Origin of the sequence: Streptomyces sp. NPDC056373, from assembly GCF_042262425.1 — a bacterium.
In the GTDB taxonomy this organism is placed as follows: domain Bacteria; phylum Actinomycetota; class Actinomycetes; order Streptomycetales; family Streptomycetaceae; genus Streptomyces.
In genome coordinates this window covers 123,105-180,070 of sequence record NZ_JBHJPX010000018.1, presented here as the reverse complement: position 1 = coordinate 180,070, position 56,966 = coordinate 123,105, and the positions used below count along the sequence as shown (strand labels likewise).

Sequence of the window (56,966 nt, the reverse complement as noted above, 5' to 3'; positions counted from 1 at the left end):
CAGCCGGAAGACCACCTCCCGGCTCGCCCCGGGTTCGAGCCGTACCTTGCGGAAGTCGGCGAGCCTCAGCCTCGGCGCCTCGTAACGGGCGTTCAGCGCCCGGACGTAGAGCTGGACCACCTCGCTTCCGGTGCGGCCGCCGGTGTTCGTCAGGGTCAGCGAGACGTCGAGCGCGCCGTCCCCCGCCACCTCCGTCGTGGACAGTCGCAGGTCGCTGTGGGTGAACTCCGTGTAGGACAGGCCGTGCCCGAAGGGGTAGGTGGGTGCGGCACGGTGGTACTGGTACGTCCAGCCCGCCTTGATGACGTCGTAGTCCAGGGGGTGCGGGAGCTCGTCGTCGCCCCGGTACCAGGTCTGCGGCAGGCGCCCGGCGGGGTCGGCCTCACCCAGCAGGACGGCGGCCAGTGCCGTGCCTGTTTCCTGCCCGCCGTGAGACGTCCACATCACGGCGGGCAGGTGTTCGTCGGCCCAGTCGAGGGCGTAGGGGTAGCTGCTCATGACGACCAGCGCGGTGTCCGGGCGGACCGCGGCGACCGCGCGCAGCAGGGCCTCTTGGCCCGCAGGCAGTGCGATGCCCGAGCGGTCCTCGGTCTCGCGGCCGTCGATGAGCGGATGGTTGCCGAGGACGACGATCGCGACGTCGGCCGCCTCGGCGGCGGCGCGGGCCTCGGCCGTGCCGTCCCGGAGCAACTCGCGCTGCCAGCGCTCGGCCTCCTGCGGAGTCGCGGCGGTGGTGGCGACCCGGCCGTCCGCGGAGTCGACCGCGGCGTAGCGGCCGGTGTGGATGTTGCGCAGGAGCACGGTGTCGGCGTCACCGAGCGGATCGGGCTCCAGTCGGAAAGTTTCGTTGACGAACCAGCTCTTGATGACCGTGGGTTCCGCGAGGAGCGAGTCGTCGTCCTTGCGGGTGAGGTAGCGGCCGGTGAGGGTGTCGCGCAGCGTCAGCGCGCCGCCGCCCCAGTCCTGGACGTCGAACGTGGTGCCGCCGAGCGGTGCGCCCGTGGTGCGTGAGCGCAGGACGATCCGGTCGGAGCCCTCGGCGGTGACGACCTCCGCCGAGGCGGCACGCAGCCCGGACGCGATGCCGACCCGGTAGGGCAGGGTGCCGCTGTACCAGTCCTCGTACACGCTGTCGGCGTGCGGACCGATGACGGCGATGCGTGGGGAGCGCTCCGCCCGGAGGGGCAGCAGACCGTCGTTCTTGAGCAGCACCACCGACTCGGTGGCGGCGCGCCGGGCGAGGGCGCGGTGGCCTGGGCAGGCGATCACTTCCGGGCCGATTCCGGCGTACGGGTCCAGATCGGGGTCGAACTCGCCGAGTCGGAAGCGGAGTTGCAGGTGGCGGCGGGCGGCGCGGTCGATGTCTGCCTCGTCGATCAGGCCGCGTTCCAGGGCTTCCCGCAAGCGGCCGGTCACGGTGGAACTGTCCTCGTTCTGGTCGGTGAAGCTGTCGATGCCGGCCTTCAGTGCCGCAGCGTGCCCCTCGGGGTGGTCGGCGAAGTAGTGCTCCGGGTCGACGAGGTTGGACGGCGCCTCGGCGTCGCTGACCACGAAGAGCTCGTGTCCGGTCGGCACGGCCCACTCGCGCAGCTGCGTCCGGATGAGCGGACTGACGTGACAGGGGCGGCCGTTGACGAGGTTGTAGGCGGCCATCGCGCCGGTGGCCGCGCCCGAGGCGACAGCGGGCCGGAAGGCTGCCAGGTCGTACTCCTGGAGCACGCGGGGGCGCAGGCCGGAGGAGGTGACGCAGCGGTCGTCCTCGTTGTTGTAGGCGAGGAAGTGCTTGAGCACCGGAGCGGCCCGCAGGTACGTGGGGTGGTCGCCGGCCAGGCCCCGGCAGTAGGCCGTGCCGAGCCGGGCGGTGTGCTCCGGGTCCTCGGAGTAGCCCTCCTCGTTGCGGCCCCAGCGCGGGTCGCGCAGCAGGTTCAGCACGGGCGCCCAGGCCTGGAGGCTGTTGGTGCCGACGCCGTTCGCTGTCGGGCGATGGTAGTGAAAGGCGCGCAGTTCGACGGAGACGGCCTGGGCGACCTCCCGCACCAGTTCCTCGTCCCAGGTGGCGCCGAGCCCCACCGCCTGCGGAAAGACGGTCGCTTCGCCGAGCCAGGACACCCCGTGCAACGCCTCCGTGCCGGTGCGGAACGCGGCGACGCCGAGCCGCTCGACGGCCGGGGCGTACTGGTGCAGAAGGGCGATCCGCTCGTCGAGTGTGAGCCGCTCCAGCAGGTCGTCGACGCGTTTCGCAACGGGCAGCGCGGGGTCACGGAACGGGAGCCGGGCGGCGGCGGTCAGGGACGGAGAACCCATGAGGCAAACCCCTAGAAGCAGGCCGTTTCGGATTGTTGAAGCGCTTCGACGCTGCCACCGGCCTCGCAGGCTGTCAATGCACGGGAGGAAAGAAAGTTTCTCAGGTATCGCCCTCTTGTTTCGCGAGAAACATGTCATTAACGTTCGCCGCCAAGTGAAGCGCTTCGACGCTCCGAGGAGAGGGTCGCTCATGAGCAACGAGTTGAACCGCAGAAGCTTCGTCGGCAGGGCCACCGCGGTGGCGGGGGCCGCGGCGATGGCTCCCCTGCTCTCCGCCTGCGGCAACGGCGGCGGAGAACAGACCGGTTCGAACACCGCGTCAGGACTGAAGAAGGCACTGCCCGCCTACGTGCCCAACAAGTCCCTGACACCCGACATCCCTTCGGTGTCGAACGGCGCCGACCGGGCCACGGACCCCGCCTTCCTGCACTACCCGACCGAGCACCCCGTCACCGTGTCCGGCGTACCGGGCAAGGGCGGCAGGTACACCGCGGTCACCCCGCTCTGGGGCACCGTCCCGTCGCCCGGCAACTCCTTCTTCGAGGCCATGAACAAGGCTCTGGGCCTCGACCTCACCGTCAAGCCCGCGGACGGCACCAACTACGCCACCATCATCCCGACCATGACAGCCGCCAAGCGGCTGCCCGACTGGATCCAGGTGCCGAGCTGGCTGAACAACAACCTGAACGTCGGTCGGCTGGCAGGCACCCAGCTCGCGGACCTGACTCCCTACCTGTCCGGCGACAAGGTCAAGCAGTATCCCAACCTCGCCGCCCTCCCCACCGGCGGCTGGCAAGGTGGCGCCTGGGGCAACAAGCTGTACGGCATACCGTGCTTCGCCAGCAAGTTCGTCATGTCCGGCACCACCTTCTACCGGCGCGACATCCTGGAGTCGAAGGGCATCACCGGGGACGACGTGAAGTCCGCCGCCGACCTGATGAGCCTCGGCAAGGAACTGACCGACGCCAAGCGAGGCGTGTGGGCCTTCGGCGACGTGTGGATGTACCTCTGCCCGTTCTGGGGCGTGCCCTCCGGCTGGAAGATCGAGGACGGCAAGCTGGTCAACGCGTACGAGACGCCCCAGTTCCTGGAGGCACTCGACTGGCACTACCGCCTGGCCAAGTCCGGGTACATGCATCCCGACGCCCTCGCCGGCAACACCTCGACCGCTTCCACCCTCTTCTACTCGGGGAAGATGCTGATCCAGGGCGGCGGCACCGGCGCCTGGAACCTCAGCGACTACCAGTCGGGCACCGCCGCGAACAAGGACTACCGGCGGGGATCGTTCAACATCTTCGCCGCCGACGGCAAGAGCAAGCCCGGCACCTACATGGGTCCCAGCACCAGCATGTTCAGCTACCTCAACGCCCGCCTGAAGCCCAGCCAGATCGAGGAGCTGCTGGCGGTTGCCGACTACCTGGCCGCACCGTACGGCTCACGCGAGTACACCATGGTCAACTTCGGCGTCGAAGGCGTCCACTACACGATGAAGAAGGGGGTGCCCACAGCCACGGAAGCAGGCAAGAAGTACGTCCAGCCGCAAATCTACCCGTTCCTGGCCGCACCGCAGGCCGTGATCAGCAACCAGGGCGCCGACGTCGTCACCAAGGACTACGCGGCCTGGCAGGCCGCCAACGTGAAGTACCTGTACAAGCCGGTCTTCTGGAACATGAACATCAGCATGCCGCAGAGCATCGCCACGGCCGCCGCGGGGCAGGCCGTCTTCGACACCATCACGGACTGCACGCACGGCAAGAAGAAGGTCTCGGACGTACAGGCCGCCATCGCCAGCTGGAAGTCGAACAGCGGAGACCGGCTCAAGCGCTGGATGACAGAGAACGTGCTCGACAAGTACGGGACCGGTCAGTGAGCACGGCGGAGGCTCGGCAGGCTCACCGGCCCGAGCGGCTGAGCTGGCGCATCCGACTGCGCCGCGACCGGACGCTGCTCATCATGACGGTGCCCACGGTCGTCCTGCTGCTGGTCTTCAACTACGTACCGCTCTTCGGGATCGTCACCGCCTTCCAGTACTACGACCCCCTGGTCGGGGTCTGGCACAGCGACTGGGCCGGTCTCGACCAGTTCAAGCGTCTCTTCGACGACCCGATGTTCTGGGAGACGCTGAAGAACACGGTCTACCTGAGCTTCGTCCAACTGATCCTGTTCTTCCCGATACCGATCGCGTTGGCTCTGCTGCTGAACACCGTCATCAGCGAACGGATCCGCAACCTCTTCCAGTCGATCGTCTACCTGCCGCACTTCTTCTCGTGGGTGCTCACCATCACGATCTTCCAGCAGATGCTGGGCGGCGCGGGCGTCCTCAACCAGTTCCTGCGCAACCACGACATCGGTACCTGGGACATCATGACCAACCCGCACACCTTCGCGCTGCTGGTCACCTCCCAGGCGGTGTGGAAGGAGGCGGGCTGGGGCATCATCGTCTTCCTCGCCGCGCTGGCCGCGATCAACAACGAGATGTACGAGGCGGCGGCGATCGACGGCGCGGGGCGCTGGCGGCGTATGTGGCACATCACGCTGCCCGGCCTGCGCGGGGTCATCGTCCTGATGCTGGTGCTCCGGCTCGGCAACGCCCTGTCCGTAGGCTTCGAACAGTTCCTGATCCAGCGCCCCGCGGTCGGTCACGACGCCGCCGACGTCCTGGACACCTTCTCCTTCTACTACGGCATCGCCACCAACGACTACAGCTACGGCGCGGCGGCCGGCCTCTTCAAGAGCGCCATCTCGCTCTTGCTGATCTGGGGTGCCAACAAGCTGGCGCACGCCTTCGGGGAGGACGGGTTGTACCGGAAATGACCAACACATCCACGATCGAACGCGTACCGGTCACGAGCACCCCCGCGGCACCGGTCACCAGGCGCGGATCGCGCGCCGGGCGCCCCGTCTGGGAGGAACCGCCGACCGCCGTCGGCCAGGCTGCGAAGGGGCTGACCCTGGGCGGAGTGCTGGCGGTCGTCCTGGTCCCGCTGTGGATCATCGTCCTCACCAGCGTCTCCTCCCCAGGCGCCATCAACCGCGCCGGCGGCCTGGTCATCTGGCCGGACGGCCTGAGTTTCCAGGCCTACCGGGAGATGCTGGGCGACTCGACGGTCCGCACCGCGCTGCTGGTGAGCCTCGGCATCACCGTGGTCGGCACAGCGCTGTCGATGGTCGTCTCGGTGCTGTGCGCCTACGGCCTGTCCCGGTCACGCTCGCTCGGACACCGCTTCATCCTGCTCCTGCTGATCATCACGATGTTCGTCGGCGGCGGCATGATCCCCACCTTCCTGGTGGTCACCGGACTCGGCGGCTACAACCAGTACTGGGCGCTGATCCTGCCGAGCGCCGTCTCCGTCTTCAACATCCTGGTCCTGCGCTCCTTCTACTCCTCGACCTCCGGCGAGCTGATCGACGCGGCCCGCGCGGACGGCGCCGGCGACTGGCGGATCCTGTGGTCGGTCGTCCTGCCCACCTCACGGGCGGTGACCGCGGTGATCGCCCTGTTCTACGGGGTCGGCTACTGGAACTCCTTCTTCAACGTCATGCTGTACATGCCGACGGAGAGCGAGAAGTGGCCGCTGCAGTACGTGCTGCTCACCTACGTCAGCCGGGGCGTCGGCCTGCCGGGCTCCCTCAACGGCGGGTTCGGCACCGTGCAGCAGCAGACGGCTCCGCTGTCGCTGCAAATGGCCGTGGTGGTCCTGACACTCGTGCCTCTGCTGATCGTCTACCCGTTCGTGCAGAAGCACTTCCGGACGGGCGTGCTCACGGGCGCCATCAAAGGGTGAACCGGCCCGACCGCCGGCACCCCTGTCTCCTCGAACCGGGAGCGGCTCCCCCTGCCCATCCCCGCTGCCGGAGCGGAGCCGCTCCCCACCACCGCCAGGAAGGACACGCGGACAGCATGGTGACCATCGCCGACGTGGCCAGACACGCGGGCGTCTCGTCCAGCACGGTCAGTTACGCGCTCAACGGCAACCGCCCCATTTCCCACGAGACCCGCCTGCGCGTCGAACGCTCCGTGGCCGCGCTCGGCTACCACCCGCACGCCGGTGCCCGCGCCCTGGCGGGCCGCCGCTCGCATGTCATCGCCCTGGTGGTGCCGCTGCGCACCGACGTGTACGTCCCGATCATGATGGAGATCGCCGTGTCGGTCACCACGGCGGCCCGCCTGCACGGCTACGACGTCCTGCTGATCACCAGCGACGGCGGTCCCGGGGGAGTGCGCCGGGTCGCGGCGAGCGGCCTCGCGGACGGTGTGATCCTCATGGACGTCGTACTGGACGACAAGCGCCTGCCCGCGCTGCGGGCCGAGGGCACGCAGACCGTACTCATCGGCCTGCCCGACGACCCGCGCGGACTGTCCTGCGTCGACCACGACTTCGCCTCCGCCGGGGCACTGTGCGCGGACCACCTCGCGGACCTCGGTCACCGGCACGTCGCCTTCATCGGCTACGCGTCCGGTGTCTACGAGCGCCACGCCGGATACGCGGAACGCACCCTGGCGGGCTTCCGCGAGCGCGCGGAGAGCCGCGGCCTGCGGTTTCTGCACCGCCCGTGCGACGGCACCTACGAAGGCACCGCCGGAACCCTCGCCCGCGTCCTGGCCGACCGGCCCGACACCACGGGCTTCGTGGTGCAGAACGAGGGGGCGATCGGCCCGCTCCTCAGCCTGTTGCGCGTCAGCGGGCGTGCGGTCCCCGAGGACGCCTCGGTGGTCGCGCTGTGTCCGGAGCAGCTGGCCGAGCAGCACGCCCCCCTGCTCACCGCTGTCTCCGGACCGGCGCAGGAACTCGGCCGGGTGGCGGTCGAACAGTTGATGTGCCGACTCGACGCCGCGACACGCGGAGAGCCGCCGCAGGACGAACGGGTGCTGCTGGAACCAGTTCTGACGGTGCGCCAGAGCAGCGCCCTCAACACGTCGATTCACCGGGAGGGCCCGTCATGACCCCGCTCAGCCTCACCGACCGTCTGGGCGGACTCGCCTTCGGCGGCGACTACAACCCCGAACAGTGGGACGAACCGGTCTGGAAGGAGGACGACGAGCTGATGCGCCGGGCCAGGGTCAACCTGGCCACCGTCGGTGTCTTCGCCTGGGCACTGCTGGAACCGGAGGAGGGCCGCTACGACTTCGCCTGGCTCGACACCCACCTCGACCGGCTGCACCGGAACGGCGTGGCCGTCGACCTGGCCACCCCCACCGCCTCCCCGCCGCCCTGGTTCACCCTGGCCCACCCGGACGCGCTGACGGTCCGGCCCGACGGCACCCGCCTCACCCACGGCAGCCGGGACACCTACTGCCTCACCGCGCCCGCGTACCGGGACGCGGCCCGACGGATCGCCGGGGCCCTCGCGGAACGCTACGGGGACCATCCCGCCCTCGCGCTGTGGCACGTGCACAACGAGTACGCCACGCTGTGCTACTGCGACCACACCGCCGCCGCCTTCCGTGGGTGGCTGCGCGAGCGGCACGGATCGCTCGACGCCCTCAACGAGGCCTGGGGGACGGCGTTCTGGAGCCAGCGGTACGGCTCCTGGGAGCAGGTGCTGCCGCCGCGCGCCACCAACTGGCACAAGAACCCCGGTCAGCAGCTGGACTTCCACCGCTTCTGGTCCGACGAGGTGATCGCCGCCTACCGTGAGCAGCGCGAGGCGATCCGCGCACACAGCGACCGGCCGGTGACGACCAACCTGATGCTGCCGGCGTACCAGAACATGGATCTGTGGGCGCTCGCCCGCGAGCTGGACGTGGTCAGCTCCGACCAGTACCCGGGCGCACCGGGCCTGGACGCCGCCGCCGACGTCGCTTTCCACGCCGACCGCGCCCGCTCCTTCGGCGGCGGACGGCCGTGGTTGCTGATGGAGCAGGGCACCAGCACGGTGTACGACCAGGACCGGATTCTCGCCAAGGACCCCGGGGAGGTGCTGCGCCACACCCTCGGCCACATCGCGCGCGGTTCGGAGGGCACCCTCTTCTTCCAGTGGCGGCAGTCCCGGGCCGGCGCCGAGACGTGGCACTCGGCGATGGTGCCGCACGCGGGGCCCGACAGCCGGATCTTCCGCGAGGTCACCCAGACCGGCGAGACGGTCGCCCGGCTCGGCGAGCTGGCGGGGTCGACGGTCACCGGGTCGGTGGCCGTCCTGCACGACGCGGACGCATGGTGGGCACTCGGCGTGGACGGCCTGCCCTCCGCGGGTCTCGACGACTACCACGCCGCCCTCGGCCGGGCACACCGTGCACTGTGGGACGCCGGCGTCACGGTCGACTTCGCCCACCCCGAACACGACGTGGGCCGCTACCCGCTCGTCATCGCACCGGCCCTGTTCCTCCTCTCCGACGAGGCCGCCGAGAACCTGCGCCGGTACGTCGCCGGCGGTGGCACGCTCCTGGTCCAGCACGCGAGCGGCTACGTCGACGACCGCCTGCACGCCCGTCTCGGCGGCTACCCGGCCTCTCCGCTGCGCGAGGCCCTGGGCATCCGCGTCGAGGAGTACCGGCCGTTGCGGCGGGACGAGCGGATCACCCTGTCGGACGGGTCACACGGCACCGTATGGAGCGAGTCCGTGCGCGCCCATGGTGCGCAAACGCTCGCCTCCTACACCCACGGCATGCTCACAGGCAGCCCGGCGCTCACCCGTCACCGCCACGGCACCGGCCGGGGCTGGTACCTCTCCACCCGCCTCGACGACGCCGACTACACGGCCCTGGTCGCCCGGCTCCTCGACGAGGCGGGCGTGGGACCGGAGGTGCCGGGCCTGCCTCCCCGGGTCGAGGCCGTCACCCGGCACGCCGCGGACGGCCGCAGCTGGCGCTTCCTGATCAACCACCGCGCCGAACCCGTGCCTCTGCCCGAGGCCACCCACGACCTCCTCACGGACGGCCCGGTGTCCGAACTGCCGCCCGGCGGTTGCGTCGTACTCCGTATCGCCTGAATCCAGCCGCCCTACCGGAAAGGCAACCATGACCAGCGCACCGCAGACTCTCCGATGGGGCCACCGGGCCCTGGAGGTCGAGATCGGCGTCGCCGAGGACGGCGTCGCCCGCCTCACGCGGATCGGCCGCCCCGGCGGCACGCCTCCGGAGCGGCGCAACCGGCCTCCGCTGCCCCTGGTGGAGGTGACGGCCGCGGGCCACGGCGGCAACTGGTCGGGCGGGCGTCTGATCGACACGTCCCTCGGCGGCCGTCTGCGGTACCGCACCCACCGCGTGACGCACGACGGCGAGTGGCGCGTGCTCACGGTCGAACTCCATGACCCCGAGACCGGTCTCGTGTCGGAGGTCACCTACCGCTCGCCGGACGGCGTGCCCGTGCTGCGCGCCGCAGTGGTCCTGCGCAACAACGGGGAGGCCACCCTCCACCTGGAGTCGGTCACCTCTCTCGTCATGGGCGCTCTCGCCGACGGGCGGGATGCCATCGAGGCGACGGACGTGCTGTGGGCCGAGAACGACTGGGTCGCCGAATGCCGGTGGCAGCGACAGCCGATGCGGGTGACCTCGCCCTTCCTCGGCGACCGCGTGGTCTACGACAACGGCAAGGGCGAGTTCACGCGCACCGGGCGGGGTGTGTGGTCCAGCTGTGGCCGGCTGCCCATGGGCGGTCTGACCGACCGTGGCACGGGCCGCACCTGGCTGTGGCAGATCGAGCACAACGGCGGCGGCTGGCACTGGGAGTGCGGCGAACGCGACACGCTGGCCTACCTGGCCCTGTCGGGCCCGAACGACACCCACCACGGCTGGCGTCATCCGCTCGAGCCGGGTGCCGAGTTCACCACCGTGCCGGTGGCCCTCGCCTTCCATGAGGACGGCGGCCCGGACGAGGCCTTCGCCGCGCTCACCCGCTACCGCCGCGCCATCCGCCGCCCGCACCCGGACCACGAGCGACTCCCCGTCATCTTCAACGATTACATGAACTGCCTGATGGGCGACCCCACCACGGAGAAGCTGCTGCCGCTGATCGACGCGGCGGCCGAGGCGGGCGCGGAGTACTTCGTCATCGACGCCGGCTGGTACGACGGCGAGAACGGCGGCTGGTGGGACAGCGTGGGCGCCTGGGAGCCCGCCGCCTCGCGTTTCCCCGGCGAGCGCGGGATCCACGAGGTGCTGGACCGGATCCGGGAGCGCGGCATGGTGCCCGGTCTGTGGCTGGAGCCGGAGGTGATCGGTGTACGCAGTCCCCTGGCCGAGTCCCTCCCGGACGAGGCGTTCTTCCGCCGCGACGGTGTCCGCGTCACGGAGGCCGGCCGCCACCACCTCGACCTGCGCCACCCCGCCGCCCGCGCCCACCTGGACCGGGTCGTGGACCGCCTGGCAGGCGAGTGGGGCGTCGGCTACCTCAAGCTCGACCACAACATCGACCCGGGCTCCGGCACCAGTGCCCACCCCGGGGAGACCCCGGGCGCCGGTCTGCTCGGCCACAACCGGGCGCACCTCGACTGGCTCGACGGCATCCTGGACCGCCATCCGCACCTGGTGGTGGAGAACTGCTCGTCCGGCGGTATGCGCTGGGACTACGCGCTGCTGTCCCGGCTGCAGCTGCAATCCACCAGTGACCAGCAGAATCTCCAGCTGTACGCGCCCATCGCCGCCTCCGCCCCCACTGCGGTCACCCCCGAGCAGGGCGCCGTCTGGGCCTACCCGCTGCCGCAGGACTCCCTGGACGAGGTGGCCTTCACCATGGCCAACGCCCTCCTCGGCCGCATCCATCTGTCGGGCCTGCTGCCGGACCTGCGGCCCGAGGCGCTGGCCCTGGTGCACGAGGCCGTCGCCGTGTACAAGGCCGTCCGCAACGACCTGGCCCGGGCCGTCCCCACCTGGCCGCTCGGGCTGCCGGCCTGGGAGGACCCGTGGCTCGCCCTGGCCCTGCGCACCCCCGGCACCACGTACCTGACGGTGTGGCGCCGTCCCGGTGCAGAGGCCACGACGCGTCTCGCCCTGCCGCACCTCCAAGGCTGCGCGGCTCGCCTCGACATGCTCTACCCCACCGCGAGCCGGGCCGACGCCACCTGGAACCCCGACACCGCCGACCTCACGGTGGCGCTGCCCACGGCTCCGTCCGCGGTGCTGCTCCGTCTCGCCCACAGCGACGACCCGATGAAGAACAGGACTTGAACACGTGTCAGAGAATCAGGGAGCTGCCGTGCGCAACCCCGTCATCCCCGGTCTCCACCCCGACCCCAGCGTCTGCCGTGTGGGCAATGACTACTACCTGGTCTGCTCCAGTTTCGAGTACTTCCCCGGCATCCCCGTCTTCCACAGTCGCGACCTGGTGCACTGGACACAGATCGGCAACGTCCTGGACCGGCCCAGCCAGCTGCGGCTGCCGCCGGAACTGCCCTCCTCGGCGGGCATCTACGCGCCCACTCTGCGCCATCACGACGGCCGCTTCTGGCTGATCGTCACCAACGTCGCCGGCGGCGGCAACATTCTCGTCACGGCCACCGACGCGGCGGGCCCCTGGTCGGATCCGGTACCGGTGCCGGGCCTCCCCAGCATCGACCCGGACATCGCCTGGGACGACGAGGGCACCTGCTGGTGCACGGTCGCCGGGGTCGGTCAGGTCCGTCTGGACCCGTCCACGGGGGAGACGCTCGGGGAGCTGCAGAAGATCTGGTCCGGCTCCCCCGGCGCGCAGGCCCCCGAGGCACCGCACCTGTACCGCATCGGCGCGTACTGGTACCTGCTCATCGCCGAGGGCGGCACCGAGCGAGGCCACAGCGTCTCGATCGCCCGCGCGACCTCTCCCTCCGGGCCGTTCGAGCCGTGCCCGCACAACCCGGTGCTGACCCACCGCGGTACCAACCGCCCGATCCAGAACACCGGTCACGCGGACCTCGTCGAGGCGCCCGACGGCTCGTGGTGCATGGTGCTCCTGGGGGTCCGGCCGCGCGGCGGTACACCGGGCTGGCACGTGCTGGGCCGGGAGACCTTCCTGGTGCCGGTGGAGTGGGTGGACGGCTGGCCCGTGGTCGGCGAGGTCCCGTCCGAACTACCGACTCCTGTCTGGCCGTTGGTACCCGGCCCGGCCGAGCCGGTGCGGGACGACTTCGACCTCAGCGAACTCCGGCCGCAGTGGATCTCCCCGCGGGGCCGCTCCCCGGAGCACTGCACCACCAAGGAACGTTCCGGCTGGCTGACCCTGCGTGCGCGCGGCGACTCCCTGGACGAGCCGGACGCCGTGTTCGTCGGCCGCCGCCAGCAGCACCTGGCGTGCGAGGCGCGCACCCGCATCGACACCGAACAGGGTCGCGGCGGTCTCGCCGTCCGCTACGACGAGGAGCACCACTACGAGATCGAGGCGTCCGAGGGCGAGGTCCGGGTGCTCGCCCGCGCCGGGACCCTGCGCACGGTCCTGGCCTCCCGGCCGGCGCCCGCCGGTCCCGTGGTGCTGGGCGTCCGCTTCTCCCCCGCTCCGGACCTGGGCCCCCGCACCGGGCCCGACATCCTCGCCTTCGGTGTCGAGGAACCGGACGGCACCTTCACCGAACTCGGCTCCCTGGACGGCCGTTACCTGTCGACCGAGGTGGCCGGCGGCTTCACCGGACGGGTCATCGGCATGTACGCCGCCGCCGGCACGGTCCACTTCGACTGGTTCGACTACACCCCACAGGACTCCTGACCAGGCAACGCCGTCCGCCAGGCGTCCTCCCCGACCATCTGAACGCATTTCCCCCCACGGGCGGACCCCCCGCCCGGCCGACAGAAAAGGGTCAAAGATGCAGAGAACGCAGCACCTGACCGGTCGCCGAAGCCGCGGCCCCGGTCGCCTGCTCGGCCTGCTGCTGGCGTTGGTCACCATGATCGGGGTGACCAGCACCGCGGCCCTCGCCGCCCCCGCCCACAAGGGCTCGCTCCCGACCCGGATCACGCCGCTCGCGGCGAGCCCGGCGGACACGGTGGCGGCGATGCAGCCCAGTTGGAACCTGGGCAACACGTTCGACGCCTTTCCGGACGTGACGTCCTGGGGCAATTCGGTACCCACCAAGGCCCTGTTCGACGCCATCAGGGCACAGGGATACCGCAGCGTCCGGATCCCCGTCACCTGGACCGACCACCAGTCCACGACGGCCCCCTACACGATCGACGCGGAGTGGATGGCCTCCGTCAAGAACGCCGTCAACCTGGCCCTGGCCGACGGCCTCTACGTCGTGATCAACGTCCACCACGACTCGTGGCAGTGGATCGCCGACATGCCCACCAACCATGACGGCGTCCTGACCCGCTTCAAGGCCACCTGGACCCAGATCGCCGCCACCTTCCGCAACTCCCCGCAGACCCTGCTCTTCGAGGGCAACAACGAGCCGCAGTTCAACAACACCACCGAGGCCCAGGGCATCCAGTACAACGCCGAACTGAACAGCGCATTCCGCACCGTGGTGCGCCAGTCCGGCGGCAACAACGCGACACGCCTGCTGTTCCTGCCCACTCTCGGTTGCACGCCCTCCCAGGCACGCATGGATCCCCTGGCCGGCCAGATCAAGTCGATGAACGACCCCAACCTGGCGGCCACCGTGCACTACTACGGCTACTTCCCGTTCAGCGTGAACGTCGCCGGCGGCACCCGGTACGACGCCACCTCCCAGCAGGACATGACCGACACGTTCACCCGGATACGCACCATCTTCGTCTCCCAGGGAATCCCCACCTACCTGGGCGAGTACGGCCTGCTGGGCTACCCGGACAACAACCATCCCTCCCGCATCGAGCGGGGCGAGGTGCTGAAGTACTACGAGGAGCTCGGCTACTACGCCCGTACCGCCGGTGCGACCACGGCCCTGTGGGACGGCGGAAGCTGGAACTACTTCAACCGCACGACGCTGAAGTGGAGCGACCCGGCGCTGTTCGCCGCGATCAAGTCCAGCTGGACCACCCGCTCGGGAACCGCGTCCTCGGACCAGATCTTCCTGGCGAAGTCGAGCGCCATCACTGCCAAGACACTCACACTGAACCCGAACGGAACAACGTTCCGGGGCCTCTGGCAAGGCAACACACGACTCGTCCAAGGCCGGGACTACACCGTCTCCGGCAACCAGCTGACCCTCACGGCCTCCGCTCTCACCAGACTGGCCGGCAACCGCGCCTACGGGACCAACGCGACGATCCAGGCCCGTTTCTCCGCGGGCGTCCCCTGGAACCTCTACGTGATCACGTATGACAGGCCGGTGCTCTCGGGCGCGAGCGGCGACACCTCCGGAGGGCTCAGCATCCCCACCCAGTTCCGCGGGGACCAGCTGGCGACCATGGAGTCCAAGTACGCCGACGGCAGCGTCGCCGGCAACACCGCCTGGACGCCCTACCAGGCGTTCAACGACGCCTTCTCCCCCGACTACTCGGGCAACGCCCTGACCCTGACCCCCACCTACCTCAACGCCCTGAAGGACGGTGCGCAGGCCACGCTCACCTTCCACTTCTGGAGCGGAGCCACCGTGACGTACCGCGTCACCAAGAACGGGGACTCTGTGACGGGAACCGTCGCCTGACCGTGCCTCGCCCCGGGTGCCTTCCTGGCACCCGGGGTTCTCCCCCTCCTCCCTCAGCTCTTGGGCGGGGCCGTGCTCTCCCGGATCGTGAGCGTGGTCGCGATCTCCAGTCCGACCTGGGGAACGTCCTCGCCACGGCCCAATGCCAGCGCCAGTTCGGTGGCGGCCACGGCCATGTCGGCGAGGGGCTGGTGGACCGTGGTCAGCGGCGGGTCGACCCAGGCCACGGCCGGTACGTCGTCGAAGCCCACCACGCTCAGGTCCTCCGGGATGCCCAGTCCCAGCTCGCGCGCCGCCTGGTAGACGCCGAGGGCCTGCATGTCGTTGGCGGTGAAGACGGCGGTGGGGCGATCGTCCCGGGAGAGCAGTTCGCGAGCCGCGGCGTAGCCGTCCTCGCGGGTGAGCAGGGTCTTGACCATCAGCTCCGGGTCCACCGGCAGACCGGCCTCGGCGAGTGCCGAGACGTAGCCGGAGGTCCGCGCGAGACAGAAAGGATGATCAGGTCCGGTGATCATGGCGATGCGCAGGTGCCCCAGTTCGATGAGGTGCCGGGTCGCGGCCTGGCCGCCCCTCCAGTTGGTGGCACCGACGAACGGTACGTCGTCGGGGAGTTCGCCGTTCGGGTCGAACACCACGAACGGGATGCCTTTCGCCTTCAGCTGGTCCCGCTCGTCCTCGGACAGCCACGCCACGGACAGGACGCATTGCGGGCGCCGGCCCACGGTCTCGTCGATGGTCCTGGCCGGTGTGTCGTGAAGACCGAACTCCGAGACCAGGACACCGACCTTGTTCCTGCGGGCCGCCCGTTCCACCCCCCGGATGATCTCCACGGCCCACATGCTCTCCAGCTCGCGGAACACGAGCTCCACGAGGTTGCTGCGGTTCTTCGGCGGCTTGCGGTAGCCGTACCGCTGGATCAGTTCCTCGATGCGGGCCCGGGTCTCGTCGGACACGCCGGACCGCCCGTTGAGTACCTTCGACACGGTGGGGACGGAGACGCCGGCGGACTCGGCGATGTACGCGATGGTGACGGCCGCCGGCCCTCCACCGCCCGTGCTCTGTTCTTCCGACTCTTCCGTCTCTTCCGTGGAAGGCGCTTCTGATCGGTTGTCCGGCACGTTGCCTTTCCCATCCCTCGCCCAGTGAGGCCGTCATTCCGGCACCCCCTTCGCGACCCCGGGGGATCACGAAAGCATACCTGGACTTTCGCAATCGGCAGGGGCCGCCGGAGTACTCCGTAAAGCTCTTCTGACCAGGCACAAAGCCGATCACGACACCACACGTGGGACACCTTTCACACCCAGACCGCTCGCGATACTTTCGCAACGCGTAAAAAGGAGCGTTATGCCCCCGCGTTACTTCGAGGCGCTCTCCCCCGGCTACGGCAGGACGAGCCCCCGATCCGCCCTTTCCTCGAGCGCCCCGAGGATCGACCTGAACGGTCCTTGGGCTTTCCGTCTCTCGCCCACCGGACTCGTCGAGACGGACGGCTTCGAGCTCCCCGATTTCCACGACGGGGAGTGGGACCGGCTGCCCGTCCCCTCCCACTGGCAGCTGCACGGCTACGGCAAGCCCGTGTACCTGAACATCCCCCACCCCATCCCCCTGGATCCCCCGTACGTCCCCGACGAGAACCCGACCGGTGACTACCGCCGCGTCTTCGAGCTGCCCGAGTCATGGGCGGACACGCCCGCCGTGGTGCGTTTCGAGGGCGTGGAGTCGTGCGCGCAGGTCTGGCTCAACGGCGTGGAGCTCGGCGTGACCCTGGGAAGCCGCCTGGCCGCGGAGTTCGACGTGACCGACGCGCTGCGGCCGGGACGCAACGTGCTGGCGGTGCGGGTCCACCAGTACTCGTCGGGAACGTATCTGGAGGACCAGGACACCTGGCGGCTGGCCGGGATCATCCGCGACGTGTCCCTGCTGGCCCGCCCGGCCGACGGCATCCGGGACGTCTTCGTGCACGCCGGCTACGACACGGTGACCGGCGCGGGCCGGCTGCGGATCGACGTGGACACGGACGCTGAGGCCACGGTCAGCATCCCCGCGCTCAGGGTCACGGGCGCCTCCGTCACCGAGACGTTCACCTTCGAGGGGGTACGGCCGTGGAGCGCGGAGGACCCCCACCTCTACGACGCCGTGATCGCCACGCACGGGGAGGAGGTCCGGACCCGGATCGGTTTCCGCACGGTCGCCGTCACCGACTCCGGCGTCCTGACCGTCAACGGCCGTCGGGTGGTCCTGCGCGGTGTCAACCGGCACGAGTTCCATCCCGACCGCGGCCGCTGCGTCACCGTCGACGACATGCGCGACGACGTGCTGTCGATGAAGCGGCACAACATCAACGCCGTACGCACCTCGCACTATCCGCCCCACCCGGCGTTCCTCGATCTGTGTGACGAGTACGGCCTGTGGGTCATGCTCGAATGCGACCTGGAGACACACGGCTTCGAGATGACGAAGCCGGAGCCCTGGTCGGGCAACCCGTCCGGCGACCCCCGGTGGCGTGAGGCGTATCTGGACCGTGCCGAGCGGACCGTGGAACGCGACAAGAACCACGCGAGCGTCATCTCCTGGTCGCTGGGCAACGAAGCCGGCGACGGCCGCAACCTCGAAGCGATGGCCGCCTGGATCCGCGACCGGGACCCCTCCCGGCCCATCCACTACGAAGGCGACCGCCTGGCCCGCTACGTCGACCTCTACGGCGAGATGTACCGCACGCCGGCCAACGTCGCCCGCATCGGCCGGGGTCTGCTGCGGCCGGGCGAGAAGTTCTACCCGGCCGCCGACGGCGAGGGCGATCCGGCGGACGAGCCACGCAACCGCATGCCCTACATCTACACCGAGTTCGCCCACGCGATGGGCAACGGTCCCGGTGGACTGGCCGAGTACATGCAGCTGTGCGACCGGTACCCGCGGGTGCAGGGCGGGTTCGTGTGGGAGTGGAAGGACCAGGGCCTGCGCACCACCGACGACCAGGGCCATGCGTTCTTCGCCTACGGGGGCGACTTCGGGGAGGAGGTGCACGACGGCAACTTCATCTGCGACGGACTCGCCTTCCCCGACGGCACGCCGTCACCGGGTCTGCTGGAGTACCAGAAGGTCATCGAGCCCGTCGTCATGGGCCCCGGCAGCGTGCCCGGCCGGCTCCGCGTGCACAACCGCTACGACGTCGTCGACCTGTCACATCTGCGGTTCACCTGGTCTCTCACCCGGGACGGCGTCCTGGTCGACGCGGGCACGATCGCGACGCCGGACCTCGACGCCGGAGAGGAGACCGAGATCCCACTGCCGTCCGCGGCTGCGAACGGCCACGACGAGGGCGAGTGCTGGCTGACCGTGCAGGCAGAGCTGGCGAAGCCCGCCGCATGGGCCGCCGAGGGTCATGTGGTCGCCTGGGGCCAGGTCGCGTTGCCGCCCTCCGGCGGAGAGGCCGTCCGCGCTGTACTGGGCTCGGAACTCGAGGCCGCCGAGACGACGGGCCCGCAGATCCTGCTCGGCCCGGCCCGTTTCGACCGCGGCACCGGGCGCCTGCTCGGCCTCGGCGACCACGAGTTCGACGGGCCGCGGCTGTCCCTGTGGCGGGCGCCGACCGACAACGACCGCGCCTGGGCCCAGCGCGACGCCATGTACTGGGAGGCACGCGGCCTTCAGCGGCTGCGTCATCGGACGGTGTCCGTCGATCCGGACGCGGCAGGGCTGACCGTCGTGGTGCGCAGTGCCGCCTCCGCTTCGGACTGCGGTTACCTCACCACGTACCGCTGGGAGACGGACGGGCAGCGCCTGCGGGTGCGCGTCCACACCGAGCCGGTCGGCCACTGGCCCGAGCGGGACGACCGCTTCCAGGAGGCGATGGTGGAAGCGGACCTGGCGCCGGAGGAGTACGCGGAGCGCCAGCGCCGGAACAAGGCGCCTTCCCTCGCCCGCATCGGCCTGCACTGGGAGCTGCCCGGGGAGTGGTCGCGGGTCACCTGGTTCGGTGCGGGACCGGGTGAGTCCTACCCCGACTCCCGGCAGGCGGCCCGGGTCGGCCGGTTCCGGGCGAGTGTCGACGAGCTGCAGACGCCGTACGTGCGACCGCAGGACAACGGCAACCGGGCCGATGTGCGCTGGGCCGAGATCGTCGACGAGAAGGGCGCGGGGCTGCGCGTCGAAGGGGCTGAGCTGTTCAACCTGGCGGCCCGCAGGTGGAGCGACCGGCACCTGGCCGAAGCCCGGCATCAGACCGACCTGACCGCCGGACCGACGGTGCACCTGCACACCGACCACGTGGTGCAGGGGCTGGGTTCCGGTGCCGTCGGACCGGGGGTCCTGCCCGGGTACCGGCTCGAAGTCGGGCCCGCCGACTTCACGTTCGTGCTCACGGCGCTTCAGGCCGGGTGAGAAAGGGCCGGCTCCCGGCACCGGTGAACGCCGGGGGCCGGCCGATCAACTCCTGCTCCGGCGCGATGACAGACACGCTCGGGAGCTAACAGCCAGAAGTGGACTGCCCTGTGATGCCGTAGGAGCGGCATGACACACCGCCGTGCGGCGACCCCAGGAGTGGGGTTGCCGCACGGCGGTGTGTCACGGGCGGCCTGCTCTCGTTCGGAACCCTTCAGCCGACCACCTCTGCCGACGCCCGGCGCGGAGCCCCGCTCATGGCTGCTTTTCCGACGGCGTACCGGCGGGCGTCGGCGTGTCCGGGGCCAGCAGTCCCTCGGCGCGCAACTCGTCCCAGAGGGCGGGCGGGACCGGGTGCCGCAGCTGGGCCACGGTGTCGCGCACCTCCTCGGCGGAGCGGGCCCCGGTCAGGACGCTCGCGACCGCGGGGTGGCCGTGGGGGAAGTGAAGGGCGGCGCTGCGCAGTGGCACGCCGTGGTGTTCGGCGACGGCCTTCAGCCGCAGCGCGCGGTCCAGCACCGGTTGCGGGGCGGGCGCGTAGTCGTACATCGCGCCGGGCTCCGGAGCGATCAGCAACCCCGAGTTGAACACCCCGCCGATGATGACGCTCCTGCCGCGAGCGGCGGCCTCCGGCAGCGTCTCGGCGAGGCCCTCCTGTTCGAGCAGCGTGTAGCGGCCGGCGAGCAGGACGACGTCGATGTCGGTCTCCCGCAGGAAACGGGCGGGCAGCGCGCACTGGTTCATGCCGACGCCGATCGCCCCGATCACACCTTCGGCGCGGAGCCGCTCCAGCGCCGGATACGCCTCGCGCAACGCCTGGTCGGCGTGGTCGTCCGGGTCGTGCAGCAGGGCCACGTCGACGCGGTCGAGGCCGAGGCGTTGCAGGCTCGCTTCCAGGGAGCGCAGCACCCCGTCGGCGCTGAAGTCCCAGACGCGCCGGTGCGTGTCGGACACGGCGAAGCCGTGTGCCAGGTCGTCGCCCTTGCCGCCCTGCGGGTCCGGCTCCAGCAGCCGCCCGACTTTGGTGGACACGGTGTACGTGTTCCGGGGGCGCTCACGCAGTGCCGCGCCCAGGCGGCGCTCGGACAGGCCCAGCCCGTAGTGGGGTGCGGTGTCGAAGGTGCGGATGCCCGCGTCCCATGCTGCGTCGACCGTGGCGAGGGCCGCCTCGTCGGTGATCGGGCGGTAGAGGTTGCCGATCCCCGCGGCCCCGAACGACAGCTCGGTGACCCGGACACCGGTGCTGCCCAGTGTCGCCGTCTTCATGAGCCGGCCGCCGGGCGCAGCCTGAGCCCCTGCATGCCGCCGTCGACGGCGAGGGCCGTACCGGTCACGGAAGCGGCGGCCGGAGACGCCAGATAGACGATGGCGGCGGCGACCTCGTCCGCGGTGACCAGGCGCCCCATGGGCTGACGGGCGTTCAGGGCGGCCCGTTCCGCCTGGGGGTCGTCGGCGGCGTCCAGGAGCCGCGCCACCCAGGGCGTGTCGGCGGTGCCGGGATTGACGCAGTTGACGCGGATGCCTTCGCGGACGTGGTCGGCGGCCATGGCGAGGGTCAGCGACAGGACTGCGCCCTTGCTCGCGCAGTAGAGGGCGCGCTGCGGCAGGCCGGCGGTGGCGCCGATCGAGCAGGTGTTGACGATCGCCGCGTGCGCCGAGCGCCGCAGATGCGGCAGGGCAGCGCGGGTGGTGCGCACGACGCCGAGGACGTTGACGTCCATGACCCGGTGCCACTCTTCGTCGGGGTTGTCCTCGACCGTGCCGATCGCTCCGGTGCCGGCGTTGTTGACGACGATGTCGAGACCGCCGAGGCGCGTGGCCGCTTCCTCCACGGCGAGGCGTACCGACGTGTCGTCCCGGACGTCCGCCTTGAGGGGGTACAGCGGCTCGGGCACCCCGGACGGATCGAGGTCGAGCACGGCCACCGCCCCGCCCCGACCGGCGAGCGCGCGTGCGGTGGCGAGCCCGATTCCGGACGCGCCGCCGGTGACGAGGGCCCTGAGTCCTGACAGTTCACTCATGTGTCACTCTCCTGCCGGGCGCGGTCGGCGACCCAGAAAGTTCCGTCCGGGAAGTGGTAGGCGGCGATGGACTCCTCGCGCATCGTGGCGGAGAAGCCCGGGTCGACGGGGGCGGTGTAGTGCCCGTCCCGAATGATCACAGGCACGTCGAAGTGCTGGTGGAGGTGGTCGACGTACTCGATGGACCGGTCCTCGGTCGTCCCGGACAGGGCGAGGTAGTCGAACATGGACAGGTGCTGCACCAGCTCGCACAGTCCCACGCCCCCGGCGTGCGGACACACCGGCACCCCGAACTTCGCGGCGAGCAGCAGGATCGCCAGGTTCTCGTTCACTCCCCCGACCCGTGCCGCGTCGATCTGCAGCACGTCGATCGCACCGGCCTGGAGGAGTTGCTTGAAGACGACACGGTTCTGCACGTGTTCGCCGGTGGCGACCTTGACGGGGCCGACGGCCCGGCGCACGGCGGCGTGCCCGAGGATGTCGTCGGGGCTGGTGGGTTCCTCGATCCAGTACGGCTTGAACTCGGCGAGCGCGCTGGTCCACTCGATCGCCTCGGCCACTCCCCACCGCTGGTTTGCGTCGATGGCGATGCGGATGCCGTCGCCGACGGCCGCGCGGGCGGTGCGCAGGCGCCGGATGTCGTCGCCGAGGTCGGCGCCGACCTTGAGCTTGATCTGGGTGAACCCGTCGTCGACCGCCTGCTCGGCCAGCCGGGTGAGCTTGTCGTCCGGGTATCCGAGCCAGCCCGGGGACGTGGTGTAGCCCGGGTAGCCGCGCTCCAGCAGCGTCACCTCGCGGTCGGCGAGCCCCGCTCGGCCCTTGTGCAGGAGGGCGAGGGCCTCCTCGGGGGTGAGGGCGTCGGTGAGGTACCGGAAGTCGACCTGGGAGACGAGCCACTCGGGTTCCGCGTGGGCGAGCAGGCGCCACAGCGGCTGCCCGGCGCACTTGGCGGCCAGGTCCCACACGGCGTTGACCACGGCGCCGATGGCCATGTGCATCACGCCCTTCTCGGGGCCGAGCCAGCGGAGCTGGCTGTCGCCGATCAGGTCGCGGCTGAGCGAGCCCGGGTCGTCGCAGAGTTCCGCGACGGAACGTCCCACGACATGGTGGCGCAGGGCGTCGACAGCGGCGACCTGCACGTCGTTGCCGCGCCCGATGGTGAAGGTGAAACCATGGCCTTCCGGACCGTCGGCGGCGTCGGTGCGCAGCACCACGTAGGCGGCGGAGTAGTCGGGATCCGGGTTCATCGCGTCGGAGCCGTCCAGTTCCCGCGAGGTGGGGAAGCGGACGTCGTACGTGTCGAGCGCGGTGATCCTGGCTGCGGTGACGGTCACGGGCGGCCCTTTCACGCTTGGCCGAAGGTCTGGCCCTGGCTGCCGAGGCCGTCGACGGAGAGTTCGACGGTGTCGCCCGGGCGGAGGTAGGGAGTGCCGGGCAGACCGAGGGCCACACCCGCCGGCGTACCCGTGTTGATCACGTCGCCCGGTTCCAGGACCATGTACTGGCTCAGATAGGCCACGATGTGGTCCACCGGGAAGATCATGTCCCGGGTGTGTCCGTTCTGCCGCTTCACGCCGTTGACGCTGAGGTGCAGCCCGAGGTTCTGCGGGTCGCCGACCTCGTCCGCCGTGACCAGCCACGGGCCGAGCGGGTTGAAGGTCTCGCAGGACTTGCCGAGGTCCCACTGCGAGGAGTACTCCAGCTGGAACTCCCGCTCCGAGACGTCATGGCTGATCGTGTACCCGGCGATGACGGCCCGGGCGGCTTCCGGGCCGTCCAGGTAACGGGCCCGGCGGCCGATGACGACCGCGAGTTCGACCTCCCAGTCGGTCTTCACCGAGCCACGCGGGACGAGCACCCGGTCGTAGGGTCCGACGACGGTCGCCGGGTCCTTCATGAACACCACCGGCCGTTCGGGGATCGCGGCACCGGTCTCGGCGGCGTGGTCCCGGTAGTTGAGGCCTACGCAGACGATCTTGCCGGGGCGTGCAATGGGCGGGCCGGTCCTCAGCCCGTCGGCGCCCAGTGCGGGGAGGCTTCCCGCCGCGATCGCGGCGCGGGCACGGTCGATGCCGTCCGAGGCGAGGAACGCGCCGTCGATGTCGGAGGTCACGGAGGACAGGTCCAGCAGCCGGCCGTCGCCGGTACGGACAGCTGGGCGCTCTTCGCCGGTTGCGCCGACTCTCAGCAATTTCACTGCGGTTTTCCCTTGCCTTGGACGGTTCCCGGAGGGGAGGCGACGGCCTGTCCCGCGCCTCCCCAGTCATCGGATGTATGACGTCAGCGCGACTGTAAACGCAAGAGAAACCAGCTGGCAACGGATACCTCGGACGTATTTCCCCAACTCGCAGGCGATCCCTCCGACCGAAGCAGGCCAACGACGCCGGAGAGGCGTTCAGGGTGCGGCAGGCACGGCCGGGACTGTGGGGCAGTGCGCCACCCGCGGCGCGCACATCGGCGGCGGCGGGGCCCTGCCACCGCGGCATCGCCGCAGAGGCGTCCGCAGCCTCGAGATACATCGGAGCAATGACCCACGGCTTTGCAGTGTCAGGCCCGCCGCGCGGTGGCTCACACGCCTCGCGGCCACCAGCAGGTCCTCGGTGCACTCCGGTGCGCCGGCTGACCGCGCCCGGTCGACGGCAGCAGTGACGGCAGGCTCCCGGCGTCCGTGAATGCCGGGAGCCTGCCGTCAGGAGTCCGGTCGACGTCAGTCGGCCGCGGGCACGTCCGGCCGCTGCACAGCCTCAACAGCGGCGGCCGGATGCACCAGGAGGGCCTCAGGAAGGCCTCACGAGGTCATGGCATCGCGGACGAGCGCGGTGTCGGTGAACTGTTCGAAGCGGACGATCAGGCCGCCGCGCACCACGAAGTGATGAGCCACCCGGACGTCGACCGGCTTGCCGGTGCCCTTGTGGGTCGCGGTGTAGCGGGCGAGGACCACGACGTTCTCGCCGTCGACGACGTAGGTGTCGTCGTGGGCCGCCCAGCCGTCCCAGTCCTGGCCGAGCTTCTCCATCACGTTGGCGGTGACGCCCTCGGGGGTGCGGTAGGTGCCGGCGAGGGGGAAGCCGGCCATCTCCGTCCACTCCACGTCGGGGGCGAGCGTGGCGCGCAGGGCGGCCAGGTCACCGGCCGCGGAGGCCAGGTACTGGCGGCGTACGACGTCCGCGGGGGCGGTGGAGGTGGTGAACTCGCTCATGGTCAGCCCCACTGCATTTCGCCCTTGGCGTCCTTCGCGCCGATCTGGGCGGCGATCAGCATGCCGTTGTCGGGGTAGCGCTTGACGAGGGCGTCGGTCAGCGCGGCGCCGTCGGCGGCCTTGCCGAGCTCCTCCTCGAAGGCGACGAGGTACTCGCGGGTGGCGGTGATGGCGGAGGTGTCGGCGGGAGCTCCGGGCAGTCGGTGTCCGGGGACCACGAGCTCCGGCTGCAGGGCGGCCATCTCGTCGAGGAGGACGATCCACGCGGAGCGGTCACCGGGGGTCGGTGTGTCGGCGACCCAGACGTGCTCCTGCTGGAAGAGCAGCACACCGCCCAGGATCGCGCGGTGCTCCGCCTGCCACAGGTAGTGCCGGTCGGGGAGATCGGCCGGGCCGCCCTTGAGCTCGAAACGGTTTCCTTCGAGGGTGAGGCCGCCGGTCAGGGGCTCCAGGTCGACGAGGCGGGTCGGCAGGTTCTCGCCCACGGCCGCCCATGCCTTGAGCTTGCCCTCGTAGGAGTGCCGGATGTGCTCGATGACGATCGGGGTGGCGACGAACCTCGCCTCCGGGAAGGCGTCGGCGAGCACCTCGGCGCCGAAGTAGAAGTCGGGGTCGCCGTGGCTGACGAAGACGGTGGTCAGCTTCTTGCCGGAGTCGAGGATCTCGGCGGCCAGGCGGTGACCGTCGGCGCGGGTGAAGGCGGCGTCCACGAGGAGTGCCTCGTTCTCGCCGGTGACGAGGGTGGCGGTCTTGTTCTTGCTGCCCGCGGGAAAGTCGAGGTCGAGGACCTTGAAGGAGAGAGTGCTCATCGCTGGTTCCTTGCGGTGTGGGGTGGCTGGGGACGGGGGGAGGCTCAGTGGGCGGTGAGGGACGAGAGCCGCTGTTCGACCTCGGTGGCGGTGGCGTTTCCGTAGGCCAGCAGGGTGACCCGGTCACCGTCGACGGCGAGGAGCGTGGGGAATCCGGTGACGCCCAGGGCCGCGGCCCGGCGGAAGTCGGCCTCGGCCGCCTCCTGAGCCCTGGGTGCCTCGAAGGCGGCGATCACGGCATCGGCGTCCAGTCCGGCCTCCTCGGCGACCTTCCGGTACGTCGCCGGGTCGGAGAGGCTGAGGCCGTCGACGTAGAAGGCCCGCTGGAGTGCGCCGGCAAGCTCGACGTCCCGCGTGGGCGCGCCCTGGCGCAGGGCGGTGACGCCCCGTGCGGCGGCCTCGGAGTCCATCACGAACGAACCGTCGGCGATCAGCCGGTCGTACGCCTCGCCGAACTCGGCCCCCGTCAGCTCGGCGATCTTGGCGTTCGCGCCCTGGACGTATCCGAACTCGCGGATCGGCACTCGGCGGTGCCCGGTGAAGAGGCCTCCGGAGACGACGTCCACATCGAGCTCCGGATGCCGCGAGACCACCTCATGGAGGGTCCTGGAGAACCCGTGGGACCAGCCGCAGTAGGCGTCGAAAACGTAGATGAGCTTCATCGAGGACCTCAGCGCAACGGTGGGGCACCCGCCCGGTGCGGGCGATTTCACCTGACCCAACAGTCCCTGACGTGTCAGATATTTCCATGGCGACGTGTCGCTCGCCACACGAGCTGGTGCCCCGGGCCGAGCGGCGGTCATCGCCGGTCCTTGCCCCGACCGGTGAACACAGGCCTGTGCCGCAGTTCAAAAGGTCGCCGAGAAAGCGACCGCCCGCACGCTTCAGTCACGAGAGAGGGCCCGCTGACGCAGCGGGCCCCTCCTCCCGGTTCGTCTCAGTGGATGTGGGACCCGCCGTTGACGTCGTACGTGGCGCCGGTGACATATCCGGAGCCGGGCCGCGCCAGAAAGGCGATGACCTCGGCGACGTCGTCGACGCCCCCGATCCGGCGCACGGGGATGTCCGCCACCATGGCAGCCTTGCGGGCGTCGTCCAGCTTGCCCTGCGTGATGTCGGTGTCGATGAGCCCGGGTGCCACGCAGTTGACCGTCACGCCCGACGGGCCCAGTTCGCGGGCGAGCGCCCGGGCGAAGCCGAGGAGTCCGGCCTTGGCCGCCGAGTAGGCCACCCCTCCGAAGACCCCTCCCCCACGTTCGGCGGAGACGGAGGAAAGAAAGACGATGCGACCGAATCCTCGTTCCGCCATGCCCGTGGCGACGCGCTGGGTGACCAGGAAGCCACCGCGCACATTGACGTCGAAGATCCTGTCCCATTCGGCGGGCGAGACGTCCAGGAACGGCACGGGCGAGGTGATCCCCGCGTTGTTGACGAGCGCGCCGATGGGCGGCAGGGCCGCTTCCGCCTGCGCGATCGCCGCGTCGACGGCGTCGGCGTCGGTGACGTCCGCCGCGAGGGCGAGGGTCTCGACCCCGTGGCGGGCGGCCACTTCGCGAGCCGCTTCCTCGGCGGATTCCTTGTCGAGGTCGAGTACGGCGACGGCATAGCCGTCGGCTGCGAGCGCGTGCGCGGTGGCGCGGCCGATGCCGCGGCGGGACCCGGCTCCGGTGACGAGGGCGGTGCGCGGGCTGTTCGGGGTGGTCATGCGGGCTCCTGAGGGGGGCGGTGAGGTCACGGTGGTCGGGCCGGTGTCTCTCGGATTCACAGTTCGCGGCGGACGAGGTCCTTGATCGCCGCCACCGACAGGCCGTACCGGTCGTGCAGCGTCGGCAGTGCGCCCGCGGCGAGGAACTCGTCCGGCAGCCCCACGGGGACGAGGTGGGCCGTCACCCGGGCGAAGGCCAGGCAGGCGGCGACGGACTCCGCCAGGCCTCCGATCACACTGTGGTTCTCGAGGGTGACGACGAGTCGGTCCTTCGCCGCTTCCCGGACGACGGCCTCGCGGTCGAAGGGCTTGATGGTCGGCACGTGCAGGACCGCGGCGTCGATGTGGTCGCGTTCGAGTTCCCGGGCCGCCGACAGCGCGCGTACCGTCATCAGGCCGGTGGAGATGAACAACACGTCACGTCCGCCGCGCAGTTCGGCGGCGCGTCCCAGCCGGAAGGTGTAGTCGTACTCGTCGAGCACGGTGGGGACGGCGCCGCGCAGCAGTCGCAGATAGGTGGGGCCGGGGTGCGCGGCCAGGGCGGGTACTGCCTGTTGGATGTCGACCGAGTCCGCCGGATCCACGATGGTCAGACCGGGCATGGCACGCAGGATCGCCAGGTCCTCGGTGGCCTGGTGGCTGGGGCCGTAGCCGGTGGTCAGTCCCGGCAGGGCGCCGACGACGTTGACGTTCAGTCCCGGCTCGGCGATGTCCAGGCACAGGAAGTCGTAGGCACGGCGGGTGGCGAAGACGGAGTAGGTGGAGGCGAACGGGGTCAGGCCCGACTCTGCGAGCCCCGCGGCCGCGCCGAGCATCGCCTGTTCCGCCATGCCCATCTGGAAGAAGCGTTCGGGGTGCGCCTCGCGGAAGACGTGCATGTCGGTGTACTTGGCGAGGTCCGCCGACAGACCGACGATGTCCGGCCGTTCGTCGGCGAGCCGGGCGAGGGCGTGCCCGAAGGGGGCCTTGGTGGTGCGCTGCCCGTCTTCCGCGATGGAAGCGATCATGGCGGAGGTGGTGAGCCTGCGCGTGCCGGTTGCGGGGGCGCCGACGGTGTTCATGCGGTGTGCTCCTCGTCTGCGGTGGCTGTGGTGGCTGCGTTTCGGCCGGCGTGCCGGTCGGCGCACTCGGCGTGGAACCGCTCGGTCAGCTGGTCCCGGGCGATCTGCCACTCGTGCTCCTCGACCCGCATGAAGTGCGCCTTCTCCCGCGTCTCCAGCATCGGCACACCGCGGCCGACGCGGGTGTCGCAGACGAGCACGGACGGCGAGCCCCGGTGGGTGCGCAGGCTGTCGAAGGCCGCGACGAGGGCGTCGACGTCGTTGCCGTCCACCCGGAGCGCGTGCCAGCCGAACGCCTCCCACTTGTCGGTGACGGGCTCGGTGCGCAGCACGCCGTTCGTCGGTCCGTCGGCCTGCAGGGCGTTGACGTCGACGATGGCGGTGACGTTGTCGAGGCCGTGGTGGGCGCAGGCCAGGGCGGCCTCCCAGGTGGAACCCTCGTCCAGTTCGCCGTCCGAGAGGAGGTTGTACACGTGTGCGCGGCTGCCCTGGTGGCGCAGGCCGAGCCCCAGTCCGGCGGCGATGCCCAGGCCGTGCCCGAGCGAGCCTCCGGAGATCTCCATGCCGGGCGTGTAGGAGGCCATGCCCGACATGGGCAGGCGGGAGCCGTCACTTCCGTACGTCTCCAGTTCCGCGGTGTCGAGCACCCCTGCCTCCGCGAGCGCCGCGTACAGGGCGATGGCGTAGTGCCCGATGGAGAGCAGCAGCCTGTCCCGCCCGGGCCACTCCGGGTCCTCGGGACGGTGGTTGAGCACGTCCTGGTAGACGACGGCGAGGATGTCGGCCACACCGAGCGCCTGTCCGACGTAGCCCTGGCCCTGGACCTCGGCCATGTTCAGGGCGTGGGTGCGGATGCGGTACGCGGACTCGCGCAGAGCACGCAGTCGCTCGGCGTGCGACGCGGGTGGGGCGGTCCGCGGACCGGCGGCCTGCGTAGGGGTGGCGGTGGAGGCCACGTCAACTCCTTCTTCTGGATTGCGGGTCAGTGGGACAGGGCGGCGGGAGCGGTGGTGTCGCGCGCTGTCCGGGCGGCCAGGTCGGCCTGCCGCCGTTCGGGTGCTCCCCAGGTCTCGCGGGTCAGTACTGCGGCGACGAGACCGAGCAGCCCGTAGAAGCTGAAGAGGGCGGCCGGGCCGGTCCATCCGACGGCGGAGTACAGCGCGGTCGCGATCATGGGCGTGAACCCGGAGACGACGGCGGAGAGCTGATAGGCGAGCGACGTGCCGGCGGTTCGGGTCCGGGTGGCGAACAGCTCGCAGAACCAGGCCCCTTGAACGCCCGCCAGGGAGTTCTGGCAGACCGTGTAACTGATCACGAAGGCGACCAGGACGAGCGCGGCAGTGCCCGTGTTGACCAGCAGGAACAGCGGGAAGCCCCACAGCAGGGTCACGGCACAGCCCAGCAGGTACACCGGTCGGCGTCCCACCCGGTCGGACAGCAGTCCCCACCCTGTCGTGGTGGCGATGCCCAGGGCCGCGGCGGTCACCAGCGCGGTGAGGCTGACACCGCTGGAGACGTCGGGGGCGCGGTCGTCGTTCAGGTAGGAGAGGACGAAGGTGACCGAGACCGCGTAACCGGCCGTTTCCGTGGTCCTGAGGCAGAAGGCCCGCAGCAGACCCCGCCAGTCCTTGCGGAGCACCTCCCCCAGTGGGTTCTTGGCGACGTCGCCGGACTCCTTCAACTCCTCGAACTGGGGGGATTCGTCGATCTTGAGCCGGATGAAGATGCCGACCGCGATCAGTACGGCGCTCAGCAGGAACGGCACCCGCCAGGCCCAGTTGTCGTCGAGGGTGTGCCGGCTGAGGAGAAAGGCCAGGTTGGCCAGGAGCAGACCGACGGGGAAGCCCGCCTGGGTGATTCCCGTGTAGAGACCGCGTCGTCGCCACGGCGCGTGCTCGAAGGTCATCAGGATGGCGCCGCCCCACTCCGCGCCGAAGGCGAGTCCCTGGACGACGCGGACGGCGACGAGCAGCACCGGGGCCCAGACACCGACCATCTGGTAGGTGGGCAGACAGCCGATCAGGACCGTCGCCACGCCCATCAGCAAGAGCGATCCGACCAGCACCGGCTTGCGCCCGATGCGGTCCCCCAGGTGGCCGGCGATCACACCGCCGAGGGGGCGGGCGGCGAAGCCGATGCCCAGCGTGGCGAAGGACAGCAGAGTGGCGGACAGGGGGTCGGAGTCCGGGAAGAACACATCTCCGAAGTAGAGCGCCGCGGCCGTGCCGAAGCCGATGAAGTCGTAGGTCTCGATGGTCGCGCCGACACCGCAGCCGACGGCGACTCTCATGCGCTCGGGGGAGCCCTGGGCCGACGGCCCTGGGGGCGGGGAAGCAGCCATGCCGATCCTCCTTGATCGCTGACGGAGCGGTCCGTCCCTGAACCGCCCCTGTTGGCTGTTGACTGTTAACAGTCGAGAGTCGACTCTGGGGAGTGCGTCCGCATGTGTCAACCCCTGGCCACGAAAAAGACCCACCAGCGGTCGCCGATGGGCCTTTGCGGTGGGCCTTCCGGTGGGCCTCTCCAGGCCTTTTCCAGAAGGAGGGAGGTGTCAGTGAACGGGTCGGTCGTCCCCGGTGTCCCCGTCCGCGGCACCGAGCTGCTCCACGGCGGCGGCCATGTGGGCGCGCAGAACACCCTGCGCCGCGGCCGCGTCACCGCGCTCGATCGCCTCCACGAGCGGCAGATGAGCCGACGCAGCCATGGCCACCTCACGCCGCTCGGCCGCCGCGCTCATGACGACCACCCGGATCGGCCCCTCGAGCCCGCGCCAGGTCTTCAGGAGGACGGAGTTGCCCGACAGTTCACACAGCAGCAGATGGAAGGCGAGGTCGGCCTCCACCTTGGCACTCAGGTCCGCGCCCGACTCGACGGCGGCGTGGAGCCGCGCCACGGCGTCCCGCAGGGACCGAAGCGCCTCGGGCCCCGGCGACGACTCGATGATCTGCGTGATCGCCAGACCTTCGAGCGCCTCCCGGACCTGGAACAACTCCCGCACCTCGGCCGGCGACAGCCGGGACACCCGCAGCATGCCCCGGGCGCCGGCGGTGACCAGCCCCTCCTGCTGGAGGTGACGCAGCGCCTCCCGCACGGTCCCGCGGCTCACGGCCAGCCGCTCCGCGATCTCCACCTCGCCCAGATGGTCACCGGGCCGGTACCGGCCACTGGTGATCGCCGCTCGCAGCGTCTGGAGCGCCTGCTCCCGCAGGGTCGTCGAGCGGGCCAGACTGGACAACGTCGGACCGGTCACGGACCAGGCCTCCTTCAGGCTCCGGGGAAACTCATCGTAACCGAACACCTGTCATCTGTTGACAGTCGGCACTGACACCCGAAGCTACCGCCGGTCTGGTCCGGACCCGTCGGTCAAGATTCGGTCTCGCTTAACCGAGCAGTCGGCGACAGTGCGGGTTACCAGCGGTAAGTTCCCCCTCCCCACTCCCCGTTGTCAGGAGCCCCGGTTTCATGCGCCGACTTCCAGCCTCCATCGCGGTGGCGTCCATGGCCATAGGCGGGTTCATCACGAACACGTCCCCCGCCGCTGCCGCAGACCCCGCGTCCGGTTCCTTCAGCGTCCTCGCCTACAACGTCGCCGGCCTGCCGGAGAGCATCTCCAGCGCTCCCACCCCGCGCGAGCCCGCCACCACCGAGATCGGCCGGCGGATCGCGCCGTACGACATCGTCAACGTGCAGGAGGACTTCAACTACCACGCCTTCCTCTACGCGGGCGACACCGCGCACGCCTACCGCACCCCCACCAGCGGCGGTGCGGGGATCGGCAGCGGCCTCAACACCCTGGCGAAACTCCCCTACGACAGCGACGACTTCGAGCGGGTGCGCTGGAAGTCCTGCCAGTTCGACTCCGGTGACTGCCTCACGCCCAAGGGGTTCACCTTCATCCGCCAGCGTCTCGCCGAGGGCGTGTACGTGGACTTCTACAACCTGCACACCAACGCCGGAACGAACCCCGGCGACCTGACCGCGCGGGCGGACAACCTCGACCAGCTGACGGCCTTCATCAAGAGCCATTCGGCCGGGAACGCCGTCGTCGTCATGGGCGACACCAACACCCGCTACACGCGCTCCGGCGACACCATCGCCGAGTTCGCCGCCGCCAACGGCCTGACGGATCCCTGGGTCCAGCTCATCCGCGGCGGCACCCCGCCCGCCAAGGGCAGCGACGCCCTGGTCTGCGACCAGACCGGCCCCACCGTGCCCAACACCTGCGAGGTCGTGGACAAGGTCCTGTACCGCGACAGCAAACTCGTCTCCCTCGACGCCACCTCGTACAACAACGAGCACTCCAAGTTCCTCACCGATGGCGGGCTCATGCTGTCCGACCACGACCCGATCAAGGTGGACTTCTCCTGGTCGCGCGCCGCGGACTTCCAGCTCAGCGACCAGTTCGGCGGACCGCACGGCGACTTCTACAACGACATCGACGCCGTACCGGCGGGCGCACGCCCGGTCAGCCTCTCGCTGCGCAGCGGCACCCGTGTCGACGGCGTCGGCCTCACGCTCGGCAACGGGAAGACCATCAGTCACGGCGGGACCGGCGGCACGGTGTCGACCCTGAACCTGGGCAGCGGGGAGTTCCTCAGCTCCGCCCAGCTGTGCCAGGGAGAGAAGGACGGCCGCACACGGATCTTCTCTGCCAAGTTCACCACCAACCTCGGCAGGAGCCTGTCCGGCGGAACCACCACGTCCGACTGCGTGACGCGCACCGCGCCATCAGGATGGCAGATCGCCGGGTTCCACGGGCGCGCCGGTACCGAGGTCGACAAGCTGGGCTTCATCTACACGAAGCGCTGACGCGTTCTCCCGCCGACCGCCCCCGCCGTAGGCACACCGACGGCGGCGACGGCCTCACGATGGCTGTCGCCGCCGTCCGGCGGGGCGGAGCCCGCCCGCCTGCGCTGCCGCCGCGCCGTCAGGGCAGGCGGGGCAGCATGTCCCGCGCACTGTGGCTGAGAACGCGGAGGTTCTCGGCGAACCGCTCCCGGTCTTCTACCGGCAGAGGCGCCAGGAAGTAGCGCTTGATGTTCTCCACGTGCGCCCGGGCCGCGGCGATCGTGGTCTCCTCCCCCTGGGCGGTCAGGCGCACCAGGCGTGCACGCCGGTCGCCGGGGTCCTCGACCCGCTCGACCAGACCGGCCGCCACCATGCGGTCCACCAGGCGGGTGGCCCCTCCCGTGGTCAGCACCTGCTCCTGGGCGATGGCGCCCATCGACAGCCCGGGCTCCCCCGCCCGCCCCAGGATCAGCAGCACCTCGAACATCAAGTGGCTGATGCCGCACTCCACCTCCAGCGCCCGGCCCAGGATGTACTCCAGCCGGTTCGCGGCCCCCTGCAACCGGCCGAAGGCCAGCACCAGGGCGTCGTTCGCCGCTTCCCCCGGCGTCGAGATCTCCGCCTGCTCGTTCACGGCTCCACCACCCCTCTCCTCCTCGCACCCGTCCCTCCCGATCATGCCGCACCCTCGCCGGACCTCACCTGCCGGCTTTGATGCGTCTGCCGGAACGTGCCCGGCGGCACGCCCGTGTGACGGGCGAAGAACTTGCCGAAATTGGTGGGTTCGGGAAAGCCCAGGCGCCGTGCGATGGTCGCCACCGGTTCGTCGGTATGGGCGAGCAGGCGCCGGGCCTCCAGGGCGACACGGCCGTCGATGACGTGCTTGACGGGCTGTCCGGTGGCGGCCGCGCAGGCACGGGTGAGGGTCTTGACGGTGTAGCCGAGGCGGTGGGCGTAGTCGGCGGCGCGCCGGGTGGTGGCGTAGGAGCGCTCCAGTTCGGCGCGGAAGCGGGCGTAGACCTCCCCGCCCGCGTGGGGGTCGCCGTCGCCCTCGGGGTGGGGCAGCCGGTCGACCTGCAACAGCACGGTGGCCAGCAGCAGTTGCAGGATCTCCGAGGACACGTCCCGCGCCGGCCGGCCGTACTCGGCCCGCAGCTGGCCCAGCAGGGTGGACAGCACGGCGTACTCGGGGCTCGCGCCCAGCTGCCGGCACGTGGCCCCGTACCAGTCGCCGACCAGCCGGTCGGCGCTGCTGGCGTGCGGCGGGAACGCCGAAGTGAACAGCAGGTGCGTGCCGTTCGCGGTGCCCGGCCGCACGAAACTCTGCACCTGCCCGGGGCGGACCCACAGCAGGGTGCCGGGGCGGATGGGGTAGGTCACGAAGTCGACGGCGTGCTCCCCGCTGCCCTCGGTGATGAGGGTGAGGGTGTGGAAGTCGACCCGGTGCACCGCGTCCAGCCGGCTGCGCCTGCGTCGGCGTCGCTCGTGCAGGGTGGACAGGTCGATGATCTCGAAGCCGGGGATCCGCTCCTCGGGCGGGTTGAAGTCGAACCGGGGGATGGCGCTGCCCCGGGAAGGGTCGTCCGCGTCATGGTCCGAGGCCGTCATCTCATGGTCCGAGGCCGTCATCGCATTCTCCGAATGTCCTCGATTCACCATGCCGGGTCTCCAGCGTATCTCGCCTGCCAGCGCTTTCGCGGCCAGAGTGGAAGACATCAAGGGCGACGCAAGGCCGCCCTCACCTTCAGGGAGCACCCATGAACGGCACGGTCACGGTCCTCGACAAGGGCGCGGTGCGCATCCACAGCTACATGTCCCCGGCGGACACCTTCCACACCACCACCCAGCTGATCGAGACCCCGGCGCGGATCATCGCGATCGACGCCCAGCTGCTTCCCGCCTACGCGGACGAGGCCATCGCCTACGCCAAGGGCCTGGGCAAGCCGCTTGACCGGCTCATCGTCACCCACGCCCATCCGGACCACTACAACGGCGCGGCGCGATTCGGGGTCCCCGTCCACGCTCTGGCCGTGGTGCGCGAGCAGATCGTCGCGCGCGGCGACAGCCGGCTGCCGACCGGACTGGTCATCCCCGTAGGCGACTTCACCCCGACCGTGGACCTCGTCCCCGGCACCGAGGTCATCGACGGCGTTCCGTTCGTCTTCGAGGCCGTCTCGGGCGGCGAGGCCGCCGACGAACTGATCGTCAAGCTGCCCGAGCAGGGCGTCCTGGTCGCCCAGGACCTCGTGTACAACGACGTCCACCTCTACCTGGGCAACAACGACATCACCGGCTGGCAGCAGGCCGTCGACGCACTGGCCTCCGAGTCCGGCTACGACACCGTCCTCGCCGGTCACGGCCTGCCCACCGGGCCCGAGGTCTACGCGGACGTACGCCGCTACCTCGCCGACGCCCGCGAGCTGCTCGGCGACGACGGCGACGCCTACAAGAAGGCGATCGTGGACCGCTACCCCGCCCACGTCGGCCCCTTCATCATCGACATCGCCAACCGGTCGCTGTTCGACGCCGCCCACTGATCGCACACCTACTCATCGCACACCCGCTGATCACGCACCCACTGATCGCGAAGGGAACCAGGCATCATGCAGATCACCATCATCGGCGCCGGCAACATGGCCCGCGGCATCGCGACCCGCGCCCTGGCGGGCGGCCACACCGTGACCCTCACCGCCAAGGACCCGGCCAAGGCCGCCCGGCTCGCCGAAGAGCTGAGCGCACAGGCGGCGGGCGACGCCGCCGTGCGCACGGATGACGACTCCGCGGTGGACACCGCCGAACTCGTCGTCCTGGCCGTGCCGTTCGCCGCCGCCAAGGAGCTCACGACCTCCCTCGGGGGCCGGCTGAGCGGCAAGGTCCTCGTGGACATCAGCAACCCGGTCGGCACCTCGCTGGACGCGCTCGTCGTCGCCCCGGGGACCTCGGCCGCCGAGGAGATCGCCGCAGTGGCCGCCCCCGGCACCAAGGTGGTCAAGGCGTTCAACACCACGTTCGCCACGACGCTGGTGGCCGGCCAGGTGGGCGGCACCCCGCTGGACGTCTTCATCGCCGGTGACGACGAGGCCGCCCGCGAGCAGGTCGCGGAGCTGGTGACCTCCGGCGGACTGCACGCGGTCGACGTCGGGTCGCTCAAGCACGCACGCGAGCTGGAGGGCTTCCAACTGCTGCACATGGCACTGCAGATCGGCGAGGGCGGCTACGGCTGGGCGAGCACCATCAAGCTCGTCGCGCCCTGATCCCTGCTCCTCTCCTCTCCTGGAGAACCACCCGTGCACGCCGCGCCGGCGGCAGCCGCCCTGCCGGCCTCCGCGGCGGCCACGACCGCCTCCGCCGCCACCGCTCCCGTCTCACGGCCCCGTGTCACCGCCCATTTCGACCTGGCAGCCGCCCAGCAGCCCGAGAACATCACGCTGGGCGCCGACGGATCCACCTACCTGACCTTCTCCTTCGCACGGCAGATCGTCAGGGTCGGCCCGTCCGGCCGCACACAGGTCCTCGCCACCCTCCCGGCTCCCCCGCCCGCCTCCACTCCCGCGTCCCTGGACCATCCATGCCAGAAACACACCCGGCCGCCGCCGTCACGGAGGTCCAGGCCGCCGTCCGGGCAGTCGGCCCCCGTCGCTTGCCGCTCGTCCTGCTCCTGGGCTCGTTGACCGCACTCGGCCCGCTCACCATCGACCTCTACCTGCCCGCGCTCCCGGAGGTCAGCGGGGATCTGCGTGTCTCACAGGCCGTCACCCAGCTCACCCTGACCGCCTTCATGGTGGGCATCGCGGTGGGCCAGCTGGTCATCGGCCCGCTCAGCGACACCCTCGGCCGGCGACGGCCGCTGCTGGCCGGACTGACCGTGTACGTGGTGGCAGGCGCCGTGTGCGCCGTCGCGCCGGATCCGGCGATCCTCATCGGCATGCGAGGAGTGCAGGGGCTGGCCGGCGCGGCGGGCATCGTCATCGCCCGGGCCGTCGTCCGCGACCTGTACGACGGTCTGGGCGCGGCCCGGCTGCTGTCGTCGCTGATGCTGGTCTCCGGCACCGCGCCGATCCTGGCTCCGGTCCTCGGTGCCCAGCTGCTGCGCCTGACCTCCTGGCGCGGCGTCTTCGTCGCCCTCGCCCTGCTCGGCCTGGCCGTCCTGACCGCCACCGCCGCGCTGCTGACCGAGACGCTGCCTATCCCCCGGCGCCGCCCCGGCGGACTCGCCATCACCCTGCGCACCATGCGCGGCCTGCTCCAGGACCGCCCTTTCACCGGCTACCTGCTCACCGGCAGCCTCGGCTTCGCGGCCCTGTTCGCCTATATCGCCGGCTCCTCCTTCACTCTCCAGCGGATCTACGGCGCCTCCCCGCAGGCCTACAGCCTGCTGTTCGCCCTCAACTCGATCGGCATGGTGGCGACGGGTCAGCTGAACGGCAAGGTCCTGCTCGGCCGTTTCCCCTCGCACCGCATCCTCACAGCGGGCCTGATCGTGCTCGCCTGCGCAGGCACCACCCTGGCCCTGCTGGTGACGACCACGCACGCAGGCCTGCCCTGGATCGCGGCTGCCCTGTTCCTCATCGCCTGCCCCGTCGGTATGATCTTGCCGACCACCACGGCGCTCTGCCTTCAGCGCGCCCCGCACACGGCAGGCAGCGCGTCGGCGCTGCTGGGCACCACCCAGTTCCTCATGGGCGCTCTCGCCCCGGCCCTGGCCGGCCTCGGCGGCCAGAACACGGCCCTGCCCATGGCCGCGTCAATCCTCGGCCTCGCGCTGGCCGCGGCTGCCTGCTTCCTGGCCCTGTGCCGTCCTTGGAGAGCCACCCCCGACCCGCTCGCTCAGTGAGCGCGGGAAACCTCAAAAGCGAGCCATTTCCATGGAAAGAGTTTCCGCAGCGGCGGACATCCTGGCCTACGAAACCCTCACGTTGATCAGCCGTCTCGCCGAAACCTCGGTGAACCGCGTTCTGCAGCAGGAGTTCGCTCTCGCACGGGAGGAATACGCGACCCTCTCCCATCTCCACAGATCCCCTCACCAGTTCCTGCACATGACGGAGTTGGCCACCGCGCTCGGATTCTCCAGAAGCCGCGTGTCCCGCGCCGTCGCCCGTCAGGAACTCCGGGGGCTGATCTCCCGCACGGCATGCCCAAGGGACGCCCGCGCGGCCCACGCGGCCGTCACCGATCAGGGCATCGTCCTCCTCCAGCAGGTCAGCGGCCTCTACGAAGCCACCGTGCGCGGCAGCCTCACGCAGCTCGGCATCGACACCGAGCAGATGACGGGCCTGGTGGAACACCTGACGGCGAACGGGTCCGCTCACCCCATTACGACCGACCGGGCCTTTCTGACGCTTACACGTGTCGCAAGTGGCTGTCATTTTGTCGGACACACACGTACAAGCGGCGGACGCGGTCGCTAAATTGATCCCGCGGGCGCCGCAGACCACAGCGGCCGCGATCCCGCTCTTTCTCCCTTCCTCGCCCACCTCGCGGCATGCCTTCCGGCATGCACTCCCCCCAACAATTGGAAAGCGCGCAAGTGATGAGAATCCTTCAGCGGTTCGGTCCGGGACTGGTCATCTCCGCGATGACGGTCGTGCTGGGCACGCCCGGGCCGGCCGCCGCCGACGAGGCGAGCGCCGACAACGGCGCCACCTACTACATCTCGCTCGGCGACTCCCTTGCCTCGGGCTACCAGCCGGACGTCGACAAGGACACCCACCTCGCCTACACGGACCGGCTCTACGCACAGCTCGAGCAGCGCGACCCGGGGCTGAAGCACATACGCCTCGGCTGCACCGGGGAGACCACGCAGTCGCTGATCAAGGGCGGCACCTGCCACTACCCCGGCGCCGCGTCCCAGCTCGATGCCGCGCTCAAGGCCATGACCCAGCACCACGGCAAGGTCGCCTACGTGACGCTCAGCGTGGGCGCCAACGACATCCAGGCGTGCGTCAGCCCCGCCGGGACCCTCGACGGCACGTGCCTGAACAACGCGAGCCAGGCCATGGGGAAGAACCTCGCCCGGATCACGGGCGCGCTCCACAAGGCCGGCACGGCGAACACCCGGTTCAGCGGCTCGACGTACTACAACCCGTTCCTGGCGACATGGCCGGCGGGTGACGCGGGGCAGAAGGCCGCCAAGGCATCGGCGCCCCTGATCAACGAGGGCAACCAGGGGATCGCCCAGGTGTACGCGGCCACCGGCTTCAAGGTGGCGGACGTGGCCGGGGCCTTCTCGTCGGACGACTTCGGCACACTCGTCGACGTGCCCGGCGCGGGCAAGGTCCCGGCGAACGTGGCCGCGATCTGCCGGCTCACCTGGGCGTGCACGCCGAAGCAGGACCCGCACCCCAACGCCGAGGGGCACAAGGTGATCGCGTCGGCCTTCGCGGCGACGCTGTCGAAGAAGAGCGATGCTCCCGGCCGGAAGCCGGCCCCCGGGGGCAGTACGTCCCCGTCCCCCGTCCCCGTGAACCACACGAGCGCCAACCACCCCACCACGAACGGGGATCTCGCCGAGACCGGCGCGTCGAGCAGCACACCCCTGGTCGCCGGTGGCGGTCTCGCGGTCGTGGTGGCCGGCAGCGCCGCGGTCTACTTCGGACGCAGGCGCCGCACGGCCGGCCAGAGCTGACGGACCCGCCGGAGAGCCGGGCCGCCCGCGACACCCCGGGCGGCCCGGCCGCGCTGGTTCCGCTAGCGGCGTCCGGGATGCAGCCCGAGCCACCCCGGGGACGGCGCGCCCGTCACCTCGCCGACGTAGAGGGTCAGCTGCTGCCGGAAGCGTTCCACCAGGGCCCGGTCGTCCATGAACGCGGCGAAGCCGTCCACGTGGGCGTTGGGATACTCCCAGATGGGGCGGTAGCCCCGGTGAGGGGCCACGTCGGTGCGAACCGACCACATGTAGAAGTCGGACTGGGTCTGCTTCGACAGCCACCAGTTGAGGTAGAGCTTGGCGGCCGCGGGGTGCTTGGCGTGCCGGAAGACGGCGGCGCGCTGGGCCCAGGCCATGAAGGGGTCGTGCCGCGGGACGACGAACCGGGTCTTCACACCGTCGGCGGGGGTGAGCATGCCGTCCGTGCCGAGGGCGACGGCCGCGGTCCCCGCCTCGACGCGGTCCGCGGGTTCCTGCGTGCCGCGCACCCAGGCGACGTCCTGGGCGACGAAGCGCCGCAGCCAGTCCCAGCCGTGGGTGTCGACAAGGGTCTTGTAGAGGTACAGGACCGCGTCGTCGTCGTTGGGGTACGTCGAGACAATCTTCCCCTTCCAGCGCGGGTCGAGCAGGTCCCGGGCCGAGGCGGGCGCGTTCGAGCCGGTCTTGTCGACGTTGTAGATCGTGGAGAAGGCGTCGACGAAGATGCCGGTCCACGCGCCGTCGGGGTCCTTGAAGGCGGGGTGGACGCGGGAGAAGCCGGCCGGCTTGTAGGGGAGCAGCGCTCCTTCGTGCTTCCAGCGGGGGAAGTCCTGGAGGGTCTGCAGCTGTACGACGTCGGGGACCAGGGTGCCGGTGGCGAGCTGGTTGTCGATGCGGGCGTCGTGGAACTTGCTGTAGTCCACGACGATGTTCAGCGATATGCCGGGGAACGCCTTCTCGAAGGCGGCCTTGTTGCCGTCCTGCTGGGTCGCGGTGTCACCACCCGCGTAGACGGTGAGCACACCGCCCTCCGCTTTGGCCTCGCGGTACAGCTGCGACAGGCTCTTGGTCTCCTCGCCGCCGCGTGCGGCCGCGTGCCCCGTTCCGGCGCCCAGTGCGGCTCCTGCGGCTGTGAGCGACCCCGCTACGAGGATCTGACGTCGTCCGACCGGCATGTTCGTTCCCTTCGGTGTGATGACTACCTCGAAACAGCTTCCACGGAAGCTTTATTTCAAACTTCAAGTTACAGTGATGCCTGGTAGCCAGGGCTCAGCGACCCGAAGAGGGGATGAACATTGCTGTACGGTCAGCTTTATGAGCGATCTGCTGAACGACCCGGCGGTCGTCCTCTACGGGGACGTCCTGCGCCTGACGGACGCGGTCGGAGGGCGGGCCGAGCGCACGATCCGGGAGGCATCGGGACTCGGCGGCTCCGAGTTCGAGGTGCTGCTGCGCCTGGCCCGCCACCCGGAGCGCCGGACGACCGCTGCCCGCCTTGCCGAGGATCTGTCGTTCACCTCGGGTGGGCTGACCCGGCTCATCGCACGTATGGAGACGGCTGGGCTGATCACTCGTCTGCCCCATCCCGACGATCGCCGGGCCACTCTCCTGGAGGCCTCTCCGAAGGGGTACGAGCTACTGGAGCGCGCCCTCACCGCACACGTCCCGCAGATCACCGCCGACCTGATGGAACCCCTCACTCCTGTCGAGCGGCTGATGCTGCGTGAGCTCGTGACCAAGGTGCTCGTCCACTGCGCGCGCGGCACGGTGAGTCCCCCCGAGTGACGCTGACGCTCCCCCGCCGACCGCGCCCCGAAAGAACCGGAAGAACCGGAAGAACCGGAAGAAGAGAACCGCAAGAAATGGAGTCCCCCGTGAAGATCCTCCTCATCGGCGCCACCGGCATGATCGGCTCCCGGGTCGCCTCGGAAGCGCTGGGTCGCGGCCACGAGGTGACCGCCGCGACCCGCTCCGGCGCGGCGGCGGCCCTGCCCGAGCACGACTCCCTGACCGCGCTGGCCCTCGACGCCGCCGTGCCCGCCAAGGTCGCCGAGGCCGCCGCCGGGCACGATGTGGTCGTCTCCGCCGTCTCCCCGCCCCGCGACGGCTCCGACCCGGCCGCTCCGCTGCTGGCGCTCTACCGCTCCATACTCGAAGGGCTGCGCACCGCGGGCGTTCGCCGTCTTGTCGTCGTCGGCGGCGCCGGCAGCCTGAAGACCCCCTCAGGGCTCGACCGGGTCGACACCCCCGACTTCCCCGCGCTGTACAAGGGCGAGTCTCTCGCTCACCGGGAGGTCCTGCGTCTGCTGCGCGCCGAGGTGGACGACCTGGAGTGGACCTACATCTCCCCCGCCGACGAGATCGCTCCCGGCGAGCGCACCGGCACCTTCCGCCTCGGCGGCGACGAGCTGCTGACCGCCGAGGACGGCAGCAGCTTCATCAGCGCCGAGGACTACGCGGTGGCTCTGATCGACGAGGTCGAGAAGGGCGAAACGATCCGGCGTCGCATCACCCTGGCGTACTGACCGCCGGTGGGCCTCACAGAGCAGTGAAGGTCCACATCAGATTGGTGCTGCCGTCGTAGGTCCATTGCTTGGTGACCGAGCCGGAGGGCACGTTGCCGCCGCCGTCGAGGACCAGGCCGGTGGTGCGGTTGGCGATCGAGTAGCGGCCGTCGCCCCGGTGGGTGATCCGCCACTGCTGGTTGCCGCCACCGTTCCAGGCGGCCTGCCGGGCGGAGGAGCCGTCGGCGGCGGCGCCCCAGCCGTCGGCGACCATGCCGTTGGCGCGGTTGACCAACTTGTAGTAGCCGCCGCCGACTTCGACCGCCTGCCAGTGCAGGTTGGGGCTGTTGTCCCAGCCCCATTGCTTGAGGTCGGAGCCGGAAGCGACGTCGCCCCCGGAGTCCAGGGCCAGGCCGTCCGTGACGTTGGTGATCCTGAAGTACGAGGACGGCGCGAACTGGACCCTCAGCGAGGCGACCCTGTCGCTGCCACCGGTGCTCCGAAGGTCGGGAACGTCGGTGCTGAAGATCCAGGAGGTGCCGGTGAAGTCGTCTTTGGAGTAGCCGGTCATCTGGTAGCCGGGGGCCAGTCGCAGTGAGGACAGGCTGCGGGGCCCGAGACCGGCGAGCCTGAGCTGGTCAGCGTCGTAATCGCCGGCAGCGAGGACCGCGGCCGGCCCGCGGTAGCCGGAGTCCGGGAAGGCCACGGCACCGCGCAGAGGGCGCAGACCGGGGATCTGACCGGAGAACTCGAGCTTCAGAACGTATGCGTGGGCCTGGAACGGCGCTGCCCCCGGGAGGTTCACCTTCAGGCCCGTCGCGCCCTGCACGGGCTTGGGCAGGGTGATGTAGTGACCGGCCTCGTCGTCGAGCAGTTTCACCGACCGCAGCGAGCCGAGGTCGATCCGGTCGGAGTTGAGCGTGCCGATCGTCAGCGAACTTCCGGGCCAGCCCAGGACGGTGGCGTACAAGGCGGTGTTGGCCTTGTTCCGGGTGAACCGGATGTCCTGCGCCGTGCCGGCGGTCGGGTTGGTGAAGGCACCGCCGCCCATCTTCGTCGGGCCCTCGCCATAGGCGGTCCAGGCGCGGGTCGAGTACACCGACTCCCCGAAGCGCTTCAGGTAGTCACCGATGCCCAGCAGGATGTCCTTCTGCGCCTGCGGGATGGTGCCGTCGATCTCCGGCGCGACGTTGAGCAGCATGTTGCCGTTCTTGCTCACCCGGTCGAGGAACGAGTGCAGCATCTGCTGGATGCTGTAGTAGCCGATGCCCTCCGTGTAGCACCAGCTCGAGCTGGAGATGCTGTCGTCGGTGAGCCAGTACGGAGTGGTGAGGTCGGCCGGGCCGCCGCGCTCGTAGTCGAAGACCTGACCGCGGTCGCTCATGCCGTCCTTGTAGGTGGCGACGACTTCCTTGCCCCAGGCGTCGGCCTGGTTGTAGTAGTACGCCAGGAAGTTCAGCCGCTGTTTCTCGTCGACAGCGTCGAGCTTGAAGTCCTGCCAGATGATGTCGGGGCGGGCGCGGTCGATGACCTCCTTGAGTTTGTCGTACCAGAGCTGGTTCTCCTCGGCCGTACTCAGCTGCCCGTACAGCTTCTTGAGGCTGGGGTCCGTCTGTGCGGGCACGTGGTCGAAGAAGCCGTTGAAGTGGTACGCGTGGTGCATCGCCACCAGGAGCTTGAGGCCCTTGGCGCGGATGGCGTCGGTGAACAGCCGCAGCAGATCGAGCTTCGGGCCCTTGGCGACCGAGTTCCACTCGCTGACCTTGCTGTCCCACATCGAGAAACCGTCGTGGTGCTCGGCGACGGGGCCGGCGAACCTGGCACCGGCGTCGACGAACAGCTGCACCCACTCCTCGGGGTCGAAGTTGCCGCCCGCGGACTTGAGCTTCGGGGCGAACTGCACGGTGTTGCCCGCGAGATCCTTGCCCCCGTCGATGAAGTTGCGGTAGGGCCAGGCCGAGGGCGTGCCATAGGTGGCGACATGGTGCTTGTTGGCCGCACTGCCCTCGATGTACATGTGGCGCGGGTACCACTCGCTCTCGTAGGCGGGGACGCTGAAAGCACCCCAGTGGAAGTAGATGCCGAACTTCGCGTCTTTGAACCACTCCGGGGCCGGCGGATGCCGGTCGACCGAATCCCAGTCGGGCGTGTAGGTGCGGGTGCGGGGCACTGCCCGCGCTCTGTTGGTTCTGCTCGACATGGGCGTTCCTGCGACGAAGGGGAAGGGGGGTGCGACCGGAGGCGATACTCCCGAGCACCCTGGGGCCAGGGACGAAGGTCGACCATGCGGCCCACCCATGTCAACGGGTGTCCGCCTGATTGATGGGATGGATACCACGGGCAGGCAGGGCTCTGTCGAGGAATCCGGATCTCCAGCCCTTCCTCATCCCATCAATCACGCGCGGTGCAGCCCCGCCGATCCGTCAGACGGTACGCCGCTGGAACTGCTGGTTGGCGGCGGTGGAGCTGCAGGTCCACTGGATGAGGCGGGCGCCGTTGGCGGTGGAGCCGTTCGCGACGTCCAGGCACAAGTTGCTGTTCCGGGACTTGAGGTGGTACGAGCCGTTGCCCTGGTCTTCGAGCAGCCACTGCTGGTTGGTGCCGGTGGTGCAGTGGTACTGCTGCACGTAGGCGCCGGGGTCGCCGGAGCCGTTGGCCACGTCGAGGCACTTGCCGCTGTGCTCGGCGATGATCTGGACGTAGCCGCTGTCCGTGGCCTTCAGCCGCCACTGCTGGTTGAGGCCGCCGTTGCAGTCGTACTGCACGACGTCATAGCTGTCGGCTGCGGAGTTGTCCTTGACGTCGACGCACCTGCCGCTGTGCCCGGCGACGAAGGTGTAGTAGGGGCCACCGCCGGCGCCGGTGATCGTGCCGGCCGCCGGGAAGTAGACGCCGCCCCGCTTGAACAGGGCCGGTGCCTCGCGGAAGGCGCCGGGCCATGGGTTGGCGACCAGGCTGTCGATGCCGGTGTAGTCGGCGGTCAGCTTGTAGATGTGGAGGTCGGCGTTGTTGTTCGCCGCCGAGACGAAGTACCCCGTGCCGTCGTCGTCCTTGAACAGGGTGTCGTCGCGGGACATCTCACCGAGCGGCCGGAAGCTCCCCTGGTAGGTGTAGGTGCCGCCGTACGACGTCGGCGCAGACGGCAAGGTGGCGATCAGCGGTATCAACCGCACCCGCATCCCCGAGGACAGCGTCGTCGGCGTCACCCTGGACCGCTCCGTGCAGCCGGCCGACATCGCCGCGGGCAAGTCCGTCACCGCCGGCAGCGAGGAGAGTTCCAAGGGCAACACCGCGGCCAAGGCCGTCGACGGCTCCACCGCCACCCGCTGGTGCGCCAACGACGGCAGCACCGGCCACTGGCTCAAGGTCGACCTCGGTTCCACCCGCTCGCTGACCGGCACCCGCATCGCCTGGGAACTGGACAAGACCAACTACCGGTACAAGATCGAAGGCTCCACCGACAACAGCACGTGGACCACACTGGCCGACAACACCGCCACCCTCTCCACCAGTCAGGTCCAGGCCACCGTCTTCCAGGCCCAGGCACGCCACGTCCGCGTCACCGTCACCGGACTGCCCTCGGCCACCTGGGCGTCCATCCGCAGCCTGGAGGTCTACGACCGGCCCTTCACCGCCGACCTCGGCACCTACAAGATCATCAACAACCGGAGCAAGAAGGCACTGGACGTCGCCGAGGGGGGCGCCCCGGTCATCCAATATCCCTACGGCGGCGGGACCAACCAGCAATGGAACCTGCTGCCGAACATGGACGGCTCCTTCCGGCTCGCCAACGTCAAGAGCAAGATGCTCCTGCAGAGCCCCAACCCCACCCAGGGCACCACCCTCACCCAGGGGCTCGACAACGGCACCGACAACCAGTGGTGGAAGCTGGTCCCTTCCACCACCAGCGGCTACCACCGGCTCGTCGACGTCCGCGCCGGATGGTGCGCCGACGTCGCCGGCGGCTCCATCGACGACCGCACCGACATCATCCAATGGCCCATCGCCGGCGGAGACAACCAGGAGTGGCAGATCGTCAGCGTCTGACCAGGCGGCCCAGGGGCCAGGCCGTTCGCTCGCGGGGTGCGCCACGGTCCGGGGCGGTGTCGAATGCTCCATTCCGTGGTGCAGTCGGGTCATGACCCCACTGCCCACAGCCGACCAGGACGCCCCGACGCCTCCCCGGCGCGAGCGTCCCTCCCGGCTCATCGACGTCGCCGTCGCCCTGCTGCTCCTGGTCGCGGACGCGGTCATCGTCGTGGTCGCCGTGGTGCTGCTCGTCGCGGTCGGGTTGGGGTCGGGGGGCTCGCCGGACTCCCCTTCGACCGCACGCTCCTCCGACACCCCGGTCCTGGCATGGCTCGTCATCTGGGGCGTTCCGGCGGTGGCGGCAACCGGCGCCGTCGTGCACGCCCGCCTGAGGATGCCCGTCACGGCTGTCGTCCAAGGCCTGTTCACCCTCGCCTGCGCCTTCCTGGCCATCGCGTGGACGCGCATGCTGCTGTCGTGAGGGAGGCGCACCCCGCGCGCACCGAGCAGGAACGGGCCCGTCCGGTCGAGGTCTCACCACGTCACGGGCAGCTCCAGCGGGAAGCGCCGGATGGTCCGGGTGTCCCAGCGCACGGCCTCGGCCGGAACCGCCAGGCGCAGGCCGGGCAGGCGGGTGAACAGCACCCCGATCGCGGTGCCGAGTTCGGCGATCGCGAGCGTGCTGGCGATGCAGTGATGGTTGCCCCAGCCGAACGTCATGTGGGGATGGGGCGAACGGTCGACATCCAGGGCGTCGGGATCCGCGAACACCGCCGGGTCCCGGTTGGCCGCCAGATAGGAGACGTGGACGAAGTCACCCGCGCGGATCAGCACTCCCTCCACTTTCACGTCCTCCAGGGCGACGCGCGGGATGCCGACGCCCTTGCGGAAGGGGATGTGCCGCAGGAGTTCGTCCAGCAGCCGGGGCAGCTGCTCGGGACCGCGCCTCAGCAGGTCCAGGAGCTCGGATCGGGTGAGCAGGGTGAAGGCGAAGTTGCTGATCTGACAGGTCGCCGTGTCGTTGCCGCTGAGGATGAGGGTCAGTGCCAGTACGGCCAGCTCGTCGTCGCTCAGCGGCTCCTCCCCCTGCTCGCAGGCGGCCATGGTGTTGATGAGGTCGTCACCCCCTTCCCCCCGGCGTTCGGCGACGAGCGCGGTGAAGTAGGAGCGCAGGAACTGCTTGGCCTCGGCCGCCGCCTGCCTGGCTTCGGGGGCGGTCGTGAGCATCTGCTGGGTGTGGCGCAGCATGAGAGGCCGGTCCGCGGCGGGTACGTCCAGCAACTCGCAGATGGTGTGGTTGGGCAGCTGCGCGGACAGACTTCGGACCAGGTCGGCCGGGGAGCCGTGCTCGATCATCTCGTCCACGAGGCGGTGGGCCACCTGCTCGATGGCCGGCGTCATACGCTTCACGCCGCTCTGCGTGAAGGCCCGGGCGGCGGCATGACGGAGTCGGGTGCTGCGCGGCGGGTCCATGACGTTGAGGGACTCCGGGGAGACGATCGGCTCGGGGGTCATCCGGGGGTAGTCACGGCCGACGATGCCGGCCCGGCTGAACCTCGCGTCGGTCGTCACCTGACGTACGCCGTCGAAGCTGGTGACCAGCCACGCGTCGGCTTCTCCGTAGGGCAGCCGGATACGGCTGACCGGGCCGTCGGCCATGAGCTGTCCGAGTGACGGGTCGAAGACCAGTTGCTCACTGAAGTCGAAGGGGCAGGCGGCGACGTGGGCCATGTGTGCTCCTGAGCGCGTGCGGCGGTGCGGCCATGCGGGCGAAGCCGGGGGCCCGGGGCTGCGGCCGCCCGGCCCTCGGGGGACATTTCGCATAGTGCGGCAGAGCGCCGCTCCATGCACCCAGTGCCGGGTCAAACGGCAGAGAGCGGGGAGACATGCCCGATCCGACTCCTCCGACACCGCAGCAGCCGGCCGTTGACGTGCTGGTCGTCGGCGGCGGCCCCACCGGTCTCACTCTCGCCTGCGACCTGGCCAGGCGTGGTGTGCGCACCCATGTCATCGAGGCCGCCGACCGGCTCCTGACCGGGTCGCGCGGCAAGAGCCTGCAGTCACGCACGCTTGAGACCTTCGCCGATCTCGGTGTCGCCGACGCGCTGATCGCCGCCGGCTCCGCCTTCCCGCCCATGCAGACCTGGCGCGACGGTGAGCGCCAGGGCGAGTGGCAGCTGATCCAGCCGGACCCCGAGGCCCCGGTGTCACGGTACCCGCGGCCATGGCTGGTTCCTCAGTGGCGTACGCAGGACATCCTGCGCGATCGACTGCTCGGCCTGGGCGGGACGCTGGAGTGCGGTGCCCGGCTCACCTCCCTCACTCAGACCGCCACGCGCGTGACGGCCGAGGTGAAGCACTCCGGCGGGAGCCGTCACCCGATGTCGGCGCTCTACCTGGTGGGCGCCGACGGCAGCCGCAGCACGGTGCGTGAGTCCCTGGGCATCGCCATGAAGGGTGAGGAGAGCGGGCTGCGCTCGGCCGTGGTGGCGGACGTCGGCGTCGAGGGACTGGATCGCGATCACTGGCACATCTGGCCCGACCCGGCAGGTGAACTGCTGCTGTGTCCACTGCCCGGAACCGACGACTTCCAGCTGAACGCCAAGATCACCGGTGAGGAGTTCACCGCGACGCCCGAGACCGTGCGCGGCCTGGTCGCCGCTCGTACCCATCTGCCCTCCGACGCCGTCACAAACGTGCGGTGGTTCTCGTTCTACCGGCCTCGTACCGCGATGGCCGAACGCTTCCGTCAGGGACGGGTCTTCCTCGCCGGGGACGCCGCACACGTGCATCCGCCCGGCGGTGGCCAAGGGTTGAACATCGGTGTGCAGGACGCCTACAACCTGGGCTGGAAGCTGGGCCAGGTCATCGGCCGCCATGCTCCGGACACGCTGCTGGACAGTTACGAGGACGAGCGCCGGGCCGCCGCGGCGGACACGCTGGACCTCAGCACGCGCCTGTACCGAGCCGGCCGCAAACCTCAGAACGCCGACGAGCAGGCACGCCACCGGGGGCGGGTCTGCCACCTGCTGTCGGTGCACTACCGCGACAGCGAGCTCTCGACCGACGCGCGGGAGCGCCGTCCCCCGACCGGTCCGCAGGCCGGCGACCGGGCGCCCGACCTTCCGTGCGTCACCACCGAGGGCCCCTGCAAGAACCTCTTCGACCTGCTGAGAGGCCCGGACTTCGCTGTGCTCGCGGTGAACTGTGCCGCGCCCCCCGAGGCAGTGGGGCTGCGCACCCACCAGGTGACCGGCGGGCCGCTCGCGCAGGAACTCGGCACCGGGCTGTTCCTCATCCGCCCGGATCACCACATCGCTCTGGCCGCTGACGGCCCCGAGCATCTCGCCCGCTACCTGGAGGGCGTCGGTCTGAGGTAGCAGGTGCATGCATCTCGAGTACCGGCCCCGTCCGGCTCCTTCAGGGCCGATGCAGGTCAGGCGCAGGTCCGGTGGCGAGACGTCACCGGACCTGCCGGAGCGTGACGTCAGCGTCGGCGGGCCCAGCCGCCACCGACACCGGCCACCTGCAGAGCCAGACACATCAATCCCAGCAACATGACGTTCGTCGAAGAGAACACATCGTTGGTGCTGATCTCTGCCGCGTTGATCAGGAACGCCAGGAAGAACAGCACTGCCGCGACTATGCCGAGCATGACGAGCTCCTCTCGAAGGGGATGCAGCCCGTATGCCCCGCCTTCACGCCCGCAGACACCGGGGCGTTCGCCCGCCTGTGCGAGCGCCGACGAAGTCTTCCGGCAGCCGCAACTCGCACCTCGGGTGTCAACTCGCCCTGCACATCCTCTCGTTGACACCGGATATCGCAGACCTGAAGCCGACGCCGGGCAAAAGGACGCTGCTCAGCGGGAACAAGCCCCTGCTCTTGTCCGTACCATCTCCCTCCAGGACACGTGCGGTACGACAGGAAGGGGCAGCGCCATGCCCGAGACAGCAACTCCCGCCACCGAACTGGCATCGCAGTACATCGCCCAGGTGACGGGCGACCTCGATGCGAACCTGAAGGAACAGGAACGCATCAGCGCGGACATCGCCTCCCTGCAGGAGCAGCTCACCGCTCTGCAACATGACCACAGCGTGCTGGTAAGCATGCAGCAGGCACTCGGCATCACCCAGGCCCGGACCGGGCCCGCGGCCGAGTCCGAGAGCGCCACCGTGCCCGCTCCTCGACGGAAGAAGGCCGCCGCCGCGGCCGGCGGGAAGCAGAAGGCACGCAAGTCGGCTGCCGCGCCCGCCAAGAAGACGGCCCGGAAGCCCGCGGCCACGAAGGCGAGCACCGCACAGGCCGCCGAGCTGACGCTGGTCGAGCTCATCCGCCGCCACCTCTCCGAGCAGAAGGAGCCGCGCTCCGCCGCCGAGATCTCCACGGCGCTCGGCCAGGCCCACCCCGGCCGTGACATCTCGCCCAAGGTCGTACGCGTCACCCTCGAAGGCCTCGTGGCCAAGAGCGGGGCCGAGCGCTCGAAGCAGGGCAGGTCCGTCTTCTACAGCGCGCCGGCGCAGAGCGTGGAGGCCGCATCCGAAACCGGGACACAGCCCGAGCCCACGGACAGCTGACGGCAGGAGCCACCTGCCCGCCCGACAGGAGCGCCTGACACAGCGCCGGCCGGGGCCCTCTGAGCGCTGGTCCGATGCGCTGCCGGTGAGCGCACCTTGCGATAAGTTGCCCGCCATGACTGAACCAGGGCCCGAGTCCCTCAGGGGGGCGCCCGCTCCCTTGCGGACCGAACGGCTCGTGCTCCGCGCGTCCGAGGCACGGGACCGTGCCGCGTTCATCGAACTGTTCGCGTCGCCGGACGTGGGCACCTACATCGGCGGCGCCCGCCCGCGTGATGAGCTCGAGCGTGTCGTTCCCGAGGTGCCGGGGCGTCGCTCCGGCCTTTTCGTGATCGAATTCGAGGGGGCGATGATCGGCATGGTCACGCTTGACCGGCGTGGCGCGGAGCGTCCGGGTCATGTCCGGCCGGAGGGCGGGGAAGCCGAACTCGGTTACATGCTGCTGCCGGAAGTCTGGGGGTGCGGCTATGCCGCCGAGGCGTGCGCTGCGGCGCTCGACCGGTTCAGCCACGCGTATCCCGGCGAGCCGGTGGTGCTCTGCACTCAGACCGCCAACGAGCGGGCGATGCGCCTCGCGGTGAAGCTGGGGTTCGCCGAGGTGGAGCGGTTCGAGGAGTACGACGCCGAGCAGTGGTTCGGGGTGTGGGAGCAGGCCACGCCCGCCGGTTGAGCGGCCGCCTCCCACGAGGGGAGAACGGCGTCTCGGGCCGGGACTGAGTCAGCTCACGGGGTGGGCGCAGGCGTCTGCCGTGGCCGGGGCGTCGGTCGGCTGCGCGTGTCCGGGGGCCGCCGGTTCCGGGCGGGTGTCCGGGGTGTCGAGGCGGAGCATGGCTGCCTCGTCCGGGGTGCCGGGGGCTGCCTGGTAGACGACCATGCGCTGGCCGCCCGTCCTGGCCAGTCGCATGACCTCGTAGGTCAGGGTCATCGGGCCGACCTCGGGGTGCCGGAACGCCTTCTGGCCGCCGCCGCGTTCGCAGACGTCGTATCGCTCCCAGAGGGCGGCGAACTGCGGTGACGTCAGCATCAGTTCGCCGACGAGTGCGGCGAGTTCGGGGCTGTCCGGGTCGGCCCCGGCGACCGCCCGCAGATGCGCGACCGACCGGGCGACGGTCTCCTCCCAGGGCTCGTAGAGCGTCCGGCCCACCGGGTGCAGGAAGACATAGCGCGTCAGGTTCCGCTGGTCCTCGGGCCAGTCCCACAGCCCGGGCAGCAACCGCCGGCCGGGCGGGTTCGCGGCCAGGACGCGGCTGTGCCGGCTCACCACGTAGGCGGGCAGCGGACGGACCGACTCCAGCATCCGCAGCACCGAGTCGCGTACGTCGTGGTCCGCGCAGGCCTGCAGCTCGGAGGCGCGGCCGGAGGCCAGCTCCGCGAGTTCGTGCAGGCGCTCGAAGCCGTCGCCGCGCAGCCGGAGGGTACGGCCGAGGGCGTCCACGACTGCCGGAGAGGGGTTGGTCTCCCGGCCGCGCTCCAGGCGGATGTAGTAGTCGACGCTCACTCCGGCCAGTGCGGCCAGCTCCTCGCGACGCAGTCCGGGAGTGCGGCGCAGGCCCGCGCCGGCCGGGAGACCGACATCCTCCGGGCGTACCTGCGCTCTGCGGGCCTTCAGGTATCGGCCCAGCTCCGTGCCCCTCGCATCCCCTGCTGTCATCCGGGCATTGTCGCAGGTGGTCAAGAGGTGTGAGGGGCCGTGTCAGGGCCAGGAACGCCGCACCCCGGGCTGAGTGCGGTCTGTCGGGGGCCGCGGGCAGGGCGGAGGGTGTGTGGTGGAGCGGGCGGCCCGGCCGCCGGAGCCCAGGGGGTGCGCGACACCGGACCGCGGCCCCGGTGCGCCGAGGCCGCCCGCCCGGGCCCGTCCCTTGCACCCTCCCTTTCCCCAGCCGTTCTCGCGGATTTCAGGAGCTCACCATGCCGGCCACCCCGCCCCTGCCCTCCTCCACCGCCTCAGCTCCCGGGCGCGAGGCAGAGGCGACGGCACCCAAGCCAGGGCGACATACGCAAACGCCGGACCAGGGCCTACCGGTCGGGCCGACCTCCGAGACCGTCACCGCGCCGCGACGGGGCGGCGCCGCCCTGGTCGCCTCACTGCTCGGCTTCACAGTGATCACCATCGACGTCTCGGCCGTGAACATCGCGCTGCCCTCCATCCGGAGCTCCCTCGACAGCGGAATGTCCGGACTGCAGTGGGTCGTCGACGCCTACACTCTGATGTTCGCGGCGCTGATGCTCTCGGCGGGCGCGCTCGCCGACCGCACCGGCGCCCGCCGCGCCTACACCTGGGGCGTCGCCCTGTTCACCCTCGCGTCCCTCGCGTGCGCACTGGCACCCGACATCGGTGTGCTGATCGCCTCGCGCGTGGCGCAGGGCGCTGCCGCCGCGATCGTCATGCCGGCCTCGCTGGCACTGATCCGGCAGGCCTACGAGGACGCGCGGGCGCGCGCCCGGGCCATCGCCCTGTGGACGGTCGGGGGCTCGGTGGCGATGGCCGCGGGGCCTGTGCTGGGCGGACTGCTCACCGACACGGCCGGCTGGCGGGCGGTCTTCCTGCTCAACCTTCCCGTGGGCGCGGTCGTCCTGGGCCTGCTGGTCCGGGTGCCGCGTTCTGCGCGCCGGCCCGCATCGCTGGACGTCGCCGGCCAGCTCACCGCCGTAGTGGCCCTGGCAGGGCTGGCGTTCGCGGTGATCGAGGGCGGCCACCTGGGCTGGACCAGCGGACCCGTCCTGGGCGCCGCCGCGCTCGCGCTCGTCTCCGGTTGCGCCTTCCACGCGGTGGAGGCCCGGCACCCTCGGCCGATGGTTCCGCCGGCCATGCTGAGGGACCGCCGGGTAGCCGTCCCACTCGCCGTCGGATTCGCCGTCAACGCCGCCTTCTACGGAGGGATCTTCCTGCTCGGGCTGTACTACCAGCAGCTGCGCGGCATGTCGGCCGTCGCGGCCGGTTTGATGTTCGTGCCGATGTCGGCGGTCGTGACGGCGACCAACCTGGTGTCCCCTCGCCTCGCCGAGCGAGTCGGGCGACGCCCGGTCATCGTCATCGGGCAGCTCGTCTTCACCGGAGCGATGCTGGCCATGCTGCCCCTCGCCGCACAGACCCCGCTGTGGCTCGTGCTCGTCCTGCTGTTGCCGCTCAGCGTCGGCGGGGCACTCGCGGTGCCCGCCGTGACGGCGCTGCTGATGGATGTCGTCCCGCAGGGGCGGGCAGGAACGGCCTCCGGGCTCCTCAACTCCCTTCGCCAGACCGGCGGTGCGCTCGCCGTCGCCCTCTTCGGAGGTCTGCTCTCCGGGCCCGGCGGAGCCTTCTCCCTTCCGGGCATGCGCGTGGGCCTCCTCACGGTCGCCGCCCTCCTCCTCGCGACCGCCGCTCTCGCCCGGCTCCTCCTGCCCCGGGGGTGACGTGGCGCCGCCGCCCAGGTCCGCAAGCGGCAGCCCGCCGTGGTCGGCACCAGGGGCCGGCTCGGCGTCACCGCTGCCGCGACATGCGGCACGATGGGCCCTCGACGAGGAGGACCCGGTATGAGCTACGACTTGCGGGCAGTGATCGCGGCCGGAGAGGCACTGCGTGTGGCCACACGGGGCCTGACTGCCGCCCGGACGACATCGATCGGACAGGGTCTGTCGCTCCTGCCGGTGACGGACGCGCTGCGCGAAAGCGTTGCAGACGGGGGTAGGCCAGGCGCGTTGGGCTTCCATGGGCTCCCGGGCGCGTTCGAGGAGATCCTGGCCGACTGGTCGACCCGTGGGCCTGTGGCGTACGTGGAGGCCGAGTACTTCGGCGGGGTGGGCGAACAGGGGGCTGCAGTGTGGGACGGCGGTGGCCTCGTGCTCGGACCGCTCCGTGTGGAGGAAGGCGAGCCCTTCGCGCCGGCCGGCAGCGCTGTCTCTCAAGCGCTACGGCGGCTTGGAGTCGTAAGGAGCGCCGGTCAGGACGAGTTTTCGGCCGTCGGTCTGGACCGGCACCGGTGCACCGACGCGTGGGGTGCCCTGACCCGTACCGGCTGAGGCCACGGAGTGGCTCGGCAAGGTGGCAGGTCACCGGCCGGTGCGCGGCGGGGCCACGCCGCCGGATGGACCAAGCAGCCGGTTTGGGGTGCAAGGGACATAATCTGCGCGATATGAAGAAATGCCATATCGCACCTCTGGCGTGTCTGGCGGCGCTGGTCGGGACGGGGCTCGGTGCCGCTCCGCCCACCGCCGCCCACACGGTTCATGTCGTACGACCGGGAGAATCGATCCAGAAGGCGGTGGACGCCGCCCGGCCGGGCGACACCGTGCTGCTCGCGCGCGGCACCCACCACGGGAGCGTCAACGTGACCACGCCGGGGCTCACCCTGCAGGGCATGGGCCGCGGCACGGTACTCCGGCCGGCGCAGGGCACGAGCACCGCCACCACCGCCCCGAGCACCGCTTCGCCCCTCGCGAAGGCCGCCGACAGCTGTGCCGCGGCCGGCAACGGCATCTGTGTGGTGGGCACGAAGGACCACGGCGCCGACGACGTCACCATCGCCTCCCTGACGGTGACCGGCTTCGACAAGACCGGCATCTACGCCCACGAGGCCGACGGGCTGACCGTGCAGGATGTCACCGCCGTCGGCAACGGGGTGTGGGGCATCGCCACCGAGTATTCGCTCCGTGGCGTGTTCCGCGGCAACACAGCCCGGGACAACGGCGACGCGGGCCTGCTCCTCGCCAACTCGGTGAAGGAGGAGCTGGGGGCCCCGGACACCGGGGGCACCGTGGTGGAGCACAACCGGCTGGAAGGCAATCGGATCGGCGTCACCGTCCGCCGGCTGCGCAACCTGACGGTCGAGGGCAACCACCTCACGGGCAACTGCGCGGCGGTTTTCGTCGTCGGAGACGAGAACAAGCCCAAGGCCGGCTTCGTGACCGTGCGCGCCAACCGCATCGAGCGCAACAACAAGTCCTGCCCCAAGACCGCACGGCTGGACGCCCTGCAGGGATCCGGCATCGTGGTGACGGGCGCGGACGACAACCTGATCACACACAACGTGATCAAGGACAACGTCGGCAACTCCTCCTTGTCGGGAGGCATCGTCCTGTTCAAGAGCCTGGTGGGCACGCCCAGTGAGCGGAACCGGATCAGCGACAACCTGCTGCAGGGCAACTCCCCCGCGGACCTGGTCAACACGGACACCGGCCTGGGCAACACGTTCCAGGACAACTCCTGCGGGTCGTCCCGGCCCACCGGTCTGTGCTGACCGCCCACCTCGTTCTTCGTGAACCCGGGGCTCGTACCCAAGCCCCGTGATCCTCGTGCTTCACACGACCCCAGAAGGAAGGAAGGCGGCACATGACGACCACTCAGCCTGCCCCTGCGCCGTCCATGCGACTGCGGGAACTCGCATTCGGGGCGGCATGTGCCGCCGCCCTGCGCGCGGCCGCCCGGCTGGGCGTCGCCGACGCCCTCGGTGACACCCCCATGGCCGTGGAGGACATCGCGGCCGCGGTGAAGACCGAACCCCGCCCGCTGCGCCGGCTCCTGCGGGCCCTGTCCTGCTACGGCGTCTTCGCCGAGCAGCCGGACGGTACCTTCGCGCACACCGACGTCTCCCGGCTGCTGCGCGAGGACGACCCCGACAGTCTGCGCGCCATCTCGCTGTGGTGCACCGAGCCGTGGACCTGGGACGCCTGGCCGAAGCTGGACGAGGCGGTGCGCACCGGCCGCAATGTGGTGGAGGGCCTGTACGGCAAGGAGTTCTTCCCGTACCTCAACGAGGACGCCCCGGAGTCGGCCGACGTCTTCAACCGCGCCATGACGACCTCCAGCGTGCAGTCGGCGCGCGATGTCGCCGAGTTCCTCGACCTGTCGGGGAGCGCGTCGGTCGCCGACATCGGCGGGGGCCAGGGACACGTGGTCGCGAGCCTGCTGGACAAGTACCCCACGATGCACGGGACGCTGCTCGATCTCCCCCGGGTGGTGGAGAACGCCCTGCCGAGACTGCGCGCCGGGGGCGACCTCGCGGACCGTGCGCGCGTGGTGCCGGGCGACGTCCGGACGGCCGTCCCGGTGCAGGCCGACGTCTACGTCATCAAAAACATCCTGGAGTGGGACGACGAGAGCACGGCCCGCACGCTGCGCAACGTCCGTGAGGCCGGTGGTCCCGGGACGCGGGTCGTGGTCATCGAGAACCTCGTCGACGACACGCCGTCCATGCGGTTCAGCACCGCGATGGACCTGCTGCTGCTCCTCAACGTGGGCGGGGCGAAGCACACCACCCGGAGCATGGTGGACCGGCTGACCGATGCCGGCCTGGTCATCGACGACATCAGTCCGGTCAACCCCTACCTGCACGCGTTCGACTGCCACGTCCCGGGCTGATCCGACCGCGTCCCGTGGAGCCCTGGTGCCCGGGGCGCCACCGCAACCGCCGGGGGGGGGGGGGGCCCCCGCCCCCCCCCCCCCCCCCCCCGGGGCCCCCGGGGGCCCCCCCCCCCCCCCCCCCCCCCCCCGGGGGATGGGGGCCCCCATCGCGTC

49 protein-coding genes (1 of these 49 only partly in view) are annotated in these 56,966 nt (G+C 70.4%); 27 read left to right on the top strand and 22 right to left on the bottom strand.

Annotated elements, in window-relative coordinates; translation table 11 throughout:
* Positions 1-2,304: the 5' portion of a glycoside hydrolase family 3 C-terminal domain-containing protein gene (locus ACFCXS_RS32970; protein ID WP_376647025.1), read on the bottom strand. Its footprint begins 552 nt before the window's first position; the window shows 2,304 of its 2,856 coding nt (coding positions 1-2,304); the start codon lies at positions 2,302-2,304; its stop codon lies off the left edge, out of view.
* 190 nt (positions 2,305-2,494) lie between these two features.
* On the opposite strand from ACFCXS_RS32970, the gene ACFCXS_RS32965 reads away from it, so the two are divergent.
* The 8 genes from ACFCXS_RS32965 to ACFCXS_RS32930 all read left to right on the top strand — a co-directional run bounded on the left by ACFCXS_RS32965 (position 2,495) and on the right by ACFCXS_RS32930 (position 14,778).
* A complete protein-coding gene (locus ACFCXS_RS32965) occupies positions 2,495-4,174 on the top strand; it encodes an ABC transporter substrate-binding protein (protein WP_376647024.1) in 1,680 nt (559 codons plus the stop codon).
* On the top strand, positions 4,171-5,118 hold the full coding sequence (locus ACFCXS_RS32960) for an ABC transporter permease (protein WP_376647023.1): 948 nt from the start codon (positions 4,171-4,173) through the stop codon (positions 5,116-5,118). Before ACFCXS_RS32965 ends, ACFCXS_RS32960 begins: the two co-directional genes overlap by 4 nt.
* Positions 5,115-6,089 carry a carbohydrate ABC transporter permease gene (locus ACFCXS_RS32955; protein WP_376647022.1) on the top strand — a complete coding sequence of 325 codons (975 nt, stop codon included), beginning with the start codon at positions 5,115-5,117 and terminating at the stop codon, positions 6,087-6,089. Before ACFCXS_RS32960 ends, ACFCXS_RS32955 begins: the two co-directional genes overlap by 4 nt.
* A gap of 116 nt (positions 6,090-6,205) precedes the next feature.
* A complete protein-coding gene (locus ACFCXS_RS32950; RefSeq protein ID WP_376647021.1) occupies positions 6,206-7,249 on the top strand; it encodes a LacI family DNA-binding transcriptional regulator in 1,044 nt (347 codons plus the stop codon).
* On the top strand, positions 7,246-9,234 hold the full coding sequence (locus ACFCXS_RS32945) for a beta-galactosidase (RefSeq protein ID WP_376647020.1): 1,989 nt from the start codon (positions 7,246-7,248) through the stop codon (positions 9,232-9,234). The genes ACFCXS_RS32950 and ACFCXS_RS32945 overlap by 4 nt, the downstream gene beginning before the upstream one ends.
* 28 nt (positions 9,235-9,262) lie before the next feature.
* The gene (locus ACFCXS_RS32940; RefSeq protein ID WP_376647019.1) at positions 9,263-11,410 is read left to right on the top strand and encodes an alpha-galactosidase; all 2,148 of its coding nucleotides are present in this window, start codon (positions 9,263-9,265) and stop codon (positions 11,408-11,410) included.
* 4 nt (positions 11,411-11,414) lie between these two features.
* Complete coding sequence (locus ACFCXS_RS32935; protein WP_376647018.1) at positions 11,415-12,917, top strand: glycoside hydrolase family 43 protein; 1,503 nt, start codon at positions 11,415-11,417, stop codon at positions 12,915-12,917.
* 97 nt (positions 12,918-13,014) lie between these two features.
* Entirely contained in the window at positions 13,015-14,778 is a 1,764-nt protein-coding gene (locus tag ACFCXS_RS32930; protein WP_376647017.1) for a cellulase family glycosylhydrolase, read from the top strand.
* Between the two features lie 53 nt (positions 14,779-14,831).
* On the opposite strand, the gene ACFCXS_RS32925 is transcribed toward ACFCXS_RS32930, so the two are convergent.
* A complete protein-coding gene (locus ACFCXS_RS32925; RefSeq protein WP_376647016.1) occupies positions 14,832-15,896 on the bottom strand; it encodes a LacI family DNA-binding transcriptional regulator in 1,065 nt (354 codons plus the stop codon).
* Between the two features lie 226 nt (positions 15,897-16,122).
* Here ACFCXS_RS32925 and ACFCXS_RS32920 point away from each other — a divergent pair, with 226 nt between their 5' ends.
* On the top strand, positions 16,123-19,158 hold the full coding sequence (locus ACFCXS_RS32920) for a glycoside hydrolase family 2 TIM barrel-domain containing protein (RefSeq protein ID WP_376647015.1): 3,036 nt from the start codon (positions 16,123-16,125) through the stop codon (positions 19,156-19,158).
* 255 nt (positions 19,159-19,413) lie between these two features.
* Here the strand turns inward: ACFCXS_RS32920 and ACFCXS_RS32915 are convergent, their stop codons facing one another.
* From ACFCXS_RS32915 to ACFCXS_RS32860, 12 genes are all read right to left on the bottom strand, one after another.
* Positions 19,414-20,424, bottom strand: coding sequence for an aldo/keto reductase (locus tag ACFCXS_RS32915; protein ID WP_376647014.1), 1,011 nt, complete (start codon positions 20,422-20,424; stop codon positions 19,414-19,416).
* A complete protein-coding gene (locus tag ACFCXS_RS32910; protein ID WP_376647013.1) occupies positions 20,421-21,179 on the bottom strand; it encodes an SDR family NAD(P)-dependent oxidoreductase in 759 nt (252 codons plus the stop codon). The genes ACFCXS_RS32915 and ACFCXS_RS32910 overlap by 4 nt, the downstream gene beginning before the upstream one ends.
* On the bottom strand, positions 21,176-22,513 hold the full coding sequence (locus tag ACFCXS_RS32905; RefSeq protein ID WP_376647012.1) for an L-fuconate dehydratase: 1,338 nt from the start codon (positions 22,511-22,513) through the stop codon (positions 21,176-21,178). The genes ACFCXS_RS32910 and ACFCXS_RS32905 overlap by 4 nt, the downstream gene beginning before the upstream one ends.
* An 11-nt stretch (positions 22,514-22,524) precedes the next feature.
* Entirely contained in the window at positions 22,525-23,376 is an 852-nt protein-coding gene (locus tag ACFCXS_RS32900; RefSeq protein WP_376647011.1) for a fumarylacetoacetate hydrolase family protein, read from the bottom strand.
* Positions 23,377-23,967: 591 nt separating this feature from the next.
* A complete protein-coding gene (locus ACFCXS_RS32895; RefSeq protein WP_376647010.1) occupies positions 23,968-24,378 on the bottom strand; it encodes a nuclear transport factor 2 family protein in 411 nt (136 codons plus the stop codon).
* Positions 24,379-24,380: 2 nt separating this feature from the next.
* Positions 24,381-25,187, bottom strand: coding sequence for an MBL fold metallo-hydrolase (locus ACFCXS_RS32890; RefSeq protein WP_376647009.1), 807 nt, complete (start codon positions 25,185-25,187; stop codon positions 24,381-24,383).
* Positions 25,188-25,231: 44 nt separating this feature from the next.
* Positions 25,232-25,849, bottom strand: coding sequence for a DsbA family protein (locus ACFCXS_RS32885; protein WP_376647008.1), 618 nt, complete (start codon positions 25,847-25,849; stop codon positions 25,232-25,234).
* Between the two features lie 275 nt (positions 25,850-26,124).
* A complete protein-coding gene (locus ACFCXS_RS32880) occupies positions 26,125-26,892 on the bottom strand; it encodes an SDR family NAD(P)-dependent oxidoreductase (RefSeq protein WP_376647007.1) in 768 nt (255 codons plus the stop codon).
* A 56-nt stretch (positions 26,893-26,948) separates the two neighbouring features.
* Complete coding sequence (locus ACFCXS_RS32875) at positions 26,949-27,953, bottom strand: transketolase family protein (RefSeq protein ID WP_376647006.1); 1,005 nt, start codon at positions 27,951-27,953, stop codon at positions 26,949-26,951.
* Entirely contained in the window at positions 27,950-28,909 is a 960-nt protein-coding gene (locus ACFCXS_RS32870) for a transketolase (protein WP_376647005.1), read from the bottom strand. The genes ACFCXS_RS32875 and ACFCXS_RS32870 overlap by 4 nt, the downstream gene beginning before the upstream one ends.
* A gap of 26 nt (positions 28,910-28,935) precedes the next feature.
* The gene (locus ACFCXS_RS32865; RefSeq protein ID WP_376647004.1) at positions 28,936-30,294 is read right to left on the bottom strand and encodes an MFS transporter; all 1,359 of its coding nucleotides are present in this window, start codon (positions 30,292-30,294) and stop codon (positions 28,936-28,938) included.
* Positions 30,295-30,504: 210 nt separating this feature from the next.
* Positions 30,505-31,203: a GntR family transcriptional regulator gene (locus ACFCXS_RS32860; RefSeq protein ID WP_376647003.1), complete on the bottom strand. Its 699-nt coding sequence runs from the start codon at positions 31,201-31,203 to the stop codon at positions 30,505-30,507.
* Positions 31,204-31,415: 212 nt separating this feature from the next.
* Here ACFCXS_RS32860 and ACFCXS_RS32855 point away from each other — a divergent pair, with 212 nt between their 5' ends.
* A complete protein-coding gene (locus tag ACFCXS_RS32855; RefSeq protein ID WP_376647002.1) occupies positions 31,416-32,762 on the top strand; it encodes a jacalin-like lectin in 1,347 nt (448 codons plus the stop codon).
* A gap of 118 nt (positions 32,763-32,880) precedes the next feature.
* On the opposite strand, the gene ACFCXS_RS32850 is transcribed toward ACFCXS_RS32855, so the two are convergent.
* Together ACFCXS_RS32850 and ACFCXS_RS32845 are read right to left on the bottom strand one after the other, a co-directional pair.
* Complete coding sequence (locus tag ACFCXS_RS32850) at positions 32,881-33,375, bottom strand: MarR family winged helix-turn-helix transcriptional regulator (RefSeq protein ID WP_376647001.1); 495 nt, start codon at positions 33,373-33,375, stop codon at positions 32,881-32,883.
* 41 nt (positions 33,376-33,416) lie between these two features.
* Positions 33,417-34,370 carry a helix-turn-helix transcriptional regulator gene (locus ACFCXS_RS32845; protein ID WP_376647000.1) on the bottom strand — a complete coding sequence of 318 codons (954 nt, stop codon included), beginning with the start codon at positions 34,368-34,370 and terminating at the stop codon, positions 33,417-33,419.
* 128 nt (positions 34,371-34,498) lie between these two features.
* Between ACFCXS_RS32845 and ACFCXS_RS32840 the strand changes: the two genes are divergently transcribed.
* From ACFCXS_RS32840 to ACFCXS_RS32815, 6 genes are all read left to right on the top strand, one after another.
* Positions 34,499-35,278, top strand: a complete 780-nt coding sequence (locus ACFCXS_RS32840) for an MBL fold metallo-hydrolase (protein ID WP_376646999.1) — start codon at positions 34,499-34,501, stop codon at positions 35,276-35,278.
* 66 nt (positions 35,279-35,344) lie between these two features.
* Positions 35,345-35,995, top strand: coding sequence for an NADPH-dependent F420 reductase (locus tag ACFCXS_RS32835; RefSeq protein ID WP_376646998.1), 651 nt, complete (start codon positions 35,345-35,347; stop codon positions 35,993-35,995).
* A 33-nt stretch (positions 35,996-36,028) separates the two neighbouring features.
* Complete coding sequence (locus ACFCXS_RS32830; protein ID WP_376646997.1) at positions 36,029-36,412, top strand: hypothetical protein; 384 nt, start codon at positions 36,029-36,031, stop codon at positions 36,410-36,412.
* Complete coding sequence (locus ACFCXS_RS32825; RefSeq protein WP_376646996.1) at positions 36,409-37,575, top strand: multidrug effflux MFS transporter; 1,167 nt, start codon at positions 36,409-36,411, stop codon at positions 37,573-37,575. The genes ACFCXS_RS32830 and ACFCXS_RS32825 overlap by 4 nt, the downstream gene beginning before the upstream one ends.
* 31 nt (positions 37,576-37,606) lie before the next feature.
* Positions 37,607-38,149, top strand: a complete 543-nt coding sequence (locus ACFCXS_RS32820; protein WP_376646995.1) for a MarR family winged helix-turn-helix transcriptional regulator — start codon at positions 37,607-37,609, stop codon at positions 38,147-38,149.
* Positions 38,150-38,271: 122 nt separating this feature from the next.
* Entirely contained in the window at positions 38,272-39,366 is a 1,095-nt protein-coding gene (locus tag ACFCXS_RS32815; protein ID WP_376646994.1) for a GDSL-type esterase/lipase family protein, read from the top strand.
* Positions 39,367-39,428: 62 nt separating this feature from the next.
* Here ACFCXS_RS32815 and ACFCXS_RS32810 read toward each other — a convergent pair whose 3' ends face one another.
* Complete coding sequence (locus ACFCXS_RS32810) at positions 39,429-40,541, bottom strand: ABC transporter substrate-binding protein (protein WP_376646993.1); 1,113 nt, start codon at positions 40,539-40,541, stop codon at positions 39,429-39,431.
* Between the two features lie 139 nt (positions 40,542-40,680).
* On the opposite strand from ACFCXS_RS32810, the gene ACFCXS_RS32805 reads away from it, so the two are divergent.
* Positions 40,681-41,151, top strand: coding sequence for a MarR family winged helix-turn-helix transcriptional regulator (locus tag ACFCXS_RS32805; RefSeq protein ID WP_376646992.1), 471 nt, complete (start codon positions 40,681-40,683; stop codon positions 41,149-41,151).
* Between the two features lie 89 nt (positions 41,152-41,240).
* A complete protein-coding gene (locus tag ACFCXS_RS32800) occupies positions 41,241-41,891 on the top strand; it encodes an NAD(P)-dependent oxidoreductase (RefSeq protein ID WP_376646991.1) in 651 nt (216 codons plus the stop codon).
* 13 nt (positions 41,892-41,904) lie between these two features.
* Here ACFCXS_RS32800 and ACFCXS_RS32795 read toward each other — a convergent pair whose 3' ends face one another.
* Positions 41,905-44,070, bottom strand: a complete 2,166-nt coding sequence (locus tag ACFCXS_RS32795; protein ID WP_376646990.1) for an alpha-L-fucosidase — start codon at positions 44,068-44,070, stop codon at positions 41,905-41,907.
* 223 nt (positions 44,071-44,293) lie between these two features.
* Positions 44,294-45,016, bottom strand: a complete 723-nt coding sequence (locus ACFCXS_RS32790) for an RICIN domain-containing protein (protein WP_376646989.1) — start codon at positions 45,014-45,016, stop codon at positions 44,294-44,296.
* Here ACFCXS_RS32790 and ACFCXS_RS32785 point away from each other — a divergent pair.
* The gene (locus ACFCXS_RS32785; protein ID WP_376646988.1) at positions 44,985-45,917 is read left to right on the top strand and encodes an RICIN domain-containing protein; all 933 of its coding nucleotides are present in this window, start codon (positions 44,985-44,987) and stop codon (positions 45,915-45,917) included. The two genes, ACFCXS_RS32790 and ACFCXS_RS32785, sit on opposite strands and share 32 nt — an antisense overlap.
* Before the next feature lie 91 nt (positions 45,918-46,008).
* A complete protein-coding gene (locus ACFCXS_RS32780; RefSeq protein WP_376646987.1) occupies positions 46,009-46,380 on the top strand; it encodes a hypothetical protein in 372 nt (123 codons plus the stop codon).
* Positions 46,381-46,433: 53 nt separating this feature from the next.
* Here the strand turns inward: ACFCXS_RS32780 and ACFCXS_RS32775 are convergent, their stop codons facing one another.
* Complete coding sequence (locus ACFCXS_RS32775) at positions 46,434-47,630, bottom strand: cytochrome P450 (protein ID WP_376646986.1); 1,197 nt, start codon at positions 47,628-47,630, stop codon at positions 46,434-46,436.
* A 155-nt stretch (positions 47,631-47,785) separates the two neighbouring features.
* On the opposite strand from ACFCXS_RS32775, the gene ACFCXS_RS32770 reads away from it, so the two are divergent.
* A complete protein-coding gene (locus ACFCXS_RS32770; protein ID WP_376646985.1) occupies positions 47,786-49,279 on the top strand; it encodes an FAD-dependent oxidoreductase in 1,494 nt (497 codons plus the stop codon).
* A 107-nt stretch (positions 49,280-49,386) separates the two neighbouring features.
* Here ACFCXS_RS32770 and ACFCXS_RS32765 read toward each other — a convergent pair whose 3' ends face one another.
* Entirely contained in the window at positions 49,387-49,554 is a 168-nt protein-coding gene (locus ACFCXS_RS32765; RefSeq protein WP_199825594.1) for a hypothetical protein, read from the bottom strand.
* A 283-nt stretch (positions 49,555-49,837) separates the two neighbouring features.
* Here ACFCXS_RS32765 and ACFCXS_RS32760 point away from each other — a divergent pair, with 283 nt between their 5' ends.
* On the top strand, positions 49,838-50,473 hold the full coding sequence (locus tag ACFCXS_RS32760; protein ID WP_376646984.1) for a hypothetical protein: 636 nt from the start codon (positions 49,838-49,840) through the stop codon (positions 50,471-50,473).
* Positions 50,474-50,588: 115 nt separating this feature from the next.
* The gene (locus tag ACFCXS_RS32755; RefSeq protein WP_376646983.1) at positions 50,589-51,143 is read left to right on the top strand and encodes a GNAT family N-acetyltransferase; all 555 of its coding nucleotides are present in this window, start codon (positions 50,589-50,591) and stop codon (positions 51,141-51,143) included.
* Positions 51,144-51,191: 48 nt separating this feature from the next.
* On the opposite strand, the gene ACFCXS_RS32750 is transcribed toward ACFCXS_RS32755, so the two are convergent.
* Positions 51,192-52,124 (bottom strand): helix-turn-helix domain-containing protein, encoded by a 933-nt coding sequence (locus tag ACFCXS_RS32750; RefSeq protein ID WP_376646982.1) that lies wholly within the window; start codon positions 52,122-52,124, stop codon positions 51,192-51,194.
* A 257-nt stretch (positions 52,125-52,381) separates the two neighbouring features.
* On the opposite strand from ACFCXS_RS32750, the gene ACFCXS_RS32745 reads away from it, so the two are divergent.
* From ACFCXS_RS32745 to ACFCXS_RS32730, 4 genes are all read left to right on the top strand, one after another.
* Positions 52,382-53,866 carry an MFS transporter gene (locus ACFCXS_RS32745; RefSeq protein WP_376646981.1) on the top strand — a complete coding sequence of 495 codons (1,485 nt, stop codon included), beginning with the start codon at positions 52,382-52,384 and terminating at the stop codon, positions 53,864-53,866.
* Positions 53,867-53,986: 120 nt separating this feature from the next.
* Positions 53,987-54,472 carry a hypothetical protein gene (locus tag ACFCXS_RS32740; RefSeq protein WP_376646980.1) on the top strand — a complete coding sequence of 162 codons (486 nt, stop codon included), beginning with the start codon at positions 53,987-53,989 and terminating at the stop codon, positions 54,470-54,472.
* A 113-nt stretch (positions 54,473-54,585) separates the two neighbouring features.
* The gene (locus ACFCXS_RS32735) at positions 54,586-55,689 is read left to right on the top strand and encodes a nitrous oxide reductase family maturation protein NosD (protein WP_376646979.1); all 1,104 of its coding nucleotides are present in this window, start codon (positions 54,586-54,588) and stop codon (positions 55,687-55,689) included.
* A 92-nt stretch (positions 55,690-55,781) separates the two neighbouring features.
* Positions 55,782-56,810, top strand: coding sequence for a methyltransferase (locus ACFCXS_RS32730; RefSeq protein WP_376646978.1), 1,029 nt, complete (start codon positions 55,782-55,784; stop codon positions 56,808-56,810).
* Positions 56,811-56,966: the final 156 nt, after the last annotated feature.

Excerpts from the sequence above, each read along its gene's own strand:
- ACFCXS_RS32965 (WP_376647024.1), top strand. The coding sequence starts at position 2,495 with ATGAGCAACGAGTTGAACCGCAGAAGCTTCGTCGGCAGGGCCACCGCG.
- ACFCXS_RS32955 (WP_376647022.1), top strand. The coding sequence starts at position 5,115 with ATGACCAACACATCCACGATCGAACGCGTACCGGTCACGAGCACCCCC.
- ACFCXS_RS32950 (WP_376647021.1), top strand. The coding sequence starts at position 6,206 with ATGGTGACCATCGCCGACGTGGCCAGACACGCGGGCGTCTCGTCCAGC.
- ACFCXS_RS32945 (WP_376647020.1), top strand. The coding sequence starts at position 7,246 with ATGACCCCGCTCAGCCTCACCGACCGTCTGGGCGGACTCGCCTTCGGC.
- ACFCXS_RS32940 (WP_376647019.1), top strand. The coding sequence starts at position 9,263 with ATGACCAGCGCACCGCAGACTCTCCGATGGGGCCACCGGGCCCTGGAG.
- ACFCXS_RS32930 (WP_376647017.1), top strand. The coding sequence starts at position 13,015 with ATGCAGAGAACGCAGCACCTGACCGGTCGCCGAAGCCGCGGCCCCGGT.
- ACFCXS_RS32920 (WP_376647015.1), top strand. The coding sequence starts at position 16,123 with ATGCCCCCGCGTTACTTCGAGGCGCTCTCCCCCGGCTACGGCAGGACG.
- ACFCXS_RS32915 (WP_376647014.1), bottom strand. The coding sequence starts at position 20,424 with ATGAAGACGGCGACACTGGGCAGCACCGGTGTCCGGGTCACCGAGCTG.
- ACFCXS_RS32910 (WP_376647013.1), bottom strand. The coding sequence starts at position 21,179 with ATGAGTGAACTGTCAGGACTCAGGGCCCTCGTCACCGGCGGCGCGTCC.
- ACFCXS_RS32895 (WP_376647010.1), bottom strand. The coding sequence starts at position 24,378 with ATGAGCGAGTTCACCACCTCCACCGCCCCCGCGGACGTCGTACGCCGC.
- ACFCXS_RS32890 (WP_376647009.1), bottom strand. The coding sequence starts at position 25,187 with ATGAGCACTCTCTCCTTCAAGGTCCTCGACCTCGACTTTCCCGCGGGC.
- ACFCXS_RS32885 (WP_376647008.1), bottom strand. The coding sequence starts at position 25,849 with ATGAAGCTCATCTACGTTTTCGACGCCTACTGCGGCTGGTCCCACGGG.
- ACFCXS_RS32880 (WP_376647007.1), bottom strand. The coding sequence starts at position 26,892 with ATGACCACCCCGAACAGCCCGCGCACCGCCCTCGTCACCGGAGCCGGG.
- ACFCXS_RS32875 (WP_376647006.1), bottom strand. The coding sequence starts at position 27,953 with ATGAACACCGTCGGCGCCCCCGCAACCGGCACGCGCAGGCTCACCACC.
- ACFCXS_RS32865 (WP_376647004.1), bottom strand. The coding sequence starts at position 30,294 with ATGGCTGCTTCCCCGCCCCCAGGGCCGTCGGCCCAGGGCTCCCCCGAG.
- ACFCXS_RS32855 (WP_376647002.1), top strand. The coding sequence starts at position 31,416 with ATGCGCCGACTTCCAGCCTCCATCGCGGTGGCGTCCATGGCCATAGGC.
- ACFCXS_RS32845 (WP_376647000.1), bottom strand. The coding sequence starts at position 34,370 with ATGACGGCCTCGGACCATGAGATGACGGCCTCGGACCATGACGCGGAC.
- ACFCXS_RS32840 (WP_376646999.1), top strand. The coding sequence starts at position 34,499 with ATGAACGGCACGGTCACGGTCCTCGACAAGGGCGCGGTGCGCATCCAC.
- ACFCXS_RS32835 (WP_376646998.1), top strand. The coding sequence starts at position 35,345 with ATGCAGATCACCATCATCGGCGCCGGCAACATGGCCCGCGGCATCGCG.
- ACFCXS_RS32820 (WP_376646995.1), top strand. The coding sequence starts at position 37,607 with ATGGAAAGAGTTTCCGCAGCGGCGGACATCCTGGCCTACGAAACCCTC.
- ACFCXS_RS32815 (WP_376646994.1), top strand. The coding sequence starts at position 38,272 with ATGAGAATCCTTCAGCGGTTCGGTCCGGGACTGGTCATCTCCGCGATG.
- ACFCXS_RS32810 (WP_376646993.1), bottom strand. The coding sequence starts at position 40,541 with ATGCCGGTCGGACGACGTCAGATCCTCGTAGCGGGGTCGCTCACAGCC.
- ACFCXS_RS32805 (WP_376646992.1), top strand. The coding sequence starts at position 40,681 with ATGAGCGATCTGCTGAACGACCCGGCGGTCGTCCTCTACGGGGACGTC.
- ACFCXS_RS32795 (WP_376646990.1), bottom strand. The coding sequence starts at position 44,070 with ATGTCGAGCAGAACCAACAGAGCGCGGGCAGTGCCCCGCACCCGCACC.
- ACFCXS_RS32780 (WP_376646987.1), top strand. The coding sequence starts at position 46,009 with ATGACCCCACTGCCCACAGCCGACCAGGACGCCCCGACGCCTCCCCGG.
- ACFCXS_RS32775 (WP_376646986.1), bottom strand. The coding sequence starts at position 47,630 with ATGGCCCACGTCGCCGCCTGCCCCTTCGACTTCAGTGAGCAACTGGTC.
- ACFCXS_RS32770 (WP_376646985.1), top strand. The coding sequence starts at position 47,786 with ATGCCCGATCCGACTCCTCCGACACCGCAGCAGCCGGCCGTTGACGTG.
- ACFCXS_RS32765 (WP_199825594.1), bottom strand. The coding sequence starts at position 49,554 with ATGCTCGGCATAGTCGCGGCAGTGCTGTTCTTCCTGGCGTTCCTGATC.
- ACFCXS_RS32760 (WP_376646984.1), top strand. The coding sequence starts at position 49,838 with ATGCCCGAGACAGCAACTCCCGCCACCGAACTGGCATCGCAGTACATC.
- ACFCXS_RS32755 (WP_376646983.1), top strand. The coding sequence starts at position 50,589 with ATGACTGAACCAGGGCCCGAGTCCCTCAGGGGGGCGCCCGCTCCCTTG.
- ACFCXS_RS32750 (WP_376646982.1), bottom strand. The coding sequence starts at position 52,124 with ATGACAGCAGGGGATGCGAGGGGCACGGAGCTGGGCCGATACCTGAAG.
- ACFCXS_RS32745 (WP_376646981.1), top strand. The coding sequence starts at position 52,382 with ATGCCGGCCACCCCGCCCCTGCCCTCCTCCACCGCCTCAGCTCCCGGG.
- ACFCXS_RS32740 (WP_376646980.1), top strand. The coding sequence starts at position 53,987 with ATGAGCTACGACTTGCGGGCAGTGATCGCGGCCGGAGAGGCACTGCGT.
- ACFCXS_RS32735 (WP_376646979.1), top strand. The coding sequence starts at position 54,586 with ATGAAGAAATGCCATATCGCACCTCTGGCGTGTCTGGCGGCGCTGGTC.
- ACFCXS_RS32730 (WP_376646978.1), top strand. The coding sequence starts at position 55,782 with ATGACGACCACTCAGCCTGCCCCTGCGCCGTCCATGCGACTGCGGGAA.